General features: G+C 55.8%; 50 protein-coding genes (2 of these 50 running past the window's edge). 24 read left to right on the forward strand and 26 right to left on the reverse strand.

Going from position 1 to position 57,458, the window contains the following annotated elements; translation table 11 throughout:
• The 6 genes from EU557_RS00415 to EU557_RS00440 all read right to left on the reverse strand — a co-directional run.
• A protein-coding gene (locus EU557_RS00415) for a ribulokinase (RefSeq protein WP_135528453.1) crosses the window boundary here: on the reverse strand, nt 1–1,364 show its 5' portion. It extends 343 nt beyond the left edge of the window; only the first 1,364 of its 1,707 coding nucleotides appear in the window; the start codon lies at nt 1,362–1,364; the stop codon falls past the left edge of the window.
• A gap of 97 nt (nt 1,365–1,461) precedes the next feature.
• Nucleotides 1,462–2,679 carry an aldose epimerase family protein gene (locus EU557_RS00420; protein WP_245326131.1) on the reverse strand — a complete coding sequence of 406 codons (1,218 nt, stop codon included), beginning with the start codon at nt 2,677–2,679 and terminating at the stop codon, nt 1,462–1,464.
• A gap of 320 nt (nt 2,680–2,999) precedes the next feature.
• Nucleotides 3,000–4,715 carry a family 43 glycosylhydrolase gene (locus tag EU557_RS00425; RefSeq protein WP_135528454.1) on the reverse strand — a complete coding sequence of 572 codons (1,716 nt, stop codon included), beginning with the start codon at nt 4,713–4,715 and terminating at the stop codon, nt 3,000–3,002.
• A gap of 50 nt (nt 4,716–4,765) precedes the next feature.
• Nucleotides 4,766–5,929 carry a glycoside hydrolase family 43 protein gene (locus EU557_RS00430; protein WP_342588208.1) on the reverse strand — a complete coding sequence of 388 codons (1,164 nt, stop codon included), beginning with the start codon at nt 5,927–5,929 and terminating at the stop codon, nt 4,766–4,768.
• A gap of 11 nt (nt 5,930–5,940) precedes the next feature.
• On the reverse strand, nt 5,941–7,455 hold the full coding sequence (locus EU557_RS00435; protein WP_135528456.1) for a RagB/SusD family nutrient uptake outer membrane protein: 1,515 nt from the start codon (nt 7,453–7,455) through the stop codon (nt 5,941–5,943).
• Between the two features lie 65 nt (nt 7,456–7,520).
• A complete protein-coding gene (locus tag EU557_RS00440; RefSeq protein WP_135528457.1) occupies nt 7,521–10,637 on the reverse strand; it encodes a SusC/RagA family TonB-linked outer membrane protein in 3,117 nt (1,038 codons plus the stop codon).
• A gap of 671 nt (nt 10,638–11,308) precedes the next feature.
• Between EU557_RS00440 and EU557_RS00445 the strand changes: the two genes are divergently transcribed.
• Nucleotides 11,309–11,731, forward strand: a complete 423-nt coding sequence (locus tag EU557_RS00445) for a response regulator (protein WP_135528458.1) — start codon at nt 11,309–11,311, stop codon at nt 11,729–11,731.
• 297 nt (nt 11,732–12,028) lie between these two features.
• Here EU557_RS00445 and galB read toward each other — a convergent pair whose 3' ends face one another.
• The gene (gene galB, locus EU557_RS00450; protein ID WP_245326132.1) at nt 12,029–14,467 is read right to left on the reverse strand and encodes a beta-galactosidase GalB; all 2,439 of its coding nucleotides are present in this window, start codon (nt 14,465–14,467) and stop codon (nt 12,029–12,031) included.
• Between the two features lie 338 nt (nt 14,468–14,805).
• Between galB and EU557_RS00455 the strand changes: the two genes are divergently transcribed.
• The 5 genes from EU557_RS00455 to EU557_RS00475 all read left to right on the forward strand — a co-directional run bounded on the left by EU557_RS00455 (nt 14,806) and on the right by EU557_RS00475 (nt 18,098).
• Nucleotides 14,806–15,879 carry a fasciclin domain-containing protein gene (locus EU557_RS00455; RefSeq protein ID WP_135528459.1) on the forward strand — a complete coding sequence of 358 codons (1,074 nt, stop codon included), beginning with the start codon at nt 14,806–14,808 and terminating at the stop codon, nt 15,877–15,879.
• A gap of 165 nt (nt 15,880–16,044) precedes the next feature.
• Complete coding sequence (locus EU557_RS00460; RefSeq protein WP_135528460.1) at nt 16,045–16,389, forward strand: ArsR/SmtB family transcription factor; 345 nt, start codon at nt 16,045–16,047, stop codon at nt 16,387–16,389.
• 32 nt (nt 16,390–16,421) lie between these two features.
• Nucleotides 16,422–17,000, forward strand: coding sequence for an ArsI/CadI family heavy metal resistance metalloenzyme (locus tag EU557_RS00465; RefSeq protein WP_135528461.1), 579 nt, complete (start codon nt 16,422–16,424; stop codon nt 16,998–17,000).
• Nucleotides 17,001–17,051: 51 nt separating this feature from the next.
• Nucleotides 17,052–17,585, forward strand: coding sequence for a GNAT family N-acetyltransferase (locus EU557_RS00470; RefSeq protein ID WP_135528462.1), 534 nt, complete (start codon nt 17,052–17,054; stop codon nt 17,583–17,585).
• 84 nt (nt 17,586–17,669) lie between these two features.
• Entirely contained in the window at nt 17,670–18,098 is a 429-nt protein-coding gene (locus EU557_RS00475; protein ID WP_135528463.1) for an arsenate reductase ArsC, read from the forward strand.
• A gap of 111 nt (nt 18,099–18,209) precedes the next feature.
• Here EU557_RS00475 and dgt read toward each other — a convergent pair whose 3' ends face one another.
• The 6 genes from dgt to EU557_RS00505 form a co-directional block, all read right to left on the reverse strand.
• Nucleotides 18,210–19,625 (reverse strand): dGTP triphosphohydrolase, encoded by a 1,416-nt coding sequence (gene dgt / locus EU557_RS00480; protein WP_135528464.1) that lies wholly within the window; start codon nt 19,623–19,625, stop codon nt 18,210–18,212.
• 81 nt (nt 19,626–19,706) lie between these two features.
• Nucleotides 19,707–20,396, reverse strand: a complete 690-nt coding sequence (locus EU557_RS00485; RefSeq protein ID WP_135528465.1) for a DUF1361 domain-containing protein — start codon at nt 20,394–20,396, stop codon at nt 19,707–19,709.
• A 67-nt stretch (nt 20,397–20,463) separates the two neighbouring features.
• Nucleotides 20,464–22,065 carry a TolC family protein gene (locus EU557_RS00490; RefSeq protein ID WP_135528466.1) on the reverse strand — a complete coding sequence of 534 codons (1,602 nt, stop codon included), beginning with the start codon at nt 22,063–22,065 and terminating at the stop codon, nt 20,464–20,466.
• Nucleotides 22,062–23,465, reverse strand: a complete 1,404-nt coding sequence (locus EU557_RS00495; protein WP_135528467.1) for an HlyD family secretion protein — start codon at nt 23,463–23,465, stop codon at nt 22,062–22,064. Before EU557_RS00495 ends, EU557_RS00490 begins: the two co-directional genes overlap by 4 nt.
• Nucleotides 23,466–23,574: 109 nt before the next feature.
• Nucleotides 23,575–25,302: a peptidase domain-containing ABC transporter gene (locus EU557_RS00500; RefSeq protein ID WP_135528468.1), complete on the reverse strand. Its 1,728-nt coding sequence runs from the start codon at nt 25,300–25,302 to the stop codon at nt 23,575–23,577.
• A 67-nt stretch (nt 25,303–25,369) separates the two neighbouring features.
• Entirely contained in the window at nt 25,370–26,035 is a 666-nt protein-coding gene (locus EU557_RS00505; protein ID WP_135528469.1) for a TetR/AcrR family transcriptional regulator, read from the reverse strand.
• A 451-nt stretch (nt 26,036–26,486) separates the two neighbouring features.
• Here EU557_RS00505 and EU557_RS00510 point away from each other — a divergent pair, with 451 nt between their 5' ends.
• From EU557_RS00510 to EU557_RS00530, 5 genes are all read left to right on the forward strand, one after another.
• Complete coding sequence (locus tag EU557_RS00510) at nt 26,487–28,472, forward strand: ABC transporter substrate-binding protein (RefSeq protein ID WP_135528470.1); 1,986 nt, start codon at nt 26,487–26,489, stop codon at nt 28,470–28,472.
• 97 nt (nt 28,473–28,569) lie between these two features.
• Nucleotides 28,570–29,892: a glutamate-1-semialdehyde 2,1-aminomutase gene (gene hemL, locus EU557_RS00515; protein ID WP_135528471.1), complete on the forward strand. Its 1,323-nt coding sequence runs from the start codon at nt 28,570–28,572 to the stop codon at nt 29,890–29,892.
• Between the two features lie 196 nt (nt 29,893–30,088).
• Nucleotides 30,089–30,961, forward strand: coding sequence for a hypothetical protein (locus EU557_RS00520; RefSeq protein ID WP_135528472.1), 873 nt, complete (start codon nt 30,089–30,091; stop codon nt 30,959–30,961).
• Nucleotides 30,962–31,051: 90 nt separating this feature from the next.
• Nucleotides 31,052–31,588: a dCTP deaminase gene (dcd, locus tag EU557_RS00525; RefSeq protein ID WP_135528473.1), complete on the forward strand. Its 537-nt coding sequence runs from the start codon at nt 31,052–31,054 to the stop codon at nt 31,586–31,588.
• Nucleotides 31,589–31,817: 229 nt separating this feature from the next.
• On the forward strand, nt 31,818–32,336 hold the full coding sequence (locus tag EU557_RS00530; protein ID WP_135528474.1) for a hypothetical protein: 519 nt from the start codon (nt 31,818–31,820) through the stop codon (nt 32,334–32,336).
• A gap of 76 nt (nt 32,337–32,412) precedes the next feature.
• Here the strand turns inward: EU557_RS00530 and gldC are convergent, their stop codons facing one another.
• Together gldC and dnaN are read right to left on the reverse strand one after the other, a co-directional pair.
• Nucleotides 32,413–32,751: a gliding motility protein GldC gene (gene gldC, locus EU557_RS00535; protein ID WP_135434516.1), complete on the reverse strand. Its 339-nt coding sequence runs from the start codon at nt 32,749–32,751 to the stop codon at nt 32,413–32,415.
• A 92-nt stretch (nt 32,752–32,843) separates the two neighbouring features.
• Nucleotides 32,844–33,968, reverse strand: coding sequence for a DNA polymerase III subunit beta (dnaN, locus tag EU557_RS00540; protein ID WP_135434515.1), 1,125 nt, complete (start codon nt 33,966–33,968; stop codon nt 32,844–32,846).
• Nucleotides 33,969–34,244: 276 nt separating this feature from the next.
• On the opposite strand from dnaN, the gene EU557_RS00545 reads away from it, so the two are divergent.
• Entirely contained in the window at nt 34,245–34,688 is a 444-nt protein-coding gene (locus tag EU557_RS00545; protein ID WP_135528475.1) for a BLUF domain-containing protein, read from the forward strand.
• A gap of 27 nt (nt 34,689–34,715) precedes the next feature.
• Here the strand turns inward: EU557_RS00545 and EU557_RS25650 are convergent, their stop codons facing one another.
• The 5 genes from EU557_RS25650 to EU557_RS00565 form a co-directional block, all read right to left on the reverse strand.
• Complete coding sequence (locus EU557_RS25650; protein ID WP_210115955.1) at nt 34,716–34,982, reverse strand: hypothetical protein; 267 nt, start codon at nt 34,980–34,982, stop codon at nt 34,716–34,718.
• Nucleotides 34,983–34,996: 14 nt separating this feature from the next.
• Nucleotides 34,997–36,715 carry a gliding motility-associated ABC transporter substrate-binding protein GldG gene (gldG, locus tag EU557_RS00550; RefSeq protein ID WP_135528476.1) on the reverse strand — a complete coding sequence of 573 codons (1,719 nt, stop codon included), beginning with the start codon at nt 36,713–36,715 and terminating at the stop codon, nt 34,997–34,999.
• Nucleotides 36,716–36,822: 107 nt separating this feature from the next.
• Nucleotides 36,823–37,548: a gliding motility-associated ABC transporter permease subunit GldF gene (gene gldF / locus EU557_RS00555; protein WP_135528477.1), complete on the reverse strand. Its 726-nt coding sequence runs from the start codon at nt 37,546–37,548 to the stop codon at nt 36,823–36,825.
• A 148-nt stretch (nt 37,549–37,696) separates the two neighbouring features.
• Entirely contained in the window at nt 37,697–38,605 is a 909-nt protein-coding gene (gene gldA, locus EU557_RS00560; protein WP_135528478.1) for a gliding motility-associated ABC transporter ATP-binding subunit GldA, read from the reverse strand.
• Nucleotides 38,606–38,695: 90 nt separating this feature from the next.
• Nucleotides 38,696–39,388 carry an SDR family oxidoreductase gene (locus tag EU557_RS00565; protein WP_135528479.1) on the reverse strand — a complete coding sequence of 231 codons (693 nt, stop codon included), beginning with the start codon at nt 39,386–39,388 and terminating at the stop codon, nt 38,696–38,698.
• A gap of 11 nt (nt 39,389–39,399) precedes the next feature.
• On the opposite strand from EU557_RS00565, the gene EU557_RS00570 reads away from it, so the two are divergent.
• Nucleotides 39,400–40,182 carry a GIN domain-containing protein gene (locus EU557_RS00570; RefSeq protein ID WP_135528480.1) on the forward strand — a complete coding sequence of 261 codons (783 nt, stop codon included), beginning with the start codon at nt 39,400–39,402 and terminating at the stop codon, nt 40,180–40,182.
• A gap of 21 nt (nt 40,183–40,203) precedes the next feature.
• A complete protein-coding gene (locus EU557_RS00575; RefSeq protein WP_135528481.1) occupies nt 40,204–40,641 on the forward strand; it encodes a hypothetical protein in 438 nt (145 codons plus the stop codon).
• Between the two features lie 75 nt (nt 40,642–40,716).
• On the opposite strand, the gene EU557_RS00580 is transcribed toward EU557_RS00575, so the two are convergent.
• Entirely contained in the window at nt 40,717–41,430 is a 714-nt protein-coding gene (locus EU557_RS00580) for an SDR family oxidoreductase (protein ID WP_135528482.1), read from the reverse strand.
• A gap of 115 nt (nt 41,431–41,545) precedes the next feature.
• On the opposite strand from EU557_RS00580, the gene EU557_RS00585 reads away from it, so the two are divergent.
• Together EU557_RS00585 and EU557_RS00590 are read left to right on the forward strand one after the other, a co-directional pair.
• Nucleotides 41,546–42,277 (forward strand): MlaE family ABC transporter permease, encoded by a 732-nt coding sequence (locus tag EU557_RS00585; RefSeq protein WP_135528483.1) that lies wholly within the window; start codon nt 41,546–41,548, stop codon nt 42,275–42,277.
• A 75-nt stretch (nt 42,278–42,352) separates the two neighbouring features.
• Nucleotides 42,353–43,162, forward strand: coding sequence for an ABC transporter ATP-binding protein (locus EU557_RS00590; protein ID WP_135528484.1), 810 nt, complete (start codon nt 42,353–42,355; stop codon nt 43,160–43,162).
• Nucleotides 43,163–43,301: 139 nt separating this feature from the next.
• On the opposite strand, the gene EU557_RS00595 is transcribed toward EU557_RS00590, so the two are convergent.
• From EU557_RS00595 to EU557_RS00610, 4 genes are all read right to left on the reverse strand, one after another.
• Nucleotides 43,302–43,847 (reverse strand): YfiT family bacillithiol transferase, encoded by a 546-nt coding sequence (locus EU557_RS00595; protein ID WP_135528485.1) that lies wholly within the window; start codon nt 43,845–43,847, stop codon nt 43,302–43,304.
• 129 nt (nt 43,848–43,976) lie between these two features.
• A complete protein-coding gene (locus EU557_RS00600; protein WP_135528486.1) occupies nt 43,977–44,600 on the reverse strand; it encodes a bifunctional nuclease family protein in 624 nt (207 codons plus the stop codon).
• Nucleotides 44,601–44,723: 123 nt separating this feature from the next.
• A complete protein-coding gene (locus EU557_RS00605; RefSeq protein ID WP_135528487.1) occupies nt 44,724–45,701 on the reverse strand; it encodes an electron transfer flavoprotein subunit alpha/FixB family protein in 978 nt (325 codons plus the stop codon).
• A gap of 122 nt (nt 45,702–45,823) precedes the next feature.
• Nucleotides 45,824–46,564: an electron transfer flavoprotein subunit beta/FixA family protein gene (locus EU557_RS00610; protein ID WP_135528488.1), complete on the reverse strand. Its 741-nt coding sequence runs from the start codon at nt 46,562–46,564 to the stop codon at nt 45,824–45,826.
• Between the two features lie 76 nt (nt 46,565–46,640).
• Between EU557_RS00610 and EU557_RS00615 the strand changes: the two genes are divergently transcribed.
• The 8 genes from EU557_RS00615 to EU557_RS00650 all read left to right on the forward strand — a co-directional run bounded on the left by EU557_RS00615 (nt 46,641) and on the right by EU557_RS00650 (nt 57,246).
• On the forward strand, nt 46,641–46,979 hold the full coding sequence (locus EU557_RS00615) for a tetratricopeptide repeat protein (protein ID WP_135528489.1): 339 nt from the start codon (nt 46,641–46,643) through the stop codon (nt 46,977–46,979).
• A gap of 134 nt (nt 46,980–47,113) precedes the next feature.
• The gene (locus tag EU557_RS00620) at nt 47,114–47,791 is read left to right on the forward strand and encodes a response regulator (RefSeq protein ID WP_135528490.1); all 678 of its coding nucleotides are present in this window, start codon (nt 47,114–47,116) and stop codon (nt 47,789–47,791) included.
• A gap of 154 nt (nt 47,792–47,945) precedes the next feature.
• On the forward strand, nt 47,946–49,301 hold the full coding sequence (locus tag EU557_RS00625) for an ATP-binding protein (protein ID WP_135528491.1): 1,356 nt from the start codon (nt 47,946–47,948) through the stop codon (nt 49,299–49,301).
• Between the two features lie 196 nt (nt 49,302–49,497).
• Nucleotides 49,498–50,589: an efflux RND transporter periplasmic adaptor subunit gene (locus EU557_RS00630; protein WP_167855039.1), complete on the forward strand. Its 1,092-nt coding sequence runs from the start codon at nt 49,498–49,500 to the stop codon at nt 50,587–50,589.
• A gap of 285 nt (nt 50,590–50,874) precedes the next feature.
• Nucleotides 50,875–52,158, forward strand: a complete 1,284-nt coding sequence (locus EU557_RS00635) for a TolC family protein (protein ID WP_135528493.1) — start codon at nt 50,875–50,877, stop codon at nt 52,156–52,158.
• A 2-nt stretch (nt 52,159–52,160) separates the two neighbouring features.
• Nucleotides 52,161–53,315 carry an efflux RND transporter periplasmic adaptor subunit gene (locus tag EU557_RS00640; RefSeq protein ID WP_245326133.1) on the forward strand — a complete coding sequence of 385 codons (1,155 nt, stop codon included), beginning with the start codon at nt 52,161–52,163 and terminating at the stop codon, nt 53,313–53,315.
• 74 nt (nt 53,316–53,389) lie between these two features.
• On the forward strand, nt 53,390–56,554 hold the full coding sequence (locus EU557_RS00645; RefSeq protein ID WP_135528494.1) for an efflux RND transporter permease subunit: 3,165 nt from the start codon (nt 53,390–53,392) through the stop codon (nt 56,552–56,554).
• Nucleotides 56,555–56,919: 365 nt separating this feature from the next.
• Nucleotides 56,920–57,246: a DMT family transporter gene (locus EU557_RS00650; protein WP_135528495.1), complete on the forward strand. Its 327-nt coding sequence runs from the start codon at nt 56,920–56,922 to the stop codon at nt 57,244–57,246.
• A gap of 9 nt (nt 57,247–57,255) precedes the next feature.
• Here the strand turns inward: EU557_RS00650 and EU557_RS00655 are convergent, their stop codons facing one another.
• Nucleotides 57,256–57,458: the 3' end of a Crp/Fnr family transcriptional regulator gene (locus EU557_RS00655; protein ID WP_167855040.1), read on the reverse strand. Its footprint extends 361 nt past the window's final position; 203 of the gene's 564 nt are visible here — the last part of the coding sequence; the start codon falls outside the window, past its right edge; its stop codon occupies nt 57,256–57,258.

Raw genomic sequence — 57,458 nt, forward strand, 5'->3', positions numbered from 1 at the left:
TTGATGGGAATACCTTCCTGCTCGAAGCGCTCCACAATTTGCTTAGAGCCGTAGCAGATGGCCTCCACCAGCGCCCGGAAAATGTGCGGTGCAGTGGTGCCCATGGTCAGGTTCATGATAGCACCCTTCAGCGCTTGGTTGGCGTCGGGGGTGCGGCGGCCGTTCACCCAATCCAGGGCCAACACGGCCGTTTCTTCGGGGTCGATGGCAGCGGCGGCTACGTTCAGCTCGGCCATTATCTTGTCGCTGAGCTCGGTGCGCAACGCTTGCTGCTGCTCCGCGCTCAACACCTGCGACTGGGGCAGCAACATACGCAGCGGCCACTCAATCACGCCCCTGAACCAGGCCAACAGGTCGCCCACGGCCGACTGCCCGGCCTCCAGGCCTAGCATGCCCGGAATTACGGAGCCATCCACCTGGCCGCAGATGCCCGGCACCAGCTTCCCTCCTACTTCCTGCATGGGTGCTACCACAATATCACAGGTAGAAGTGCCCATCACTTTCACCATGGAGTAGGCCTCAATTTCACCTGCTACGGCACCAGCGTGCGCATCAAACGAGCCCACGGCTACTACGGTATTGATAGTCAGGCCTAGGCGCTGAGCCCACTCTTCGGAGAGGTGGCCGGCTACTTCGTCGGCGGTGTAGGTTTCCTGGAACAGCCGCTCGCGTAGGCCACCCAGTTTGGGCTCAACCAGCGTCAGGAAATCTTCGGATGGCAGGCCACCCCAGTTCTCGTGCCACATGGCCTTGTGGCCTGCGGCGCAGCGGCTGCGCTTAAAGGAAGCCAGGTCGCCGCCGGTGAGCAGGAGCGTCAGCCAGTCGCAGTGCTCCATCCAAGAGTACGCCGCTTTTGCCACGGCTTCATCCTCCCGAACTACGTGGGCAATCTTGGCCCAGAACCACTCCGAGGAGTAGATTCCACCCTCAAACTGGGTGAAATCTTCCCCACCCCAGGTGCGGGCTTTTTCGTTGATTTCGGCGGCTTCAGGTAGGGCCGTATGGTCCTTCCAGAGCACGAACATGGCGTTCGGGTTTTCCTCGAAACCAGGCTTCAGCGCCAGCGCTACGCCGTTTTCATCAACGGGGCCGGGTGTAGAGCCCGTAGTGTCGATGGCTAGGCCTACAATTTGCGCAGTGGGCACATTCTGTGCCACTTGGCGCACCGTAGCCTCCAGGCCCTCAATGTGGTCGAGGGGGTGCTGGCGGAACTGGTTTTTGGCTGCGTTGCAGTAGCGCTGCTCTTTCCAGCGGGCGTAGTTGTGCACGGCTTGGGCTACTTCAGCGCCCGTGCGGGCATCTACTAGCAGGGCCCGCACAGAGTCGGTGCCATAGTCGATGCCGATGACGTAGGATGGATCCATGATGAGGTAATTCTTTGATATGCAGCCCGGCGCTGACGCCCCGGACCCAGGAGTTTTCTGTTGTAGTGGCCTAGCAGATCAGCTTACACTAGCCAGTCTAGCGGCGCACGCCAAACTGATAAGTAGTCGATGATTGCAGCGTTTGTCCTGGCTTCAGAATGGTAGTTGGGAAGCTAGGCTGGTTAGGTGAGTCGGGGAAGTGCTGGGTTTCCATGCAGAAGGCCGCATGCTTACCGTAGGTTAGGCCGTTTTTACCTTTGAGGGTGCCATCGAGGAAGTTGCCGGTGTAGAACTGCAGACCGGGCTCGGTGGTGCGTACTTCCATGGTGCGGCCTGTGGTGGGCTCATACACGGTGGCGGCGGTGTGCATGCCGCTGGTCTGGTTCAGAATCCAGTTGTGGTCGTAGCCGCCGGGCACTTGGGCAATCCGCTCCCCAATGGTGTGAGGAGTGGTAAAGTCAAAGGGCGTACCCTTCACAGCTCGTAGCTCGCCGGTCGGAATCAGGCCCGCATCCACCACGTTGTAGCGGTCGGCGGCAATGGTTACCTCGTGGCCCAAAATGTCGGGCTTCTGACCTAGCGCCAGGTTGAAGTAGGCGTGGTTGGTGAGGTTAACGGGCGTGGCTTTGTCGGTGGTAGCCGAGTAGTCAATCTTCAGCGCGTCGTCGTTGGTGAGGGTGTAGGTTACCGTCACGTTCAGGTTGCCGGGGTAGCCCTCTTCCCCATCTTTGCTCAGGTAAGTGAGCTTCAGGGTCTGGCCATCGGCGGACGTGCCGGGCTCCGCCTGCCACACTACTTTATCGAATCCCTTTTTGCCACCATGCAGGGTGTTCTCGCCGTTGTTTTTGGCCAAAGTGTAGTGCTTGCCGTCGAGCGTGAACTTGCCGCCTTTGATGCGGTTGCCGTAGCGCCCAATCAGCGCCCCGAAATACGGACCGGACTTCACAAACTCAGGGCTCTGGTAACCGCTCACGTTATCAAACCCTAGCACAACGTCGCCCAACTTACCATCCTTGTCGGGCACCATCAGGCTGGTGATGGTACCACCGTAATTGCTGATGCTCACTTTCAGGCCATGGGCATTGGTGAGGGTAAAGAGCTGCACTTCGGTACCCTCGGTGGTTTTGCCGAAAGAGGCGGATGTAGGCGCCGTGTTGGTCGTACCGGTAGCGGTCTGGGTAGAGTCGGTCATAGTCTGAGAGGCTCCGGCAGCCTGCTCCGTTGAAGCCGATTGATTGCATCCAACTAGGAGTAGCAGGCTAGCTAGGCCAGTGACACTGCCTGTTAGGATGCCGGCACGAGAAATAGTGGTCATGAGCACGAGAGTTGGGAAATTTTGAAGGAGTAGGTTGAAACGATGAGAGCTGCTAGAAAAGGCTACTTCAGTCAGTAGGTGTGTCAGTAGTGCATTTTACACAACTGGTCCACAGCCAAATACCTGGCTTCAACAGTCCAGCCAGTTACTCTAATGACATAGATACCTGCTGAAACGGTGTGTAAAGTAGAAAATCATTTCGAATTTACACAATCGTTTGTGTGCACTGCCTTCTTTCTAGCTAAATCGATTTGCCCGTCTTATTTCGAATGCCTGCTCTAATTGAGCGTGTTTCCAACTTTCCCAAATTGGTGAAAGCGCTAGAGTACTACCAGTTTCTGACTTGTAGCTAACTCACCGCGCCGAACCTCTACCTGGTAAACGCCTGGTTGCAAGGCGGCATCTATGGTAAGGGTAGCAAGCTGTTTGCTGAACTCACGACGGTACACAACGGCACCTTTCAGATCAGTTACCACAATCTGCGTGGCCTCTCCTACTTTCTGACTTCCCAATTCCACAGTGAATCCTCGCGTTGAGGCAGGTTGAGGATACACGCTTATCCCCGTCAGAATTTTTCGGTTAGCACTAGCCAGCACGCCTACATTGGTGAGCGACCACCGCTGACAAGTGCAGCCATTGTAGTCCCAGAGGCCTAGCTGTTGCCCGGCAGTGGTAGAGGCATTCGGTACTTCTACTACTCTGTTACCATTGGCTGAGGCAAAAACAAGTGTCCCGTCATTTGCGCGGTCAATTGTAAAGCGTTGGCAGGCAGTACCTGTGTAGGTGTCTAGCTGCAACTTAGCTCCGGCAGCGGCCGAGCAACCAGCTACATTAGCCGCTAGGCCACCCAAGGCATTGGTAATCTTATACTCGCCATCGCCTAGTGCCGCAAAGTCCCAGCGCTGGCAATTCAGGCCTGCAGGCGTGCCTTGCGCCACCATCTGGCCGGCTACTCCTGTGCACCCCCAGGCATCCCAAACGAGGTTGCTGTTTTGGCTTTTAATTTCGTAACGCCCGGCCGCCACCCAGTCGCGGCTAACGCTAGGCCACCCTGCGCTAGTCCAGGTAAGCTTAGCTAGGCCTAGCTTAGGAGCTCCGTTGTCTTCTCCATCATAGTAATGATGCGAGAAGTAGCTTACTCCACCTTCTTCAAAAATGCCGGTGTGACCAGGTCCTACATAACGACCGGAAACATTCAACACTAGGGTTCCCCCCCCGCTGTTCAGGCTGACACCGTTCTGGTCCAGGAAAGGACCAGTGGGTGCCGTAGAGCGCCCCACCACAATATAGTAGGTGCTGTTGACGCCATTGCAGCAGGCTCCTCGGTTTATGAAGAGGTAATAATAGCTGCCGTTTTTGGTAAGATATGCCGCCTCCGGGTTTTCATTAGCCACAGCATACGTAGTGCTGCCTAAGGGTTTACCTGTAGTGGCATTAAGTTGAGTCATGCGGATACCACCGAAGAAAGAACCGTAGGTAAACCAAACGTCATTGTTGGCATCTCGAAATACGGCCGGATCAATGGCATTAACGTCGCTGCTGCTATTGGTAGAAACTACTTCTCCCTGATCTTCCCATTTATAGTTTGGGCTAGCTGGGTCCAGCGTCATATTAGTTGCTAGGCCTATTGCCGATACCTTGGAGCCAAACGTAGAGCAGGAATAATAGAGGTAATACTTCCCATTCATGAAAATGCACTCAGGTGCCCAGAAGTCGCCTGTGAAGCCTGGTACTTTGGTGGTGATCCAACTCGGGTAGGTGTTATTTGCAAATACTGCTCGAGGGCTCGGCGTCCAGTTTATTAGGTCCGTTGAGTACATGTTGTAAATGCCTCGTCCGGTGGCGAAAATCCAATATTTATTGCCCTCCTTCACAATGTTGGAAGGATCGTGCACGCCCGTAAAGCCCTGGAGTGCATAGGCATTGGCGCTAGGCCACCCCAGCAGCACAAAAAGTAATACCCCAAGCTGTAGCAGCCGCCGAAGCGTGCCCCCCTTCATCGGTGCTTGTATGCATGTAAGTAGGTTTTCGGACATAGTTGGTGGGTTTTGACAGGAAAAGCTCTAGATCTTTGGGTTGATTGACGCTACTCTCCGCTTGGCTTGGCAAGCGGCGTACTAATAGCAACTGGTATCCCGAAATTGGGCGTACCATCGGTATTCCACGTAAACTTCTGCATGCGCGGGTTACGCTTCTCTACGCACCCCTCATTAGGGTTTGAGTTGGCATGGTAGATAATCCAATCCTCTTGTCCATCCTTGGATTTGAAGAAGGAATTATGACCGGTTGCATAAGCCCGGTTGCCCGGGTTCTGCGAAAAGATAGGCTTGTCTGATTTTTTCCAAGATGCCAGCAGCATAGGGTCGGCAGTTGCATCAGCGGTGAGCAGGCCTAGAGTGTACTGATCGGTACCGCAAAAGCTGGCTGAATACACTAGGAAGGTTTTGTTGCCGTGTTTCAGAATTTCTGGCCCTTCGTTCACGTAAGGTGGCCCCACGTTTTCCCATGCGTACTCGGGGTGTGAGAGTTCAACCCGCGGCCCTACCAGTGTCCAGGGGTTGCTCATTTGGGAAATATAAATGCGCTGAATAGCATCTATGCCGTTATGCCCAGACCAGATAAAGTAGCGTTTACCATTCTGCTCTAGCACAGTACCATCAATAGCCCAAAAGTCTTCGGGCGAGCTAAAGATTCGGCCCTTGTCAACCCAGGTTCCGGTAGTTGGGTCAGCAGCAGAATTCTCCAATACCCAGGTTCGCTGCCGACCTAAATCAGTTCCCGCAGGCCCAGCGGAGTAATAGATATACCATTTCCCATCCAGAAAGTAGAGTTCAGGTGCCCATAAGTTGCCAGAAGCATTTCCGCTACCAGGAGGAGACCATACTGTTTTGCTGACTGTACTGCCCAGGCTAGACATAGCTGCCGTTTTCCAGATAGCTAGTCTATCATTCAGGGTATGCATGTAGTAGTAAAAACCATCTTTCTGGTATACCCATGGGTCAGGGCCAGAAGCTAGAAGTGGATTTACGAAAGTGGTACTTGTAGCAGGTGGCGTAACTACCGGGGGAACAAATGGTGCGGGCTTACTTTTCTGACACGCTGTACCAGCCACTAGCAACCACCCCAGTAGGCCATACGCCAAACACGAAGCTCTTCTCATAATAGGGTATCTAGAGAGTGATGGCTGGTGCCTGCATTGGAAGCAAAACAGCCGCTCCAGAACGGTGCCCGGAGCGGCTGTTTCCATCATTTCGTTATGACTTAGTAACCTGGATTTTGCTTGATGCTACGGTCAATATCAATGTCAGTCTGTGGAATAGGCAACAGCTTAGATTTGCCCAGCACGAAGCTATTGAAGTCAGCATCACGGGTTTTTAACTCATCTATGCCAGCTTGGTTATCGAGCAATCCATAGCGGTTGATATCGTACCAGCGCATGCCTTCACCTGACAGTTCCGTTACCCGCTCATGGCGAATCTGAGTACGCATCTGAGATTCTGTTAGCGTAGTGGCAATGGGCGTTAGGCCAACTCTGGCGCGCACCTGGTTTACCAGCGGGGCGGCTTCAGCAGGGCGCTTCAGTTCATTGAGGGCTTCTGCCTGCATCAGCAGAATGTCGGCATAGCGGAGTAAACGGATATTGATACCAGAAAAGAAGTTTTCTGTTGTTTTTGTACGGTCATTCTGATACTTGCGCCAGAAGAAGCGGGAGGGGTTCAGATTCAGACCGTTCGGCCCGGTCCCAAAAGGACGAGCGTACACTGTGGGTGTACCCACAGCACTAAATAAGGTAACCTCCCGCCGGGGGTCAACAGCTCCGGTTGTGGTTTTGTCCGTGAATTCGTCAAAAATCCAGCGCCGCGCTTCTACATCGGCGTAGCCGATGCCGGGGGGGCCGAAGAACTGAGCCCGCTCATTACCTTCGCCAGCGCCAGCAAAGTCTTGACCAGGTGTGGTAGATACATCCGAGAACTGGACTTCGAACAATGATTCGCTGTTGTTCTCGTTGGCCATCGTGAAGTTATCGAGGTAGTTAGGAACCAGTGAATACTGGCCCGAGCTGATTATCTCTGCAAATTGTGCCGATGCCTCGGCCCATCTGCGCTGCTGCATGTACACGCGGCCTAGTAGGCCGGCGGCGGCCCCACGGGTAGCATGGCCTTTGTCATTAGCACCGTACGACAGAGGCAGGTCGGGCTTCGCAGCTAACAAGTCTGTAATTACTTGGGCCTGCACTGACTCCACGGTGCCTTGCTGAACGCGAGTAGTGGCATCGGCTACCGTCAGGTTCAGGGGCACGTTGCCGAACGTCATTGACATGTCGTAGTAGCACAGGGCTCGCACAAAAAGGGCTTCGGCCAACAGACGCTTTTTTAGCGTCTCGTCCATAGGAATGGCCGGCACGCGTTCCAGCACCTGATTGCAACGGAAAATTGCCCGGTACATGTCAATCCACATAAAGTAGGTGTACTCGAATGTGGTGTTAGGCTGGATAAAGCGGGTGTACTGAGCCAACTCCACGTAAGGACTTTGGCTGAAGGCTTCATCGGAGCGCGGCACAGTAGCGAAGTGCCAGCGCTGCCCGTACGTGCCAATGACCTGTAGCCCGCCGTACATGCCGGTTACGGCTCGCACAGCATCGTTCTCGGTTTTCCAAAACTGGTCCGTATTCGGTCGGTTAGGGTTTACCTTATCGAGGAGGCCGTTCTCGCAGCCAGTCGCGCCGAGCAACAGGCCGCCCGCCAGCAACAAGGTGGAAATTTTATGGGGTTTCATACGAAGAATGCGAAGAGTGGGAACTGAACCACCGCAGCCCTGGGGCCCGGCGGCGTCAAGAAGAGTTAGAAATTCACCTGCAAACCGCCGGTGTAAGAACGCACGTTGGGGTAGCTGCCGTCATCCACGCCGCGGCCAAAGGCACCAATGCCTGGCGTCTCGGGGTCGAAGCCCGTGTAGTTAGTCAGCGTGAAGACATTGCGGCCCGTTACGTACACCCGCACACTGCCTAAGCCTGGCACGAGGCTGCTTACCGTTTTAGGCAGGGTATAACCAAGTTGAATGTTGCGCAGACGTACGTAGCTGCCATCCTCTACCCAGCGGGTGGTTTGGCGCAGGGTGTTCTGGCCGTTGTTACCGCCGTTCACCAACCGGGGAGTAGTGTTCGAGTGGTTTTGCTCAGTCCAGGGCTCTACATCGCTAAGGAAATTGGTTTGGCCGTCTAGTTGGTCAAGCGAAGCCCGCGTCGAGTTAAAAACGTCATTGCCACTCACGCCTTGAAAGAAGATACTTGCGTCGAAGCCCTTGTAGGCTGCGGTCAGGTTCAGGCCGAACTGGAGCTTGGGGAACGGGTTGCCAACAAAGCGGCGGTCCTTGTCGGTATTGATGATGCCGTCGCCATCTACGTCTTCGTATTTAACGTCGCCAGGCTTGGCAGTAGGCTGAATTACCCGGCCAGCCGCATTTTTATAGTTGTCGATTTCTTCCTGTGACTGGAAAATGCCTAGCATCGGGATCAGAAACAGGCGACTGATAGGCTGACCTACTGTGGTGCGAGTCACGTTCAGGGCACCAGGAATATTGGGCTGCAGCTCTGACAGGGCAAGCACCTCATTTTTAATGGTGGTCAGCGTCAGGTCGGCACCGTAAGTAAAGGCCTTGCGGTTTTCGTGATAGCCCAGCGCAAACTCGAATCCCTTGTTCTGGATTTCGCCCAGGTTGGTGAAGGGGGCAGTATCGAAAATACCCAAATACGTGGGCAGCGGCGGATTAACCAGCGCGTTTTTGGTAGTCGAGATGTAGTAGTCAGCTGACAGGCTCACGCGGCTGTCGAGCACGTCCAAGTCAAAGCCAACGTTCTTGGTGTAGCGTGATTCCCAACGAATGTCCTTGCTTTCCACACCAATCTGGATGGCACCGTTGGTTACTACCTGCCCCGTACCAAAAACGTAGTTCACGTTCTGGTTTACAGTAGCCTGGTAGAGGTATGAGCCGGGCAAGTTGTCATTGCCATTCACGCCGTAGCTGGCCCGTAGCTTCATATTGTTCACGAAAGGCAAGGCGCTCTTGAAGAACTCCTCCTCGCTTAGCCGCCAGCCTACCGAAGCCGCACCAAAGTTGCCGTACTGGCGGGTCCGGTCAAAACGCGACGAGCCGTCGCGACGGAAGCTTCCCGTAATCAGGTAACGGTTTTTAAAATCGTAGTTGGCCTGCGCGAAGTAGGAGCGCTTTGCCCACTCGTCTTCGCCCCCACCTACGGTTGGTGTGGCATTAGTGCTAGCGCTCTGCACAAAATAGTACTGAGGTACTGACTGGAAGCCTGTGGAGCGGGCTGAGGTGTTATCGCCGCGGTAAGCCTGCTCAGAGTAGCCCAGTATGGCATTTATGCCATGCTCGCCAAAACGCTTATTGAAATTGAGGGTATTTTCCACAAGCAGTGTGCTTTGGAAGCCCCGGTTTTCATTTAGGTAAGTCTGGTCTATATCAGGGTCACCTAGACGAATTCGGCCTTCTTTGCGCGCATCTTTGTCGAAGTACAGATGCCCCTCCAAACCTAAGTTTAACCGGTACGAGAGGAAATCCGTGAAGCTGAATTCGGCATTGGCGCTGGCTTGCAGACGCTCGTTGCGCTGGGTACGGGTCAGAATTTCCTGAGCCGCAATAGGGTTGACCGAATAGTTGAATAGCGCCGCGTTACCATAACCATAGCCACTTGTAGTAGAAGGGTCGCGCACAGGTATGCCCGGTAGCATGGTCAGCACGTCCACGAAGGCTACGTTGTTAAGCAGTGTGGTATTGACGTGGGTTAGCAGAGCGCTTTGGCTTAATTTAAGCCGGCCACGCGTCAGTCCCGAATTTAGGCGCAGACTATAACGCTCAAAAGACGGCCCTTTCACTATACCCTCTTGATTAAAGTAACCAGCCGAAATCAAGAAGTTGCTGGCACTCTTGTCACCCTGATTGCCGCCCGAAAAGGAGAGGTTATAGTCTTGTACACGACCAGTCTGGAAGAACTCTTTCTGCCAGTCCGTATCAATAGCATTGGTGAATGTACCTCCGGCTTTGTTGGCACCGGGCAATGGTGGCAAACCTGCATTGGCATAAGCCAGAGCGCTACGGTCAGCCCACTCACTGTGGTTCACCATGTCGTAGCTCCGGTAAATGCTTTCCGTCCCGACATATCCGTTGAAGCTCACCTTGGGCGTGCCAGATACTCCACGTTTAGTAGTAATTACGATAACCCCATTGGCGCCCCGCGAGCCGTACACCGCCGTAGAAGAAGCGTCTTTCAGTACCGTCGTCGATTCAATATCGTTTGGGCTGAGGTCTCGGATGTTGTCCGTCCATAGTCCATCAATCACATATAACGGATTGCTGCCGTTAGAAAAACTTCCGATGCCACGGATAACAATATTTGGCACAGCGCCTGGAGCGCCTGAACCTTCAACTTGCACACCAGGTGTGCGACCCTGAATAGCTTGGGCCAACGTGGGTACGGGCGTCTTATTAGCTTCGCGTACATCTAAGCTACTTACTGAACTGCTCAGGTTCTGGCGGTCCTGGGCTAGATAACCGACTACCACTACTTCAGATAGTGAACGGTTGTCGGGCACCAAGCTAATATTCACCGAAGTACGGCCGCTTACGGGTACGTCCTGCGAGGTGTATCCTACAAAGGAGAAGACGATGGTACCGTTATCGGGCGCCGTTAGAGTGTAGCGACCTTCAATATCCGTTTGGGTACCTGTAGTAGAGCCTTTTACTACTACGTTTACGCCGGGTAGGCCAGCGCCTTTTTCATCTACCACTCTGCCAGAAACTGTGATATCGGGCTGGGCAACTTCAAGGAGTGAAGCAGCGCGTGGTGCGGGGGTAGCCTCTGCCAATACAGACTGGAGAGGCAGGCAGCACATGAGGGCCGGCAGGGTCATCCGGCGCATTTTGGGTATGGGCTTTCTCATGAAAAAATTGTGGGAATTGAGGTGAATTAACACAAACGATTGTGTGATCAGTCAAATGCACAAACGATTGTGTGGAGGATCAAAAAAATTTGAGTTAATGAAAAACGGGCTTTTTCGGCCGCTAGCGCACTTTCTGGGGGAAATGAGTGCCTTAATTGTTCAGCAACTAGCTTGTTAGCTGAGTAAGGTTAATAAAAACGCAACATATAACCAACAAATTATTACAAGTGCTTTTGCGGTTTAAGTCTGAGTTTTAGAGTAGACACCGCGTGTTCTTAAACATAAAATCACCCTTCTCTTTCTAACTTCCCACATTCTGTAGCTCCTTCTACTATACAATACTAAATAGTACTAGGTGTGTGGCTTTGACCGAAACTATTGCTAGGTCCTATACCACTCCTCCTGCTTCTCTCTGTGACTCTAGGCCACCAATTTTAGAGTAGCAGATGTTAAAACGCGTTTAAGTCCGTTATGCTTATAAGGTAAGTAGCTTGAGCTTGCTTTGGTCTTGATACACCAATTACTTCAGTGTAACTACTGCCATGTAAACAGCTGGTTGTAAATCTGTCTTCTAAACAATATTTGTGCAAAATCAACTACTCCTTACTCTTTCAGCGTAGCCTATGTAATCTTCATACTTTCAGCTTATTCCCCCATCCTAGTGCCTCTCTATGCAAAAGCTCCCTTGTATATTATTAGTAGATGATGACCGTACTACCAACTACCTCAATCAGCGGTTACTTGAAAAGCTAGATGTTGCTGAACAGCTGCTGGTAGCGCACAACGGCCAAGAGGCCTTGACTCTGCTCAACAAGCACTGTCACAACCCTACGGCTGATTGCCCGGTGTTGGTGCTGTTGGATATGAAAATGCCCATCATGGACGGCTTTTCCTTTTTAGAGGCCTACAAACAGTTACCAGACACGCAGCAACGAAATATTCTGGTGGTAATGCTGTCCACATCACTACATCCGCAGGATGTGCAGCGCGCCCAAGAACTACCCATCACGGCCTTTCTGAATAAGCCCCTCACCAACGAGAAGGTCCGACAACTTCTTAACCTTCATTACAGCCAAGAGCGCTCTGCTTTATAAGCGTGGTCAGCAGTGCTAGAAATTTGCCTCTTGGGGCGCCCTTGCTAACCATAATTGAACAACCTATCAGTAAGCTCAGCAGAACCTTTTAGTAGCTTACCTGCTCGGCCTAGGCCACCATCAGCATTCACAAAAAAGCCTCTATGGCGCAAGCCCCTTCAGAGTGGGTCTTGCGCCATAGAGGCTTTTGATACGCCGCTAAGTACAGTCCTTACCAATTCACTATCCCTGCCGGCTGGTATTGCCTAGTGATTTATACTGCAGGCAGAATGGCCTTGCAGCAAGAGGTTAGTGATGCTACTTCTGTTTGGCAGGTTGCTCCGTCTTGAGACTGATAACGGCACTCTTTAAGCCCTTGCCCGCCACCTTCAATTGCACTGGGCCAGCTTGGTTGGTGGCTTGCACCAACGCTACAACCTGCCCTTGAAATGCCTGCATTCGGGGCTCATGGAATAGCTCCAGGCTAGCTGCGTTGCCGTTGGCGGCGGCCCGGAATCGGCCAGCGCCGCTTACAGAAAACTGCAGCTGGTTGGAGGCCTCCGGGCAAAGGTTTCCCTGTGCATCCTCTACGCGGGCCGTTACATAGGCCAGGTCGTGTCCGTCGGCGGTCAGGTTTGTGCGGTCGGCTACGAGCTTAATGTGGTGGGGCTTGCCGGCGGTTTTTACTTCCTCTTCTGCCACTGCCTTGCCCTGCGCATCGTAGGCCACTACTTTAATGCTGCCGGGCTCATATTTCACCTCATTCCACATCAGGCGGTAACGCGCCTGGGGGGTGCCAGTCGTTGACTTGGTTTGACGGCCTTGGCTCTTCCCATTCACAAATAGCTCGGCGGAGGGGTAGCTGGTGTAGCAGAATACCGGCGTAGTCTGCCCTTCACGTCCGGGCCAAGTCCAGTGAGGCAACAGGTGAAGCGTGGGCGAAGCGGTGTTCCAGCGTGCACGGTACAGGTAGAACCGATCTTTGGGCATGGTTGCCAGATCCATAATACCGAAGTACGAACTGTGCGAAGGCCACTTCTCGTCGTAGGGCGTGGGCTCGCCCAGGTAGTCGAAGCCTGTCCACACAAACTCACCCAACACGTACGGCAGGTCGTCCTGCACTACAAACTCCTCGTCGGGCGTTTGCGACCAGTTGCAAGCTTCCAGATCATAGGACGACGACTGATTATCGCTGTACTTCTTGTCTTTGGCTACAACTACCGGAAACTTATATACCCCTCGTGAGCTGACGGTAGAAGCCGTTTCGGAGCCCAGCAGAAAGCCTTGGGGTAGCTTGCTGTGCGCCTCTGGGTAGCGGTGGGGCTTGTAGTTGAACCCGGGAATATCCAGCACCGAGGCAAAGTTGTTCTTAATGGCATCGTCGATGCGGTCCATGCCGGCGGTTACGGGACGCGAAGGGTCTTCGCGGTGCACGATGTCCTGCAGTTGCTTGGCCAGTTTGTTGCCACCGGGCATACTCTGGTCGGGCACCTCATTACCAATGCTCCACATAATAACCGATGGATGATTTCGGTCTCGCTGCACCATATTCACCAAGTCTTTTTCAGCCCACTGATCAAAGTACTGGCTGTACCCGTTTTTCACCTTGGGTGTCTTCCACTCGTCAAACGACTCTACCATCAGCATAAAGCCCATTTCATCGCACAGGCTTACCAGCTCCGGCGCGGGCATGTTGTGGGTAGTCCGGATAGCATCACAGCCCATTTCCTTCAGAAGCGTGAGCTGCCGGCGGAGGGCCGCCACGTTGATAGCCGCCCCCAAAGGCCCTAAATCGTGGTGGTTACATACCCCTTTAAACTTGCGTAGCTGCCCATTCAGGGAGAAGCCTTTGGTGGCATCGAACCGGAAGGAACGGATGCCGAAGCGGGTGCTGTACTCATCGCGCAGCTCCTCCCCGGCATACAGCTTGGAGTAGGCGGTGTACAGCACCGGCGTTTCTGGCGACCACAGCTTCGGTGCTTTCACCACCAGGTTTTGCTCAAACTCTTGCCCACCGGTAGCAGCCAATGGTGTAGTTACGGTAGCAACCACCTGTCCGGCGGCATCGTGTATTTCCGTCTGAAGTCGTAGCGGGGCGGTGGCAGCGGTTGCCGCTTCGACCTTGGTTTTTAATCGCACTTTAGCGTACTCCGTGTTGATTTCGGGCGTGGTGAGGTACGTTCCCCACACCGGTATATGCACGTCGTTGGTCACAATCAGATGCACGTTGCGGTAGAGGCCCGCCCCAGGATACCAGCGCGACGACTCAGCCTGATTTTGCAGGCGCACGGCCAGCGTATTATTACCGCCGGCCTGCAGAAAGGAAGTAATATCAAAGGAAAACGAATTGTAGCCATAAGGCCACGAGCCTACTTCGCGGCCGTTCACGAAAACGTGCGCATTGCTCATTGCCCCGTCAAAGAGTAGCACGGCCCGCTTGCCAGCCCCAAACCCCGGCACAGATAAGGTGCGCCGGTACCAGCCAGTGCCAATGAAGGGAAGCCCGCCCGTGCGCCCAGCCTTCAGGGTAGCCTTCTGCTCATTGTTTTGCTCAATCTTGACGGCCTGCAGATCATTATTCCCATCAAATGGCCCGTAAATGGCCCAGTCGTGAGGGATGGTAACCTTCTGCCACCCGGCATCTTTGAAGTTTGGCTTAGCGGCATCGGGCACATCGCCCTTCATGAATCGCCAATCGGTGTCCAGCACGTACTCCTGGCGGACTTGCGCCACTGTCAGCCGGCTGGTCAATAGCATGAGCAGAAGGAAAAGTGGGGTAACCTGGGCCCGCATAAGCTTGCAACAGCGTGTAATCATGAAGCGTGGAAGAGGCTGGCAACGCCAGACAGGAGGTGAACAATGTGGGCCCTGCAACGACAAGGCAACGGCGAAAGCTACTGGATCAGGGCTGAAACACCTAGCAATACCATACCTACGGCATTCCAGGGCTTCAAGCCGGACGTAGTATTTCAGCTTGCACCAACAGGCCTACAGGATTTATAGGACGCAGAATTACTGGTTTTTGAGGATTGCGGCCAGCTCGTGGGAGGAACACCTTTGCAGAGTCTTCAACACCAGTATTTTTCTCCTTGGTTATGCCACTACTCCACCGCGTTCCTGGCTTGTTCTTACTCTGGCTGACTGGCCTAGCCTTCCTAACTGCCTGCTCTAAAGAACCTGCGGATACTCCCGAACCTACCCCTGGCCTAGAAAAGGTTTTGCGCGAGCAGGCCGACTACACCACCTTGGTAGCGGCCCTCACCAAAACTGACTTGCTGCCTGCCCTGCGCAGTGCGAAGCCACTGACTCTGCTAGCGCCCACTAACGCAGCATTCGCCGAGTTGCAGGGTACTCCCTACACGTCGGCTCCCAGTATTGAGGCTCTTACGGACGCCCACCAGGTTGCCGAGCTGCGCGAACTGTTGTTATACCACATGCTTCCCGACCAATTACTGAGCAGCCTGAAAGTATTTGAAGACAAACCCTTCACAACCTTGGCTGCTGCTAGAGGCCGCAACACCACTCAGCTTTACATAGAGTCTTGGGATACGCGCTACTATATCAATGGCTACCTCACCGCCCAAACAATTAGCCCAGGCGAAAGCACTGACGGCGGAGTAGTGTACTCTATAAACCATGTGTTGCGCCCTCCTACCCTGACGGTAGCTGACTTTTTGCAAAATAAGGCGGCCCAACCTAGTTCCGGCTATACCCTATTTTGGCAGGCTTTGCAGCGCCCGGCTGCTAGTGGCCTACGCACGCAACTGGCCGATGCCAGTCTCCAATACACTGTGTTGCTCCCCACTGATGCTGGCCTACTGCAAACCCTGCGCTTCCTTAACCCAACCTGGACCGATCTAGCACAAGTTCCGGACGCTCAGCTCCTGGCTCTAGTACAATTGCATGTGCTCCCCCAGCACCTCACCTCGTTTGGCATGCTAGGAGCCGACAAACCTTTTCCCACCCTGGCTGGCACTTCTTGGCCTCAGTCACTCACCTTCAAGGGCAGTATTTCGCTTGCTACTATCCCTCCGACGCATAACCTCCATGTTGCTACTTACGCGCAGTTTACTAGTGTTCCTGAAGATCAACAGCCACGCATTACCGACCTTGATATACTAGCCACAAATGGCGTGGTGCATCTGGTAGATGCAGCGGTGAAGCCATAAGTAACCTGTTACGAGTTCTAAGAGGCACTTCCCTGCAGCCTCTGCGAAGCGGTGTCTTTGCAGAGCCTGCAGGGAAGTTTTCAGTTGACATGACTAGATAAATACCTGCGTAGTATACAAGCGAAACAATATGACGCATATTTACGACATACTTCATAGAGCTTTATGACCTACGCCAAAACCAGCGCGTTTACGGAAGAGCAACAGCAGCTAGCCCGCGTGGCTAAAGCCCTAGCACACCCAGCTCGCGTGGCTATTATTCAGCTGCTGGCCTCTAAAACCACGTGTATCTCCGGCGACATTGCCGCTGAGCTTCCCCTCTCCCGTACTACCGTCTCGCAGCACCTGCAAGAATTAAAGGCGCTGGACCTGATCAGGGGAGAAATTGACGGCCTGACCGTTTGCTACTGCCTCAATACCGAGCTGCTGCGGCAGGTACATCAGCAATTCACAGCTTTCTTTCTAGAGGCCTCTTCCACTGCGTGCGCACCTGGCGACGCTTGCTGCTAACTCATCCTTATCACCCATAAGCCAACTGCCTAATGGAAACTCCAGTTTTTCCCCGGATGCACGTTTCCCTGTACGTGTCTGACCTTACTGCTACGGTTAATTTCTACACGGCTTTTTTTGGCCAGCCCGCCGTGAAAGTTAAGCGTGGGTACGCCAAGTATGTGCTTGATAACCCCTCACTCATCATCTCCTTCGTGGAGAACCCCGAGCGGGTAGCCAGCAACTTTGGCCACTTGGGGTTTCAGGTTGAAACCGTGGCCGAAATGGAGCAGCGCCTGGAGCAAGCTCGCAAGAGTGGCCTAGTGGCCCGCGAGGAAATGGGCACCAGCTGCTGTTACGCCAAGCAGGACAAGTTTTGGGTAAATGACCCGGACGGGGTAGAATGGGAGGTGTACTACTTCCATGAAGACGCGGAGTTCAACGACCCACGCTACCAGCAAGAGTACGACCAGGCCGGTAGCAGCCAGTGCTGCATTGCTCCTGCCAAAGCTGGAACTGCTGATGAGGCGGCCGAAATGCTAACCACCGCCCCCATGGCCTTTACGCTAGTAGAAGCTACGCCAGCCACGGCCCCAGTGGCTGCCTGCACGCCGGGCGGCGGGTGCTGCTAATTTTAGGTATCCGTAGGCCATAGTCAACGTCAATTTTCCTCCCTCTTCTTCATGGAACTGCAACCCTTGCTTGCTGCGCACTGGCCTGAAGTGCGTGCTATTTATGAGGAAGGCATTGCTACCGGCAATGCCACCTTCACTACCGAAGCGCCCACCTGGGATGAATGGGACCGAGGTCACCTCCAGCACAGCCGCTTAGTTGCGGCTGACGCCACTGGCTTGGTGCTGGGCTGGGCGGCCCTGTCGCCGGTATCAGGCCGCTGCGTGTACGGCGGGGTGGCCGAGATAAGTGTGTATGTGGGCGCCGCCGCCCGCGGGCAAGGGGTAGGCCATCAACTGCTGGCAGCCCTCATCACGGAGTCAGAAGCCAATGGCATCTGGACCCTGCAGGCCGGCATCTTCCCTGAAAATACCGCCAGCCTTGGTATCCACGTTAAGGCCGGGTTCCGGGAGGTGGGCCGCCGCGAACGAATCGGCCAGCTACACGGCGTATGGCGCGATACGGTGCTGCTTGAACGCCGCAGCGCCGTGGTGGGCAACAAGCTTACTGCAGCACCAGCCGCTTCTGAGCATGCCAGCCACTGATGTTTTCATGCTATTCGCAGCGGCCGTTGCCTAACGCACACTTTCGGGCTTGTACCAGAGCTTCTGTTTAACTCTCTCGCACGTATGTCGGACAAAAAAAACGTGCTGGTGCTGTGCACTGGCAACTCCTGCCGCAGCCAACTGATGCATGGCTACTTAGAGCAGCTCCTCACTAGCAAGGCCATGGTATATAGTGCCGGCGTGGAAACCCACGGTGTGAACCCTAAAGCCATTCAGGTGATGCAGGAAGATGGCGTTGACATTTCGCACCACACCAGCAACCACGTAGATGAATACGCCCAAGTGCCATTTAGCTACGTCATTACCGTTTGCGACAACGCCCGCGAAGCCTGCCCGGTGTTTCCCTCCTCGGCGGTACAGCTGCACCACAACTTTCCTGATCCGGCCAAAGCTACCGGCACTCAAGATGAGGTTCTAGGCCAGTTCCGCAGCGTCCGCAACCAAGTGAAAGACTACGCGCAGAAGTTTGCCCAGCAGTATTTCAGCAATTAACAAAACGGGCCACTCCGAGCGGCGCGAGAAATCTAAATTAGCCTCTAGGCCACTATCCAGATTTCCCGCGCCGCTCGGAGTGGCCCGTTTTGTTGTTTTTAGAGCTACTACTTAATAGCCTCTTGGCAATTCAATGCCCCGAATGTTGCGGAACAGACTGAGGGCGTTCTGGTCGGTGAGGCCGCCGATGTAGTCGGTGAGTAGGATGATTTGCTCGTAGGCAGAAACCTCCTCCTGGTGGCCTAGCGCCCGAAACTGCTCCGGCAGTAGCTGCAGCAGTTTGCGGGAACGGGGGTCGCTGTAGGGGTCGAAGGTGGCGTGCAGCAGGGCATCGAGCAGACCGGCCAGCACTTCGAAGCCGGCGGCCTCGGTTTCCAGCACCGGGCGGCTCCGGTACAAGTGGTCGAGGGTGAGCTGATGCACGCGTTCTAGCTGCTCCCAGCAATCGAGCTGGCGCACCAGGGGCTCATCGGAGCGGCCGCGCAGCAGATCGTCGGAGCGGTCGGCGAAGAGGCGGGCAGTTTGCTGCACGAGCCGGTTGATGAGGCGGGCCCGCAGGTAGCCGAGCTCCTCCCGCCAGTCGCGCCACTCCACGGAGCCGCGCCGGTCGGGGGCATCGCCCAGCATGTCGCGCAGGAGCTGCAAACCCTCCTGGCATGGTATCAGGCCCAGCTTCAGCCCGTCTTCAAAGTCAATGATGCGGAAGCAGATATCATCCGCCGCTTCTACCAGGAATGCCAGCGGGTGCCGGTGAAAGAACCCACCCGTATCAGTACCGGGCGGCTTGGGCAATAGGCCTAGCTCGCGGGCTACTTCCTGAAACCGGGCTGCCTCCGTCTGGAAGTAGCCGTATTTTTTCTCGCTGGTGCCGCGCGTCAGGCTGGCTTCTTCTACCACCGATGGCCGCGGGTACTTGGTAAATGCGCCCAACGTGGCGTAGGTGAGACCTAGGCCTGCCGAGCCGCTGCTGTGGGCCGCGTACGTATGCGTCAGAATCCGGAAACCGGAGGCATTGCCCTCAAACTGTTGCAGATCGGCGCGCTGAGCGGCATTCAATACCCGCACGAAGGGCTCGGCGGCAGAGCTGCGGAAATATGCCGAAATAGCGTCCTCGCCGCTGTGGCCGAAGGGTGGGTTGCCAATATCATGGGCTAGGCACGCGGCCGCCACAATGTCGCCGAAGTCACTATCGAGGTGCGGAAGGGTTTTAGCCAGGCCCTCGGTTTCTTCTAAGAGCAGACGACCGCCCAGCCGGCCTAGGGAGCGGCCCACGCAGGCCGTTTCCAGGGAGTGCGTGAGGCGGGTGTGCACGAAATCCATTTCCGGCAGGGGCATCACCTGCGTTTTGCGCTGCATTCGGCGGAACGCGGAGCTAAACACCACCCGGTCATAGTCGGCCACGAAGGCCCCGCGTACGGGCGGCGCATCGGTCACCACATGTAGTTGGGGCTGGTCGGGGTAGCGGCGGCGGCTCAGGAGCCGCTCCCACGTCATGCCAGGCGCGTCGGAGCTGGTTAGGTGCATCATCAGTGGCCTAAGGTACAAGGCCGCGGCAAATCAGACGATGCTCCCATAAAGAATAACCCCCTAGCTCAACTGTAGAGTGGCCTAGGCCGGCTCCTCCCCCATGCGGCCCAGCAGGCGCACGGTGGCATAGCCCAGCAGCAGAAAGGCGCCGTAAAGCAGCGTCACGCCCCAGGTGCCCAGGTGGGCAGATGGGTGCAGAATCCGGTTAAGGATGTCGTAGAAAAGCGTGAGCGGGTTGGTAAGGATATCCCAGCTGTTGAAGCGCAGGTAGCGCCCCAGATAGATGCCAAACGAGCTCAGCAGCAGCGCCACGGTAGCAAACGCCCAACCAGCCCCCCACCCCAGGCGTCGCGCCACAATGGCTTGCATATCGGTGAGGGAGGCATAGGCCAGCATCAGTCCATTCCAGGCACAGCTCAGAATCAGGGCCAAATCGTACCAGTACGGGGCTCCGGCCCGCGGCTCCAGATGAAACAGGTCGGTGAGGATGTAGGGAGCATTTGGGAAGAATAGCAGCCACACCGCGCCCACGGGCAGCAGCACCCGCGCCTTCACCCGCCCGGCCGTAAGCCCCAGCATGGTGCTCAGGCCAAACGGAATGATGGCCAGAAACAGGTTCCAGAGCAGAAAGGCAAACAGCACCTCATGCGCCAGAAACACCCGAAACGTAATCAGCAGCACACTCAGCGTTAGCGAAGCCCCCAACAGCAGCATGAGGTTGAGGCGGTGGCGAATCTGTGGCAGGGATAAGTTGGCGATGGACATCAGCATACCAGTACGTTCGGATTTTTAAACCAGCGTTCCTAACGGAAGGTTGTGCCGGTATATTGCCGCTCGCCTATAACTCAACACTCGCCGGCCCCCCAGCGGCCCAGCGCAGTGTGGCTTGGGTTTGGGCATACTTGGCCTGCAGCTCGGCCAGCTTCACACGCGCCGACACCAGGCTGGCTTCGCGGGAGTTGATTAAGAACACTGAGCTTTCGCCGTTTTCGAAGCGGATTTGCTCGCCGTTGCGCAGGATCTCCGCGTTGCGTACCACTTGCTGCTGCAGAGCCAGCTGCTCACGCAGGGCCTCCCAGTCGTTGGCCACGGTGCGCAGGGTGGTTTGCACCTCGCGGGAGTCTTGCTGCAGGTCCAGCTCGGCCTCTCTGATCTTCAACCGGTTCAGCTGCAGCTTGGCTCTTTCCTGGCGCAGCAGCAGCGGATAGGCAAAGCTTACGCCCAGCTTGTAGTTGTTTTGCAGGTAGGAGCCACTCAGGCTAGCCGATTTCTCGGGGTTGAAGGGCTGGCCCGCCTGCAGCAGGTTATAGTCTACCGTAAGCTTGGGCAGGAGCTTGTTGTTGAGCAGGCGCCGCTCCACTCCCAGCTGGCTGATTTTAGCGCGGTTCTTCTGCAGCTCCGGATGAATTTGCTGGGCCAACTGGGCTAGCGCGGCCACCGAGTCGGGCGCGAGGGTGCGCCAGTCGGTGGGGCCGGGCAGCACCTGCGGGCGCGCCGTAGTGGGCAAGTCGCGGGGTTGTTGCTGCTCGTCCCAGAGGTAGTTGCTGAGCAGCAGCGTGGCGTTGCGGAACTGCACCCGGGCCTGCGCCAAGGTAGCTTCGCGGTTCTGCAACTCCGTGAGGGCCTCCACCGAGTCGATTGCAGCCAGGTCGCCGAACAGTACGCGCTGCCGTATGGCACTGAGGCGCACATTGGCTAGGCCAGTATTCCGGTCTAGAAGCTGCAGGCGCTGGTAGTTCAGGCTCCAATCCCAGTAGTCTTTGGCGGCTTGCAGCAGGAGCTTGTTCAGGGCACTGCGGCGCTCCGCTTCGGCCAGCCCCTGCAGAGCTTGCGCCTGACGCACGGCGGCCCGGCGCTCATCAATCAGCAGGCCCTGGGCCAGCGGCACCGACAGGCCTACGTAGCTCAGTCCGTACGGAGCCGTATAGTTTTCGGGGTTGATATAGGTACCCGTGCCGCGCTCAAAGCCGGCTTTCACATCAAGACCATACCACACCGGAATCCGCAGCTGCGAGTCCCAGTCGTGGAAGTACTCTTTGCCGCCCAGGGTTTTACCATAGTATTTGCTGGTGGCGGCGGGGTCAAAGAGGCCCCGCGCATACCGCACCTCTTGCTGGGCGCGCTCAGGCAGCAGTCCTGCCTGGCGTGCTACCGGGTGGCGCAAAGCCACGTAAGTGAGTAGGTCGGCAAGGGTGAACACCTCCCCCGAATCGGCGGGAGCGGCCACTGGTGGTGCTGCTACCCCCCGCACGCTTCCGCCATCTGGCTGAGCTACCACGGTTGTAACCCGCGTGGGAGCAGGATTGACTGGCCTAGCGGCAGGCACCACCGCCTTGCTGGCGGGAGCAGCCATACGGCGAGGGCCACTTGCCGTTTGGGCAGAAGCAGGTTCGGCCAAAAGCAGCGCTAGGCCTAGCCAAGTAAGAATGAGCTTCTTCATTTCTTCTCCTCCTCTTCCTCACTGGCCGCAGCTCCTTTGTCGGCCTTTTTAGCGGTTTTGCCTCCTTTTCCGCCCTCGCCGGGTGCTCCTACAAAGTTGGGTGGGAAGCCATTGAGCTGCCGCCACAGTTCGTACCAAATCGGTACATTATCCAGCAGGGCCCAGCCGTACACCCCCGAGCCTACGCGCAAGGGCTTAGGCCAGGGCTCCAGGTCGGGATCGGGGGTAACCAAAATGCGGTACTGGCCCTGCGAGTCAATGTTATCAATGACTGCCACGCGGCCCCCGAAAGTACCGAAGCTGGTGCCCGGCCACCCGCTGAATACCAGAGCTGGCCAGCCATCAAACTGTAGTCGCACCTTGCGGCCTACGCTCAGCAGCGGTATATCCATGGGCTTGACGTAGAGCTCAGCGGCCAGCGCCGGGGCATTGGGCATTACCGATACAATCGGCTCGCCTTCTTTCACAATCTCGCCCAAGCCTTCTTTCAGGGCCCGCACAACATAGCCATCCTGCGGGGCCGTGATTTGGTAGTAGCCCGAGCGGATGCTCAGGTTGGCCAGCTCATTGCGCATTTTGGCAATCTGCCCCTCGGTATCAAATTGGTAAGCGGTAGCCGAACGACGATCTGACTCCGACTTAGCCAGCTTGTCCTGGTATTCCGCCTGCAACGACGACAGCTCCAGTTGGGCGTTGATCAGCTCCTGCTGGCTAACACCCAGCTTGTTTTCCGCCGACTGCCGCTTAGCGGTGCTTTCCTGAAATTTCAGCCGGCGCTGTTCCAGCTCGGTCAGGCTTTTGAGCCCCTGCTGATAAAGCGCTTCCTGGCGGGCCAACTGCTGGCGCGCAATGTTAAAGTCGTTTTCGGCGGCGCGGAGCTCGGCCTGGTCAGAGTTGAGCTTGAGGCGAGCCTGCGACACTTTGTTGCGGGCTTTATCGAGGCTCACTCGTAGGCCACTCCGCAACGCTACTTGCTGCGAGCCCAGGGCTACCGTCTTGCCGCGGTTTTCTTCCAGCGAGGCAATTTTGGCCGCCAGCTGCTCCCTGGTGCGCTGCAGCAGCTCAGGGTCGAAGTACTTATCCTTGATTTCAACAATGGAAACCAGGGTATCCCCCCTCTTCACCTGCTGGCCTTCGCGCACGTGCCACCGCTCAATGCGGCCGGCAATGGTGCTGGGCACGGTTTGGGGGCGGTCTTGGGGGCGCAGGGTGGTGAGCTGGCCGTTGGAGCGAATGTTCTGCGTCCAGGGTAGAAAGCCGGCCAGCAGAATTACCAGGCCTAGGCCACCAAGCCAGCGGGCCAGGGTACGGCCCGCCGTGGGGGTTTGTACCCGACCAAAAGACCGAAAATTGGCCGTGAGCGGGTTGGTTTCTTCGAGGGGACGTTCAGCAAAAGGCATAGTACTAGGTGTGCTGATTAGTGAGTTGAAGCGATGGTGATAGTCAGGCGGTGGCAGGCGGCAACGTGGGTTTAGTAGCTCCGTTGCACCTGTGCTCTTCTGCCCAGGCCTATATCAGTTCTCGCAATTCGGGCTGCTGCGAAACGGTGTCGAAGGGGCCGTCAGCAATCAGGCGACCTTCCTGGAGCAGGGCTAAGCGCGGGCAGAGCGCCAGCACGCGCACATCGTTGGAGGCGAGAAGCACCGTCCAGGGTTGCTCGGGGGCCAGCATCCGCTTCAGAATGCGCAACCGCTCAGCAGGCTCCACGCTGGGCAGGAAGTTATCAAGTAGCAGCAGGCGGGGGCGCCGCACTAGGGCCCGGGCCAGCAGTAGCTTTTGGCGCATACTGTCAGAGAGCGGTGAGCCCACGCCGAGGGGCGTATTGAGGCCCTGCTTGCGCCCGTAGAGGTCGTCACGCAGGCCAACCAGCTCTAAGGCCCAGGTCACATCATCGGCCGTGATATTGGCTTGGTCGAGGGTGATGTTTTGCAGTAGGGTGCCTTCAAAGATGTTCTGGTGCGAGATGTTGTCGCCGAGGTGCTGGCCGAGGGCTTTGCTGGATATGTTCTGTAGCGCCAGCCCATCGTAGGCCACTACGCCAGTGTAGCCTTCTAGCAGACCCGCCAGCACACGCAGCAACGTGGTTTTGCCAGAGCCATCGGAGCCAGCCAGCCCCAGGTGCTCCCCGGCCGCCAACGCTAACGATACATCCTGCACGGGCTGCTTTTCGCTGCCTGGGTATTGGTAGCTTAAGTGGCGCACCTCTACTCGTAGGCCAGTACCAGCCGTAGCCAAGGGTATCTCAACACCCTCGTGCGGCTCCAGCATCGGCAGGTCCAGCACGTGCCCAATTTTATCGAGCGAAGTCAGGGCATCGTACACCACATCCAGCTTCAGCAGTACTTTCTCCACGGCCGAGATGGTAAGAATAATCACGATTTCGGCGGCCACAAACTGACCAATGTTGATTTGCTTGCTAATCAGCAGCCAGCAGCCAATGATTAGCAGCGCGGCCGTAATCAGCGTTTTGAAGGCCACGAAGCCCCAAAACTGGGTCAGGAGCACTTTGAAATGGCCTTGGCGGGCAACGAGGTAGCCCTCCACTAGTCCATCGGTGCGGGAAATGGCTACTTCCTGACGGGGGGAATGCCGGAATGTGTGCACCGTGCGGGCCACGTCTTCCAGCCAAGCCACCACCCGGTACTTGTACTTCGATTCGGTGAGGCTGGTATCGAGGCCTTTAGGTCCGGTAAAGCGAATCATCAGGGCCAGTAGGCCTATCAGCAGCAGGCCGAACGCAATGAAAATGGGGTGGTAAAACGACAGCAGAATCAGGCCAAACAGAATCTGCAAGGCGGCGGCTGAAAACTCTACCAGCAGCGTGGCTAAGCCCTTTTGCAGGGTGGGCGTATCGAGCAAGCGGTTCATGAGCTCGGGCAGGTATTGCCCATCCAGCGACTCCGTTCTGACCCGTGGCAGGCGCACGGCAAAGTCAAAACTCACGCGCGCAAACAGGCGCTGCTGAATAAACTCTACTAAGTAGAGCTGCATTACCTGCAGTGCCCCCACCAGAAACGTTCCGAAGACAATAAACCCTATCAGTACAATGAGGGACGTGCTAACATCGCCGCTGCTTACAAACCCAATAACGGACTGTACGCCCAGCGGCAGCGTCAGGCTGATAAGGCCCGCCAGCGCGGCATATATGTAGAGGTAGGTAATGTCGCGCCGTTCGGCAGCCAGCAGGCGTAAGAGCCGCTGTCCGGGGGTAAGAGTAGATTCCTGAGAATTGGCCATGGCCGGAGGTGTATGTTGCGAGGAGAGTGAGATGGGTAGGAGAAGTACTAGGGCAGTGCAGCCTTGGCTAGGCCAGTGATTTGAAGACCAGGTTCTCTAGAAAGCAGTAGATGACCTGTTCAGTGGGCTCCCCGGTCTTGTCGGTGAAGGAGGGCAGGTGCTGAGCGAAGAACAACTGCTTGCGGGAGGCTTCCAGCAGGGTGCTGGCCAGGGCGTGCGGGTAGGGATAAGCAGGATTTATTTCCCGCACTACCGCCGAAATGTGCGCCACCAGCTGCTTGTACTCCCGGAACAACCCGGCCTGGTTGTCTTCATCAACCCCACGGGTGAGGTAAGATTTAGACGCCTCATTGACCACGATGCGGTAGAGCGCGGCCTCATCTAGGCCAGTGGTTGTGGGGTCATCGTGGTGGGCGCGGGTCAGGATGCCCAGAATCAGCCGGAGCCGCTGGGCCGGATCGGGCATGTTGTGGGTATGGAACCGAATCTGATAGTAGAGCCACGCCCAGTACCACGACACCAGATACACCAGCAGCCGGTGCTTGTTCTCGAAGTAGCGGTAAAGTGAGGCCTCCGTAGACTCCATGCGCTGGGCCAGCTTCTTGAAGGTGAATTGCTCCAGCCCGATTTCATCAATCAGCCGCACACTTTCCCCAATCAGCCGACGCCCTAGTGCCGTATCCTGCGGATCACGCAGATAGAGCCGGTCGTTTAGATGAATGTTTCTCAGCATGTTGCACGGTTAGTTATCTGACTCAGGAAGTATTACTTTACCCTGTGATAGTCTTACTTACAGCCTTAAGAGCACGAAGCCCTATCTCGACCGTAGTAGCCGCAGATGTCTCTTCCAGACTTCGGTACAAAGGTACCGCGCCATCAAACTGCCTAGCTTAAGGCCACATTAAATGGGACTTAATTTTCCATTAAAATGGCAGCACAGAAAGCTGGCCTGGGGCTAAGCCCACGCTACCATAAAGCCTAAGCTAGGCCACTGTTAGTGGGCTCACTGCTTTGGTAGCAATGAGGCAGCTCATGTTCTGAAAGCTCTGCCCTGGCCTAGTGAGTAGGCATAGTAGTTCGCTAGCCGTTACCATCCCGGCGGTATCTACGTACCTTTGCGCGAAGGCCCGCGAGTATGCGGCCCGTTGATTTCTCCCGCCTAAATTTCCCTGGCCCCTCGGTCTATGAGGTCATTCTCTCTTCTGCAACTTGCTACGCTGTGCACTGGCCTAGCCCTCTCGGGTTCGGCGCTGGCTCAGCAAACTACTCCAAAGCCCGCTGCCAAGCCGGCTGCGCCCAAAACCACATCGCCCACTCCGTCTAGCAAACCCACGGTACCCGCTAAAACCGCGACACCGGTTAAGACTACGGCCCCTACCGTGAAACCCACGGGCACTGGCAAGCCTGCAACTAGCACCACACCCAAAGCCACTACCTCTGCTGCCGCTCCGGCCGCTAAGCCTACCACAGCGGCCGCCCCCAAGCCAGCAACCACTGCTCCGGCTCGGCCTGCGGGTCCGGCTTTGCCAGCCAACCTCGGCTCTTCGGACCCGAACATGCGCTACAAAAACGGCAAGCTGCTGATAGACCAGAAGCGCTACGACCTAGCCATGCAGGAGCTGGAGCCCCTGACGGTGCCCAGCAGTAAGTTTGAGCGGGCGCCCGAAGCAGCCTACTTATACGCCGTAGCAGCTAGCCGCGCCAAAAAATGGGCCGAGGCCGAGCAAATGCTCAATCTCGTGCGCAACCAATATCCGCAGTGGGGTGGCCTACCAGAAGCGCTATTCCTGCAGGGCCAGGTATCGTTTGAGCAAAACGATTTCGACAATGCCCTAAAGGTGTTGAGCCTGCTGCCCGCCGACCGCCTAGTGACGGAGCGCGAAAACATGAAGGCCGTTTACCTGCCGCGCATTAAGGATAAAGCCACTTATCAGGGCCTGCTCAAAACGTACCCCCGCGAGGCAACTCTGGGCCGCGCCTACGCCGACAAGCTCGCCAATGGTGGTTGGTACACAGACGCCGATAAGGGCCAGCTCAACGACCTGATTGCCCAGTTCTCCCTCGACCGCACCCGCTACACTCCGCGCCCCCGGGCTCAGAAGAAAAGCACCTATAATATAGGAGTGCTCCTCCCCTTTGAGTTCAACGACCCAAGCTGGGAGAAGCAGCGCAAAAACCAGTTTGTGACAGACCTCTACGCTGGCATGCGCTTGGCCCAGGACTCGCTGCAGCGGGAAGGCCGCCCGGTCCAGATCTTTGCCTACGATACTGGCGCCGATACCCTGCAGCTTAAGAGCGTGTTGGCCCTGCCTGAAGTAGCCTCCATGGACATGCTCATTGGGCCAGTGTACAAGTCGGGTAGTAAGATTCTGGCCCGGTTTGCCCAGCAGAAGCAGATTTTGTGCGTGAATCCCCTGTCGCGAGACGGCGACCTAGTGGAGGACAATCCGTGGTATTATCTGTATGAGCCCAGCTCAGAAACGCAGGCCAAGCAGGCGGCTGAGTTTGCGTTTGCCCGCCTTGGTGGCCCACGTACGGCCGTAGTGCTCTACGAAGACAGCAAGGATGATGCATCCTTCGGTGAAGCCTATAAGCAGGCCTACGAAGCGTTGGGCGGTAAAGTGGTAGAGTTACGCCGCATTAATTCTGATGTAGAAGAGTCCTTGTCGGCTGGCTTTGCGGGAGTTGATCTAAAGTCAATAGGCCACTTGGTGGTGGCATCTGACCATAAGAAGGCAGGCCCCTACACCTTTGGCGTTATGCAGGCTCAGGCAAGCCGCCCCGCCCTCATTACGTATGCCTCCTGGCTAGACAATAACCGCGTGAGCCTAGGCCAGTTGAATGCCCGTAGCGTCTATTTCGTCCAGCCCAAGTTTATTGACAAAACTAGCCTCGGGGTTCGGCGTTTTCGCCAGCTGTACACGCAACGCCAAAATCTGCCACCGTCCGTTTTCGCATTTTCGGGCTTCGAGATGCTCTACTACTTTGCCTCGCAGCTGCACCAAAACGGACCAGCTTTCCAGCAGGAGCTAGCCAACAGCGGCCCGGTTTCCGGTGCTCTTTTTCAGGGTATTGGCTACCCCGCCGGGGCTCACGATAACCAGTATGTGCCCATCACAAAAATGGAGCGCCTGGAGGTGGAAGTTCTGAACCCTGTGGGCATTCGATAGGTTATTACATAGCCGCGCTACGCTGCGGTAAATGCCCTAGAAACTACTCTTTTTGATGTTTAACGCCGCCAGCTGCCGCTGACGCTACTTTGTTTCCATGTCTGAATTTCTGACTGCTCCCGACCTGACGCTCACCACCTCTGATGCCCTTTTCACCCGTGCCAAAGACCATATCCCGGGCGGAGTAAACTCTCCTGTGCGGGCCTTCCGGGCCGTGGGCGGACATCCGGTGTTCATGCAGTCGGCCAAAGGCGCTTGGCTCACGGACGTTGACGGTAACCGCTACCTTGACTTCATCAACTCTTGGGGCCCCATGATTCTAGGCCACGCCCCCGACTTGGTGCTAAACGCCGTGCAAGAGGCCATTCAGGGCTCGTTGTCGTTTGGAGCGCCCACGCGCCGCGAGGTGGAGATGGCAGAGCTCATCAAGCAAATGGTGCCCAGCATCGAGAAAGTTCGGTTGGTGAACTCCGGCACGGAGGCTACTATGTCGGCTATCCGGGTAGCCCGTGGCTATACAGGTCGGAACAAGATCATCAAATTTGAAGGCTGCTATCACGGCCACGGGGATTCCTTCCTGATTGCGGCTGGTTCCGGTGCTCTCACCCTCGGCGCCCCCGACTCGCCTGGCGTAACCCAGGGTGTAGCCCAAGACACGCTGACGGTACCCTATAACGACCTCTCCGCTACCGAGCAGGTTATTTTGGCCAACGAGGGGCAAGTGGCTGCACTCATCCTGGAGCCGGTGGTGGGTAACATGGGCCTGGTAGCTCCTCAAGAAGGTTACTTGCAGGGCCTACGCGACCTGTGCACCCAGCACGGCATTGTGCTCATCTTTGATGAGGTAATGACTGGCTTCCGTCTGGCCCGCGGCGGCGCGCAGGAGCTCTACGGCATCACGCCCGACATGACGACCCTAGGCAAGATCATCGGGGGCGGTATGCCCGTAGGAGCTTACGGTGGCCGCAAGGACATCATGGACCAGGTAGCCCCGGCAGGTAAGGTGTACCAGGCTGGCACGCTCTCCGGCAACCCTATTGCCACGGCTGCTGGCATTGCCCAGCTCACCTACCTACAGGAACACCCCGAGCTGTACGATCAGCTTAACCGCACTACTACGCGCATCGCCGATGGCACCCGCCAGATCTGCCAGGAGCTGGGCCTGAACTACACCGTAAACCAGGTGGGCTCTATGTTCAGCGTGTTCTTCACTGATCAGCCCGTTACCAACCTGGAGGAAGCGAAGCAGTCGGATACGGAAGCTTTTGGCCGGTACTTCCGCGCCATGTTGCACCGCGGCATCTACTTGGCGCCCGCTCAGTACGAGGCGCTATTTGTAAGCACTGCCATTACCGATGAGTTGGTAGACACCTACCTCACCGCCTGCCGCGAATCAATGCGCGAGGCGCACGGCCTGTAGGCCACTGCTGCTAGTCTAGCCCAACAGCTTAGCAAGACCTTACTTCTCCACCTTTCGCAGCCGCTACTGCTGAAGGTGAGAGAAGTAAGGTCTCTTACTTTCTAGGCCACTTCTTCAATAACGCACTCCTTTTCTGCATTCTCTCACCAAACCCTGGGAGCAACCGGCTACCTTTGCGGCAAATCCCTTTGCTGCCATGTTCCGATTTCGTTCGTTTTTTCCGCTGCTCTTGCTGCTGTGGCTTGCCGTGCCCGGCGCGCTCCTCGCCCAAACGGAAACCCCGGCGGCAGCTAATAAACGGTTGTTTGAGCGTACCGTCGATGAGCTCAACTTCCGCACCATGGAAACGGTCTATGATAAGACCTTCGCCCGTGGCAAGTTCCCGGCTAACCTACGCAGTGCCAAGGCCCGCCGCGAGTTCGATAATTTCCCCGGCCGCCCCGATCTGCAGAAGCTCTTTCATAATTACAACGACGTATCGGAGCGCTTCAAAGGCAAGTTCGGTTCCGGCCGCACAGACCTGATTGAGTTTGAGAAGCAGCTGAATACCGTGCTTGTAGATAAGAACTTCGAGTTCTTTGTGCGAGTACTGCCCCGCGATGAGCGGGTGGCCCTGATTCGGGCCCTGCAACGCGTTATCAAGCAAGGCACCGCGCAGTTCAATGCCTCTCAAGACCCCGCTCCCGAGGAACTAGCTGCCGATGGAGCCGCTGTGCCACCCGCTGTTGATGGCGAAGTAGCTACTCCTAGCAACGCGCCAGCCACTGTAGCACAAGAGGATGTGCAGCCTGCCCCCGAGGGTAACTTGGCCTCAGCCCCAGCCTCCTACCCTTCTCTGCGCCCCCTGGATGTATCGCCTCGCCACGACTGGGTTGATTACCTCACGTTGCTGCTGGCAGGCAGCTCCCTGCTGCTCACGCTCTTTCTAATTACTGGGCCCCTGGCCGACCTGCGCAACCGCCTCGATGCGCTCAGCGACGAGCTAGAGGAGCGCAAGTCGGGCTCCACGGCCCGGCGCCGCACCAGCACTTTACCCGAAGACCGTTACGAAGACGGTGATGACGAGTAAAGAGGTAGCCCCGCCGCCAGGTTTCTACTGCTAGGCCACTTTGCGGCAGCCAGCTTCCCTCTGCACTTCTACTTTTTTAACTGAACACGCATGATTCTCACCGACCAGCAGATTCTCGCCGAAATTGAGCGGGGCAACATTGTTATTGAGCCCTACGATCGGACCTGCCTCGGCACCAACTCCTACGATGTGCACCTGGGCCGCTACTTGGCTACCTACCGCGATGCCGTGCTGGACGCCCGCAAGCATAATGAAATCGACGTGTTTGAAATCCCGGAGGAAGGCTTCGTGCTGCAGCCCGGCACGCTGTACCTGGGCGTAACGGAAGAATACACCGAGAGCCACGCGCACGTACCGTTCTTGGAAGGCAAGAGCAGCGTTGGCCGCCTTGGCATTGATATTCACGCCACCGCGGGCAAAGGCGATATTGGCTTCTGCAACACCTGGACGCTGGAAATCAGCGTGTCGATGCCAGTGCGCGTGTACCACCTGATGCCTGTAGGCCAGCTGATTTACTTTGCCGTGCAGGGCGATGTGGAAACCTTCTACAACCGGAAGGCCAATGCCAAGTACAATGAGCGCACCATAAAGCCAGTAGAATCCATGATGTGGAAGAACCGCTTCTAGGCCACTACAGCCCAGGTAGCACTATCTACATTACCTGTATAAACCCAAGCGCAGCAACCGTTGTGCTTGGGTTTATCGTTTTCAGCTCACTTTCTGGCTTATGTTTTTGATTCAGAATAAACTCGCTGGCACAGTTTTTCGTTATAATCAAGACAAGCTGCCCTGGTTTTGACCAGTTCATAATCGGGAGGCTGACGCTGATTGTAGATCTAAAAACGTGCAGATACTGATGAGAAAGCAACTTGCCACCGCTGCCCTGCTCCTCGCCGCTACCATCGGCGTGCAGGCCCAGCAGAAACCGTCTCTAACCCAACCGCAGGATAAAACCAAGCCTTCACCTCGCCTGAACCCCGTGCAGGAGCGAGCCAAGCGTCTTTCCGACCAAATGGCCCGCGACTTACGCTTGAACGGTTATCAGGCCACTAAACTGCGGGCTATTAACGAGGATAAAGTAGCCAAAATGGCTGCTATTGAGCAGCGAAACGCTGGCAACCAGAAGGTTATCACAGAGCAGTGTGATCTTGTGTGCAAAGAGCGTGACAAAGAGCTGCAGGCCGTACTCTCCACCGACCAGTACAGCAACTATTACGATTCGCGCGCCACTTTCCGCAAATACGACCGTGACTATGCCGCGAAATCCGCTGACGCCATCTTCGTAAACTCCGTTCAGAACCCATTGCCTGCCAGCAGCAAGGGCGCTACCATTGGGCCAGCTCGTACCGCTACTCCTGCCCCTACTGCTCGGTAAAAGCAGTGGCCTAAATATATAAGAAAGCCCCGCTAGAACTATCTAGCGGGGCTTTTTCATGTTCGGTTGGTAGAAATTAGCGCTGTTTGCGCTCTTCCTCCTCAATGTGGTCCATCAACACGCGGCACAGGTCACGCATTTTGGTAGCCATTACAGAGTCGTTGGTGGCCGTTACGATGCTCTCGGCCATGGCACCCATGGTATCTACGTAGAAGCGCTTCATCTCATCAACGGGCATCTCCTTGGTCCACAGGTCAATCTTCATGGTGCCGCGCTCATCCCGGTCCCAGAGGGCAATGTTGATGGCTTTGGCGAAGTGGATATCGGGACCCGCGTCGGTAGCCGACCAGCTGATGGCCTCGGGTACTTTCTGATCGTCGAGGGCGATGCTGAAGCGGATTTCAGATTTTTTCATGCTGCGAAAGATTAAAAAAGAACGTCATGCTGCGCGAGGTTGAAGCTTCGCGCAGCATGACGAACTACTTGAATTGTTCAGTCAAACCGAGATTAAACGTAGTTGTTCAGCATCACTGGCATCACCAGCATCAGAATGTTCTCGTTGTCGTCGGGAGTAGTTGGCATTAGCAAACCAGCACGGTTTGGCGTGCTCAGCTCCAGCGTAATTTCTTCTGAGTCGATGTTAGACAGCATCTCGGTCAGAAACTTGGCGTTGAAGCCAATTTCCATGTCTTCGCCGTCGTACTGGCAAGCCAGCTTCTCGTTGGCTTCATTCGAGAAGTCGAGGTCCTCGGCCGATACCGTGAGCTCCGAACCGGCCAGGCGCAGGCGAACCTGGTGCGTGGTTTTATTGGAGTAGATGCTGATACGCTTCACCGAGTTCAGCAGCTCCTGGCGGCTGATGATGAGCTTGTTGGGGTTGCTTACCGGAATTACGTTCTCGTAGTCGGGGTAGCGCTCATCAATCAGACGGCACACGAGGCGCATCTGGTTGAAGCTGAAGAAGGCGTTGGAGTTGTTGAACTCTACGCGCACGGTGGTAGCCTCGGAGGGCAGCGCGCCCTTCAGCAGATTAAAGGCTTTGCGCGGAATGATGATGTTAGCCGTCTGGCCGGCACCCACATCGGAGCGGCGGTAGCGCAGCAAGCGGTGGCCATCGGTAGCCACAAAGGTCACTTGGTTATCGGCCAGCTGTACCAAGATGCCCGTCATGGCGGGGCGCAGCTCGTCGGTGCTAACCGCGAAGATGGTCTTGTTGATAGCCCGCGACAGCGAAGACGACGGAATTTCAATCGGCGTAGAGCCTTTTACTACCGGAACCCGGGGGAAGTCAGTGGCATTCTCACCGGCCAGCTTGTAGCGGCCGTTGGAGCTGGCAATTTCGATAGTATAAGTCTCCTCGTCCAGGGTGAACGTCACGGGCTGGTCGGGCAGGTTCTTCAGGGTATCGAGCAGGATACGGGCGGGCGCCGCAATGCGGCCACTTTCGCGGGCTTCCACAGGCAACTCCGTCATCATGCTGGTCTCCAGGTCGGAGGCGGTGATGGTGAGTTTGCCCTCCTCAATTTCGAAGAGGAAGTTCTCCAGGATCGGTACCACGGGGTTATTCGTGACCACGCCGTTGATGCTCTGGAGCTGCTTGAGCAAGGCGGAAGACGAAACGATGAACTTCATAGAAGAGGCAGGGTTTTGGCTGGTGTAGAAGACGACAAAGATAGGAAATGGGAGTGGGTTTGGAAACCACCCCATACAATGAATCCGTCGCTACATAATCGCTAAAATCAGCGTTGTGGGTGCGTATAAAAGCTAGTTTTCTGGTCACTCGCCACCGTATCTGCGTCTGCTTCCAGGTGGCGCCCAGTATACTGAATTAAAGCTCGACTATTGTGTACCACGGAAGAAGCCAATTACTTCGCTTTTGCTTTTTTAAGTTTTTGCTTCGCTTGTAATATGGCTTCCTCTACCCTGCATCATTTAGTCTACCAAAGTATAGCTACGACTCCTCTTGACGATAAAGCGCTAGAAACTATCCTTGTGCAGTCTCGCGCGTGGAACGAAACTCACAACTTGACCGGGATTCTGCTTTACTGTGAAGGAGAACTTATGCAGGTACTGGAGGGAGAAAAGGAGGAAGTGCACTACATCTTTGACCGCATCCGGCAGGATCAGCGGCACTTCCGGGTAGTTAAGCTATCCGATGGTCCTATCCAGGAACGTAACTTTTCGCAATGGTCGATGGGCTTCAAAGCGGTTAACCCAGCCGCCTTTGCGCATTTGAAAGGTTATACTAATCCGCAAGGCGATACCTATCTCTCCACGTATTCCGAAAACGAGAATACCTCTTTGCATTCCGTCCTGTCTGCTTTCGTGATAGAAGACGAAATCAGGTTCTAACCTCTCTGGAGGCTCTCTTTGAAGAATCTACTTATGTAGCCAAGCTGAAAGGGGCACTCCTATCCACAAAGCCAGGAGCAGCAGAATTATTAGGCCTTGCACCAACCAGGTAAGTACTGCGCTGCCAGCTACAAAGTACTTACTATCATACTGCCGCGCCAGCACCTGCCGCACCCGTTGGGGAGTCCAATAGCGCAAATACAGATAGGTAAAGCCTACAACGCACCGTATGGCTTTGCTCACTGCATCTAGGATACCCTCTGCTATTGCTTCTCCCAGAAAGTCAGCCAGCATAGTACTTGGCTAGCTTAGTTGAACGACGCGTATCGACGCTTCCGGCGCCAAGCGCGCACTATGCCAAACAGGCCTAGCAGTACCAGCGGCGCCACCAAATTCAGTAGTTGCCAGCGGCGGCGCTCTTCTACAACCCGCAGCTTATCGAGGGGGCGCAACGTGATTTGCTTGCTGCGCACTGAGATAAGACCACTCTCATCAAGCATGTAATCCACAGCATTCAGTACTAGCTCACGGTTGGCAAACTCGGTATTAGCGAGGCGGTCGAAGCCCAGGCGGAACGGGCGGCCGGTTTTGGGGTCCAACTCGCTACGCACGAAGTCACCATCGGAGAGCACCAGAACTTTAGATGGCCTAGCGAGTGGGGAAGTTTCGGGCAGGTATTGCGTGGTGCCAGGCTGAGCGCGGTTGGCGTAAAGGGAGCGGAACTGCCCTTCTAGCAGGTAGCCTACGGGCTTGAACTGGTCTTTGTACAGCCGCTGCTCGGGCTCTAGCCGGGCATCGTTCAGGTTTACGGGTACCGGCGAAGGCAGGACGCGGGTGTAGCGGGAGGTGAACAGTAGCGGTGTTTTGCGGATGCCTGCGGCCTTCACCGTATCAATACTGCTGACGAATTTTGTGTACACCGCATCAAGGTTGCGGGTAATGGGGTTCTGGCTGAAGTTGTTGATCAGGGGGTAGAACTGCCAGGGCATGGGCTCCACTTTGGGCTTCTCCCCTTCTAGGCCAGTTACCATCGGGATAACCCCAGAGTTGAGGTCCAGAAGCAGGTCGGGGTTTACACGCACGCCGTACTTGAACAGTAGGTCCTCCAGGTTCAGTTGCAACGGGAACGAGAGCATGCCGCCGCGGTTAGCACTATCGAGGTTCACGCGCATAGCGTCCACGAAGAACAGCGCGTTGCCGCCCTGGGTAATGAACTGGTCGAGCTTGAACTTCTCGGGCTCAGAGTAAGCCGTAGCGGGCTTGGCCACAATAACGGCGCTGAGCGTTTTCAGATCCTGCGGGCGGGCCTGATTGAGGTTTACCCGGAACACATCATAATACTGCTGCAGGGAGCCGATCAGGTCACCAGCTTCGGCGTTATTTAGCTCGCCGTGGCCTTCGAGCACGCCAATACGCTTGCGCTTGCCGGGGCTGAGTTTACGGATGGCGCTGGCCAACTCGTATTCCAATCCTTCGATGCTCTGGTTCAGGCGCACGTCGGAGGGGGCAGCTTGGTTGCCGCGCAACAGTAACACCTGCTGCTCTTTACCGCCGGAAGCCACTGTAGCCCAGGGAAAAATGATTTTCTCTACGCGCTTACCGTTCTCATTGGCGCCCAAGTTAGTGGGGCGCAGCCCTTTCTTCAATAAGGTGGCATAATACTCGTTACGGGCCTTTTCAGTGCCAGCGGCGGAGGGGTCTACGAATACGTAGTGCAGATTGGAGCCGCCATGCACCTGCATCTCGTTCAGGGTTTCGCGCACTGATTGCTGCAGCCGTCGGAAGGCGGGCGGAAAGTCGCCTTCCAGGTACACCGTCACGGTTACGGGCTGCTTCAGGTTCTGCAGCAGCGTTTTAGTAGCCCCCGACATCGTGTAGCGCTTTTCCTCCGTCATATCGAGCCGGAAGAAATAAAGCGCGCCCAGGAAGTTGAGCAGCAACAGGCCTAGCAACGCCAACCCGAAGCGCGTTAGGTCGCGGCGTTTGCGCGTGGTGGAGAGAGGTGTAGCAGGAGAAGATGAAGCCATACAGTGGCGAAGTCAGATCAGATTCTTTCGTCAATTCGCGGGGCACGCAAAACGGGCCTTCTAGGCCACCTGTTCGTTTGCTAGCTGACGGAGGGTTATAAAGTAGATTACCAATTGCGGCTCTGCAGCACCAGCCGCGTGCCTAATAGCAAGCCGGCAATCAAGCTAAAGAAATACAGTAGGTCGCGGGAGTCGATGAGGCCTTTGCTCAGGTCGCGGTAGTGGGCCGCAATGCCGAGCTGGCTGATGTAGTAAGCGGGGGCACCATCAAACACCGAAGCCAGTGAGTCGAAGCCTGAGTACACCAGAAAGCACCCCACCACGGCCACCAAGAAAGCAATGATTTGGTCGCGGGTGATGGCGCTGGCGAAGATGCCGATGGCCGCAAACACGGCCGCCAGTAACGCCAGGCCTAGATAAGAACCTACCGTTGCAGCCGAGTCGATGTTGCCTTTTGGCGCGCCTAGCTGATAGACGGAGTAGTAATAGAGCAGCGTGGGCACCAACGCCAGCAGGGCCAGCAGCAGGCACGCGAGGTACTTCCCTCCTATTATCTGCCCATCGGTAAGCGGACGAGTGAGCAGTAGCTCAATGGTGCCTGCCTTTTTCTCCTCCGCGAAAGTGCGCATGGTAATGGCCGGAATCAGGAACAGAAAGATCCAGGGAGCCATATTGAACAGCGTTTGCAGATCGGCGTATCCGTAATCAAGCACGCTGCTATCGGGGAAGACCCACACGAACAGGCCCGTTGCTACCAGAAACACTCCAATAACCACGTAGGCCACGGGGGAGCTGAGGAAAGCGTTAAATTCTTTGCGAAGTATGGCGTACATCTAGTAGTGATGTGCTGGTGATTAGTCTATTCGTTGGTCATATCGAGCTTGCCGAGGCATCTCGCGTGCTGACGTTGTTATACTGACTCATTGATTCGAGCGCGATGTCTCGGCAAGCTCGATATGACATTCTTATTGCTTGTTCCCTTCATTTCGTCAGGGTCTGGAATATTTGCTCCAAGGACTGTTCTTCCTGCCGGAGGCCGAGCAGCACCCAGCCCTGTTGAGCTGCTAGGCGCGAAATAGCACCGCGCTGGTCGGTGCCCGCGGCGGCCCGAATTCGGTAGGTGTTGCCGCTTTCTTGCTCTACTTGTTTGATGCCAGGTAGCGCCAGCAGCGGCTCAGTAGCAATAGGCTGCTCAAACTCAGCCCGAATGATAGTTTCGCCGGCTGCCTTAGCTCCCAGCTCCGACACGGGCGAGTCGGCTACCAGCTGGCCGCGGTTGATGATGACCGCCCGGCTGCACAGCGCTGCTACTTCGGGCAGAATGTGCGTGGAAAAGATAACCGTCTTATCCTGGCCTAGCTCTCGGATCAGGCTTCGGATTTCGCCAATCTGGTTGGGGTCTAGGCCAGTGGTGGGCTCATCGAGGATGAGTACGCCGGGGTCGTGAATGAGGGCCTGGGCCAGGCCTACGCGCTGGCGGTACCCCTTCGACAGTGCCCCAATTTGCTTGTTCTGCTCACGGCCCAGGCCTACCCGGTCTACCATCTGGCGCGCCCGCTGGCGCAGGTGGCTGCCCTTTAAGCCGTGTACCGAGCCAATGAACTCCAGATACTCATGCACATACATGTCCAGGTAGAGCGGGTTATGCTCCGGTAGGTAACCCACGCGGCGGCGCACCTCCAGCGGGGCCGTCTGTACGTCGTAGCCATCTACTACCACCGTACCTGCCGAGGGGGGCAAATACCCAGTGGCAATCTTCATGGTCGTGGACTTGCCCGCCCCGTTCGGCCCCAGGAAACCTAAGATTTCGCCTTTTCCTGCCGTGAAACTGATGTTGTTCACGGCTGCCTGAGTGCCAAAGGTTTTGGTTAGTTGTTGTACTTCTACCATGTATGTGTTGCTAATTGCTGGTTGTTAGCTGTTGCTTGCGGAATGGTTGTCAGAAAGATCCTGAGCGCAACCGCAAGCAACCACCAACCACTACTTAGGCTGCGTAGGCCGCATCTGTAGCTCCGAAATCATAACGGTTTGCGGAGCCTCCAGCGCGTGCACAATGGCGGCGGCAATGTCCTCAGGTTGCATCTTGTGCGGATCGGGCTCCTGGCCGGGCGTAGCGCCGTTGAAGTTGGTTTCCACAGAGCCGGGCATCACGCACGTCACGCGCACACCATTGGGGCGTACTTCTTTGAACAAAGCATCAGAAAAGCCGCGGATGGCGTATTTGGTGGCGCAGTAACCGGCTAAGTTGGCGGTGCCTGCTGTGCCGGCCAAAGAAGCCACATTAATGATGTGGCCTAGATGCTGCTTTTTCATCTGCGGTAGCACCGCCTTTGTGCAGTAGAACACGCCGTGTACGTTGGTGTCGAACATTTCGTGCCAGTCGTCGGATGAGAAGCCGTCCACGGGGCCGAAGTGGCCTAGCCCAGCGTTGTTCACCAGAATCTGGATTTCCAGGCCCAACTCGCGCTGGGTGTTGGTGTAGGCCTCTTGCACGGCTACTTCATTGCGGATATCACACTCAAAGAACTGGAACCGCTCATGCTCCAATCCTTCTGGTGCCGTACGGCCCCAACCCGCCACAATGGCTCCTTTCGCTAACAATGCCTCGGCGGTGGCCCGCCCAATTCCTTTGCTGACGCCTGTGATAATGGCTACCTTGCCGCTTAGGTCCATCGTTTCGGGATATGTCTTGGTTTGAAATAGGGCCGCAAGTTAGCGTCCCCCGCCGGCTTTTACGTGTAACTGCGCTGGGAGTAGCTGCATTCGGGTCTTTAACGTCGTGCAGCAAGGAAAATGAAGCGGGCTGTTTCACGAGCACCGGCAATATTACCACCGAGCGGCGCGAGCTCTCTCCCTTCCGCACGCTCACCACCTACGACAACATCACGGTTACGCTGGTTCAGGATACGCAGACCTACGCTGAGGTGCGGGCGGGGAAAAATCTGCAGGAAGATATTCGGTTGGAGGCAACCGGCAACCAGCTGGTTATCCGGAATACCAGCCGCTGCAACTGGGTGCGCCGCTATGATACGCCCCGCGAGGTAACGCTGCACACGCCCCGAATTCACGACATCTTCCTGCGTGGTCAGTCTGATATTCGCACTGAGGGTACTTTCCGGGCCGATACGCTCTTTGCCCACCTCATCGGCTCCGGCGACTTCCGTCTTGCCCTGCAAAGCCAGTACCTGAACATGGACCAGTACGAGCTGGGCGACATTTACCTGGAAGGCCGTACCCAAGAGCTGCACGTAACTATTGGGGGCAACGGCAGCACTTATGCCCGCGGCCTACCGGCCAACCGGGTCTTTCTGCGCAGCAATATTGCCACCAATGGTAATGGGCATTTCACGGTCACCGAGTCGTTGGTAGGCACGCACGCGGGCACAGGCACTATTTTCTATAGCGGTATCTCTGCTGCCAGCGCCAGTTTGCAGATCAGCGGCAAGGGCAAACTGGTGCAGGAGTAAACTATTGCCTCCAGACTAGCCATGCAGCTTATCCCCGGTTCTTCCTTTCTTACCTCTATACTGGCGGCCTTTACTGCCTTGGGGTTACTGCTGCTCTTCTGGCACAGCACCATCCGGCGCAACGCATACTTCAGCGTGCCCCTGCTGCTGGCGCTCCTGGGCCTGAATGCCGGCGTACTGCTCATCATACTGCACTGGGCAGGTGGCTCCCAACTGCTGATAAGCAGCGGCCTGCTCCTGTTGCTGACGTACAGCTGGTGGTTCTGGCGCAAAACACCAAAAACCCGCCTCGACTATCTGAAGCTGCTCTGGATAGCTGGCCTAGGCCTCTCGGTGCTACTGTTGGGTAGTGGTCAGCGTAGCATTCTGCCTTACGTTTCTGGCGCTACTACTCTAGGTTTTTGGGCGATGTTGCTGGAGTTCATCTACGTCACGTACCTAAAGCGCAGGTCTAAGTGAGGCCTCTGCCTCCATTGAGCAGAGACTTTTCGGCTATGGGCTAAAGAGCCTCTGCTCAACTGAAAGCTGCTAGGCCTACAAATCGCCCAATTGGGGCCGAATTAAGAGTTCTTCTATCACTGCCTGCGGGGAGAGGCTGAAGGTGCTAAAGATGGCTTCGGCCACGTCTTCCGCCTTAATAAACCGTTCAGCGGGTAGGTCGGTGCCTTCCCAGCTGGCCGTAAGGGTGGCGCCCGGCAGCACGGCCGTCACCCGGATGTTGTGCTGTTTGAGTTCTTCGCGCAGGTTTTTGGTCATGCCTAGCAGGGCAAACTTGGCAATGCCGTAGGAGCCGCCGTTGGGATAGGCCGTGAGGCTGGCCGTAGAGCAGATATTGAAAATATGGCCGTTGCGGCGCGCAATCAGGCCGGGCAGCAGGGCCAGCGTCACGTCGTAGGCGCTGAGCAAGTTCACATCCAGCATCTGGCGCAACTGCGAGCCATCGGCGGGCTCATCCTGCAGTCGGCCCGGAATAAAGGAGCCCGTGTTGTTGATGAGCACTTCCACCTGGCCTAGGCCACTTATAAAGTTGGTGAAGCGGCGGGTTTCGCTTTGCTGGCTTAAGTCGGCGGGGTGCGTGTGCAGCTCGGCAGTAGGCAGCTCGGCCGTTACCGTGGCGCGCAGCTCGTCGAGGTCAGCGGCCGAGCGGGCACACGTTGCCACCGGATACCCGGCCTGCAGGAACCTGATTACCAGGGCCCGTCCAATTCCTTTCGTGCCCCCCGTAATCACTACGATATTTTTTTGCATTCCTTTGATTGCTGAAACTGTTTTTACGTAAGTGAAGCGGGCAAGCTCTTCTATAGAATAACTAGAGGCCTACCCGCCCGCAAGTACTCGCTTTTCCTCCTTCTCTGCCGCTTTTATGGTCAAGTCATTTGGCGAATTTCTGCTCTTCATCCAAAGCATGCTCTTTCGCAAAGAGCGTTTCAGCGTGCTCTGGAACCGCACCGTTGATGAATGCATCATCATCGGAGTCAATTCCATCTTCATTGTTGCCATTGTTTCGGCCTTTATCGGAGCAGTAACCTGCGTCCAGATTGCCTACAACCTCACCAACCCGCTTATCCCGAAAAGCACTATTGGCTACATGGTGCGGGAAATGACCATTCTGGAACTGGCCCCTACCATCACCAGCATTGTGCTGGCAGGCAAAGTAGGCTCCAGCATTGCTGGTGGCCTAGGCACCATGCGCATTACGGAACAGGTTTCGGCGCTGGAAGTAATGGGCATTAACTCGGCTTCTTACTTGGTTTTACCGCGCATTGTGGCCGCTATGCTCATGTTCCCGCTGCTGGTCATTTTGGCCATGTCGCTGTCAATCATTGGTGGCTATTTGGCGGGCTCCCTCACGGGCGCTTTATCGGCGCAGGAGTACGTGGAGGGTATCCGGACCGATTTCATCCCGTATAACATTGTGTTTGCGCTCATTAAGTCGGTGGTGTTTGCCTTCTTAGTGTCGGCTATTGCGGCGTTCAAGGGCTTCTTTACTTCGGGCGGTGCCCTAGAAGTAGGTGCTGCCAGCACCGACGCGGTAAACAACTCCATCATCGCCATTCTGGTAGCCGACTTTGCGCTGGCCGCCATTCTGTTGTAATTCAGGCGGCCTGTTGAAAAGCCAGAACCTCCTCTGGTTTGTTCTTTCCTGCGTCCTGACTCCTAGCATTTTCTCATGATTGAAGTACATAACGTTCAGAAATCCTTCGACGGCAATCAGGTGCTACGTGGCATCAATTGCACCTTCGAAACCGGTAAGTGTAACCTGCTGCTGGGTGGCTCCGGTACGGGTAAATCGGTGTTGCTGCAGTGCATTGTAGGCCTCATGAAGCCCGATATCGGCAGCATCACTTTCGATGGCACCGTGTTCACCAATAACAAGGTGGATATCAAGCAGGAAATTCGCCGCAAAATTGGCATGCTGTTCCAGGGCTCGGCTTTGTTCGACTCCATGACAGTAGCCGAAAACGTAGAATTTCCCCTCAAGATGCTCATGACCGAGATGAGCCGTGAAGAGCGCCTTGATAGGGTTGAGTTTTGCCTGAAGCGGGTAGGCCTAGAAAATGCCGGTACCAAAATGCCTTCCGAAATATCGGGCGGTATGAAGAAGCGTGTGGGTATTGCTCGGGCTATTGCGCCCAACTGTACCTACCTATTCTGCGACGAACCAAACTCCGGCCTCGACCCGCTTACCAGCATCAAGATCGACGAACTCATCCACGAAATCACGCACGAGTACGGCATCACGACGGTTGTGGTAACCCACGACATGAACTCCGTAATCGAAATCGGCGACCATATCATTTTCCTCTATAAAGGCCAGAAGCTATGGGACGGCAACAAAGATGAAATCCTGAATGCCAAGGTTCCCGAACTCAAGGAATTCATCTTCAGCAGCAGCCTCGTACGCGCCGCCAAGAAAGTAGACGACGAAACTCACGGTGGCCTAGCCGCCGCTACCACCGACGAGGCTATCAACATTTAAACTTAGGCGTATCTCACCCCTTATATATGCAAAAGCCCTTACGTCTACATGAACGTAAGGGCTTTTGCATTTACTAAGCTTGCCACATGGACGAGGAAGAGTTTGTTCGTCATTCCTCCTTGCAATGATAAACTGGGTATTACCAGGCCTCTCGCTTCCGCAGCTCCGTGATATGAGCCAGATGATGGCGCCCGTGCCAGGCGTACAATACCAGCGCCTGATCCAGCGTAAACGTACGCTTGGAGCCAGGGTGGTAAAACGTGCGCTGCCATTGCGCGTCGGTGAGGTTGCGGAGTAGGAAGGTCCAACGGATATGCAGAGCCTCCAGCAGCGCCAGCGACACGGCTACGGGCGTTGCTTGGGTATCTTGCAGCTCGGCCCATAGTTGCTCTTCGTATGGGCGCACAGTGGGCACATCTTCCGTGAGAGCCAGCTTAAAGCGGGTGTAGCTATTAAGGTGAGAATCGGGCAGGTGATGGATCACTTGGCGCACCGTCCAGCCCTCAGGCCGATAGGGTGTGTCGAGCTGAACTGGAGATAGGCCTGTTACGGCCGCTCGTACCTGGTCAGAGAGCAGGGCAATCTGGGCGATGTAAGCGGTCCGGGCTCCCTTATCCAGCGTCTCATCCGGCAAAACAGGGTGACCAATGGGGTAGCGCAGGTCGGGGGCAGCGGTAGTCTCCATAAGTTGGGTGAAGAGGTGAATGAGCGGCAAAGTAACAACAACCCGGCAGCATAGCCTAGCCAGCGCGCCTAGCAACAGAAACGGCTTCCCTGGTTCAGAGAAGCCGTTTCTGTTGCTAGGCCAGTTGCCTTATCCGTTACGCTTGTTTAGCTCGTCGCGGATTTTGGCGGCCTTTTCATAATCTTCCTTTTCGAGGGCTTGAGCCAACATTTTAGTTAGCTCATCCAACGATACCTGCCCGCTAGGCTCGCGCTGCTCCACCTGGGGTGTAGCAGGGTCGCCGGGTGTGTCGTCATCATCCTCGTCCTCATCGTCGGTGTCCTCATCGGCGTTTTCGTCGAGATCAGACAAGATGATGCCGGCTTCGCTGAGTACGCTTTCCACCGTGAAGATGGGCACACCAAAGCGGAGGCCAATGGCAATAGCATCGGAAGGGCGCGAGTCCAGCTCGAACGTTGTGGCCCCATCAGAGCACACTATTTTCGAGTAGAACACGCCTTCTTTGAGGTCGGATATCAAGACCTCCAGCACTACCACGTGCACCTGCTCGGCAAATGACTTGAACAGGTCATGCGTGAGCGGCCGGTTCGGATTGATTTTCTCTATTTGAATGGCGATACTCTGCGCCTCAAACATGCCGATTATGATCGGCAAGCGCCGGTTGCCGGTCTTCTCACCCAAGATAAGGGCAAATGAACCAGACTGCGACTGGCTGGACGAGAGGCCCAGAATTTCGAGCTGAATTTTTTTCACCAGGGAACGTACTGATTTCTGAAGTATTAGACCTTGCCGTACTGTCTATACGAAAGTGCTAAGCAATTGACGAAAAAGCGAGTTTTTCGCGAATTAATAGCCTTTTAGTCGTAACAGAGTGGCCTAGCCCAGTTCCTTAACGGCCTGGGTTAGTTTGGGCAATACGTCAAATACGTCGCCTACGATGCCATAATCAGCAGCTTTGAAGAAAGGAGCCTCCGGATCTTTGTTGATTACCACGATAACCTTCGACGAGTTTACGCCGGCCAAGTGCTGGATAGCACCCGAGATTCCGCAGGCAATGTACAGGTTGGGCGACACGGTAATGCCGGTCTGGCCTACGTGCTCGTGGTGGGGGCGCCAGTCAACGTCCGACACGGGCTTAGAGCAAGCCGTGGCCGCGCCCAGTGCCTTGGCCAGGTCTTCGATGAGGTTCCAGTTCTCGGGGCCTTTCATGCCGCGGCCACCCGAAACCACTTTATCAGCTTCTGGCAGCAGTACGCCACCCGTCTGCTCCTGCATGATCACCTGCTTGGGAGCATCAGCAAAGTCTGCATCCGTTAGTTGAGCCGAGAACGACTCTACCTGAGCGGTTTTGCCGGCTTCGTGCAGCGCCTCGATAGAGTTTTTCTTCACGGCCAGAATCTTCCGCTCGCCGCTCAGTACTACATCAGCCAAGGCTTTGCCCGAGAAGGCACCGCGCTTCACCGTGAACTGGCCGCCGTCGTTCTTGGGCAGCTCTACCACGTTGGTAGCCAAGCTAGCCTGCAACCGCACCGACAGGCGCGAGCCTACGGCGGCGCCAATGTTGGAGTTAGCCAGTACAATAACTTTAGAATCTTCCTGCTGCGCGGCGGCAGCAATCAGCTTGGTATAGGCACCGTTCACAAAGTCCTTGAGGCGGGGCTCCGCGTCGTACAGCACTTTCGTGATGCCTTGCTCGCCCAGCTGGGCCAGGTTAGCTTCGGTGGCTTCACCTACGGCCACGGCTGTAGCTGTGGTGCCGAGCAGCTGAGCTACCTGGCTGCCATAAGAGGCCACTTCCAGCGAGGATTTCTTTACCTCACCGCCGTCACATTCAACAACAACTAGTACAGACATTATTCTGAGAGGTTAGATTATAGAGCTAAGAACTTAGATGGAATATTCCCACGGCCTCTGAGTGCAACCGGTAAGTGGTTGGCCTCAGACTAGGCTCTAAGTTCTAGAATCTCAATTCTGAGTTAGATTACTTTCGCTTCGTTGCGCAGAAGCTTAATCAGCTCGCCAGCGTTTTCAGCGGGAATGAGCTTCACGCCCTCCTTCTTGGGAGGCAAGGCATAGGTGGCCACCTCGGTGCGCGGAGCGTCACCTACGGGCTCCACTACTTTCAGGGGCTTAGTGCGGGCCGTCATGATGCCGCGCATGTTCGGAATGCGGGGCTCACACATGGGCTGCTGGCAAGAAGCCACGAAAGGCGTATTCACCTCCACAATTTCTTTGCCGCCTTCAATCTCACGCTCCAGGGTGGCGGTGTTACCACTCATGTCGAGCTTCATAGCGGGAGCAACCGTCGGGATGCCGAGCAGCTCGCCTACCATACCGTGCACCTGGAAGCCATTGTAGTCAATGCTTTCCTTGCCCATCAGAATCACATCATAACCGCCATCTTTGGCGATGCTGGCAATTTGCTGAGCCACAAAGAAGGCATCTTTGGGGTAAGCATTCACGCGGATAGCGTCGTCGGCACCAATGGCCAACGCTTTACGAATATTGGGCTCCGTATCGGCCTCACCTACGTTCAGTACCGTAACAGTACCGCCACCCTGAGCTTCCTTCAGCTCAATGGCGCGAGTGAGGGCATACTCATCCCAGGGATTAATAACGAATTGCACGCCGGCCTTGTTAAACTCCTTATTATCGGGCGTGAAGGCAATTTTAGTGGTCGTGTCGGGCACGTTGCTGATGCAAACGAGAAACTTCATCTACGGCTGCTTGTGGTGGAGGAGAAACTAGGGGAAAGTCCCAAATTTGGGGCGAAGATACTGAAAATACTACCTGATGGAAACCACGCCAAGCCGCTTACAACAACTGCTCGCCTTCTACGAAGACGACCCAAATGATCCGTTTACCATTTACGCCATTGCCACGGAATACCGCGAAACGGAGCCAAAAAGGGCCATGGAGTACTATAATAAGCTGCTTGCCGAGCATCCGGACTACGTGGGCACTTACTACCACGCCGGCAAGATGCTAGAGTACTTACAGAAGCCTGATGAAGCAGAAAAAGTTTACCGTCTAGGCCTATCCGTTGCCCGCCGGGCCGGACAATTGCATGCAGCCAGCGAGTTACAGCAAGCCTTAAATCAGTGCCTAGGCCTCGATTACGAGGATGACTAGACCTTTTGGGCTGCTGAACAGCATGCACATGAAGTAACCACTCACTCTGCATTACTGGCAGCAAGAAGTATTTCAGGAATCTTGACATACTTCTTGCGGCTTCGGTCTTGACTTTATTTTGCTTTTACCCCTATATGAAACTCCTACTCGTTGAGGACGAACCCAAAGTTTCCGCCTTTATCAAGCGAGGCTTGGAGGAAGAAGGATTTGAGGTAGAAGTGGCCTACGACGGACGCTTTGGTTTGCAGCTGGCCCTCTCCCACTCCTATGAGCTTATTATCCTCGACGTGATCTTGCCCCACCATAGTGGCCTAGAGGTGCTGGAGGCATTGCGCAAGCACGATCAGCAAACCCCCGTGCTAATGCTCACGGCTCTGGGTACTACCCAAGATAAGCTCCAGGGTTTTGGGGGCGGCGCCGACGATTACCTCGTGAAGCCCTTCGACTTTCCGGAGCTGGTGGCGCGAGTGCGGGCACTTACCCGGCGTCGTGGACAGCAGGTAAAAAGCTCCTTGCTCACCTTCGCCGACTTAACCCTCGATACGGCCGCCAAAACCGTTTCCCGCAATGGGCAACAGATTAAGCTTACGGCCCGTGAGTTTGGCCTGCTGGAGCTGTTTATGCGCCACCCCGGTCGGGTGCTCAGCCGAGCCGAAATTGCCAGCGATGTATGGGAGGAGTCGTTTGATGCTGGCTCTAACGTGGTTGATGTGTACGTGAACTACCTGCGCAACAAGGTGGATAAGGGTTACTCTCAGAAGCTCCTCCACACGGTAGTGGGCATGGGCTACGTGTTGCGGGCCCAAGAGTAAAGTGGTGAAAGGGGAAATTGTGAAGTTGCCGTTTTACTGGCCTAGTCTCGCATATAACGTGGTCTAGACCTCTCCAATACCTCATTGTACTCCTTCACACCCTCACCTTCCATTACTTCGCCGTCTTTCACCACTTCACAATTTCTCCCCTAATATGACCATCCGTAACCGCCTGACGTGGCTCTTTCTGGGGTTGGTAGCGTTTATTCTGTTAGCGGCCATGTCGGTGGTATATATCCTGCAGGCCGACTACACGCATGAGGAGTTTCACCAGCGCCTGCGCGACCGGGCCGAGGTGACGGGGTACGTGTTTCTGGAACAAGATGAGTTGCGAGCCGATGCCTTCCGGGCCTTCCAACACCGCTACTTGCGGACCCTAACCGGAGAGGTGCTGCAGATTTATAACTCCAAGCTAGAGCCGCGCTTTATTGAAGAAGACCAGCGCATCAAGATTCCGGAGAACATCTTGACGCGCATTTTGGTGGAGAAGGAAGTGTACTTCGATCTGGGGCCCCGCCAGGCCGTTGGCCTCTTCTATAATGATAACCAAGGCGAGTACATTATTGTAGCTGCGGCCATAAACCACTCAGGGGCAGCGCGGCTCAAGTACTTGGCTACTATTCTGTTCAGCATTTTTGTGCTGAGCCTAGTGGTTATTTACGTAGCAGGGCGAGTATTTGCAGGGCGGGCGCTGGCCCCCATTGCCGCCGTTAACGACCAAGTGGACCGCATCACGGCGCAGGATCTGCACCTGCGTGTGAATGAGCAGCTCAGTAACGAGCAAGACGAGCTAACGCGCCTGGCCCACACCTTTAACCGTATGCTGGAGCGCCTGGAGGATGGATTTGAAACCCAGCGGACCTTCGTAAGCAACGCCTCCCACGAGCTGCGCACCCCTCTCACAGCTACCATTGGTGAAATTCAGGTGCTATTGACCCGCGAGCGGACTATTGCGTCCTACCAGGAAGGGCTGGCCTCGGTACTGCACGAACTTCAACAACTTAAGTCCTTAATCAACAACTTACTGGAGCTCACGCAGGCCAGCACGGGCAGCGCGACGGGTGATAATATTCGGCTAGATGAGTTGCTCTGGGAGGCCCGAGAAGCAGTAGCGCCCGACCAGCGGCGGCGGTTAAAGATTACACTGAATGAGCTACCCGAAGACCCTAGCTACCTGGAAATACACGGAAATCGGCAGCTGCTGGGCCGGGCTATTACCAACCTGCTTGATAACGCTCTTAAATATTCGGGGCCCGATAAACCGGTGCTAATCAACTTTTCACATCGGGATGGTCACAACTACCTCCGGGTTGAAGACCACGGTATTGGTATTGGGGAGAAAGAGTTACCACAAATCTTCCAGCCCTTCTTCCGGGCCGATAATGCCCGCGGCGTAACGGGGCATGGTGTAGGCCTGCCCTTAGCACGCCGAATCCTGGAATTGCACGGCGGAACGTTACGCATCACTTCCCAGCTAGGCCAGGGCACAGTGGCCGAAGTAATCTTCTAACACGGGCAGCGTGGCCTAGCCCGCTGATTTTTTCGATGGCTCTGAAGGACGGTGAGGCTGGGGCGCTACTCGGCGATTAGGGAGGTATTTCGATAGATAAATACAGGGTTTTCCAGATTCTAATCGGTTTCTAATCCACTTCTAACGGAGCTCTAATATGCGGGCCGTAAGCTTGTGCAGTTTACCCCTGCAGCCTATGATCCGCTTACTTCGTCTTACGTCTCTTTTCTTCCTTCCCTTTAGCTTAGGCAGCTGTTCTGAAGAAGAACAAGTAGTTCCTCCGCAGGCTGCAGCTCCCGCTGGTTTGTCGGCCGCCATGCTGGCTCACTTGGAGACCGATAGTGTGCGGTTGACCCCAGTTCGCGTTGATTTGCATCTGGAGGGCCGGGTAGTGCCGGATGCTGACCGCACTACGGCCGTTTTTCCGCTGGTGGGTGGAGTGATAGAAAAGGTGCCCGTATCGCTCGGCGACCGGGTGGAGCGCGGTCAAGTATTGGCTATTATTCGCAGTACGCACATGGCGGAGCTGGCACAGCAGCGCACCGAAGCCGAGGTAAACTTGAGTACTGCTAAGCAGCGGCTGGCAACAGTACATGACATGCACACTAGTGCCATGGCCTCGGCGCAGGAGCTGGCGCTAGCCCGAGCTGCCCTGCAAAAAGCTCAGGATGAGCTTACCCGCCTGCGCCGCCAAACGGAAGTATATGGTCCTGAAGGTGGGCGCTACGTTCTGCGGGCGCCGCAAGCCGGCATTATCACGGAAAAGAAGGCTGCCGAGGGCATGCAATTTTCGCCGGAGCAGGTGGGAAATCTCTTCACCCTCGCCGACCTACGCGATGTTTGGGTGTTAGCCGATGTATTTCAATCCGACATAGAAAAGGTGCGCACTGGCCTACCGGTAGAAGTACGCACCCTAAGCTACCCCGACCAAGTATTTACAGGCCAGGTAGATCGGGTATTTAACCTACTGAATCCAGAGAGCAAAACCATGCAGGTTCGCGTACGGCTTCCTAACCCCAATCACCAACTCAAACCGGGTATGTATGCCCGCCTGCGCCTCCAAAATACGTCTGCAGAGCAGTTGCCCGCCGTACCCTCTACGAGCTTGGTATTCGCCAACGGGCAGCGCTATGCTCTGGTGGTACAGCAAGGGAAAGCCGTTGAAACGCGCCCAGTGGCTGTGCACTATTCTTCGGGCGGCCTCAGCTACTTACGCAGTGGCCTAGAGCCCGGCGAGCAGGTTATTAGCAGTAACCCTTTGCTGTTGTACAAAGAGCTGAACGACTAAGCACGCGTTGCTTTCCTCTTGCACAACCCGTGTATTCTGTTCGTTTCCTGGGCAGACTGCACGGGTTGTTTTAGTACTAGTACTGGCCAGGCGGCGGCATGTACAGAGCAGCGTGAAAGTATTTGGGAGAATTGCGGGTTGCTAACTACCCAAAAAGGTGCTTCTGCAGGGTTTAAATGGTCTTTCGCCAAAAATATTGATGTTCTAATGTGTTTCTAATTTACCTCTAATTCTCCCCTAATACCGCCACAGTACACTTGCATATCCCTACATCGAAACCAGGATATGCAACGCTTCTTTTGGGCACTGACGGCACTGCTGCTGCTAGGCTCTACCACTCAGACCAAGGCCGCTCCCCTCAGCGCCGATACTGTACGGCTCACCCTCACGGAGGCGGAGCAGCGCTTCACTCAGAACAACCTGAACCTGCTGGCCCAGCGCTACAACGTATCAGCGGCCCAAGCCCAGATTTTGCAGGCGAAGCTGTGGGACAACCCCACCATTTCACTTGAGCAGAACACCTATAACCCCCAAACGCACCGGGTGCTGGATGTTACCAAAACGGGTAACTCCATAGTGCAAGTGCAGCAGCTATTTGCCATTGCGGGTCGCCGCAAGGCCGCTACCAACGTGGCGCAGCAAAACACGCTGGTAGAGCAGTTCAACTTTGAGGACCTGCTGCGGACCCTCCGCTACCAGCTGCGTAGCACGTACTACGACCTTTATTACAAGCAGCAGAGCGTAGGCGTGTATGACAAGGAAGTGGCCAGCTTCCAGCGTACCGTAAACCTGTACCAGGGCCAGTACGACAAGGGCAATATTGCCCTCAAGGAAGTTATTCGCCTCAAAGCCTTCCTGTTTCAACTGCGCAACGAGCGGCAAGCCCTCCTCAACGACATTGCTTCCGAGCAGGCCGACCTGCGCATTCTAATGCGCGACACCAGCGGGGCCTATTACATCCCTACGGCTGATCAGCAACGCCTGAAAGCCCTGACGCTGACCGGCCGCACTGAGGAGCAGCTCATTGACTCTGCCCAAGTAAACCGGGCCGACCTAAAGGCGCGCCAGGCCACTGTGCAGCAGCAAACCCAAAACCTGCGCTACCAGCGCGCCTTGGCTACTCCTGACCTGGCCGTTGGCTACGTGTACGACCGCGCCGGTAACTACATCCAGAACTACAACGCCGTGACGCTGGGCATTGCCGTGCCCATTTTCAACCGCAACCAGGGCAACATCAGGTCGGCGCAGAACCAGATTGAGGTGAGCAAGGCCCAGCTAAGCCAGCAGCAGCTCGTGGTGCAGAACGATGTGCAGGAAGCGTGGCGCCAGGCCCGCCAAACCGACCAGCTTTTCCAGAGCGCCGACCGCGAAACTGGTGACTTCGACCGCCTCATGAAGGGCATTGATGAGAGCTACGCCAAGCGCAACCTCACCATCGTGGAGTTCCTGGACTTCTACGAAAGCTACAAGAACAACCTCGTGCAGCTCAATGATCTGCGGGCCAGCCGCGTGCGAGCTTTTGAACAACTCAACTACGCCGTGGGCCGCCCGGTGTTCAACGCCCAGTAATCATGCGCTCCACTTCCCCAACATCCTCCCCTACTTATTTCTCTGCTTTCAACATGCCCCGCTTTGCCACCCTGGCCACGTCGCTGGCCCTCCCGCTCGCCCTGGGATTGGCGAGCTGCTCAAAAACTGAAGAAGCCGATGCCCCACAGAAAGCGGAAGCCGGCTTCACAATGTCGGACCAGATGCTGCGCGAGCTAAAGATTGACACGGTGCACGCCACGCCCGTGCGCAACGAGCTGGTTCTTTCCGGCCAGATTGCTTCTGATGGCGACAAAACCGTGAAAGTGTACCCGTTGGTGGGCGGCGTGGTGGAGCAGCTAACCGTTGAGCTCGGTGACCACGTTACCAAGGGCCAGGTGCTGGCCGTGATCAAAAGCGGCGAGATTGCCGACCTCCAGAACCAAAGCAGCAGCGCCGGCACCGACCTCGACATTGCCCGCAAAAACCTCTCGGTGCTGGAAGACCAGTACGCGGCAGGCCTAGCCTCGGAGCGCGATGTGAGCCTGGCCCGCCAAGAGCTGCGCAAAGCCCAAGGCAACGTGGGTAAGAGCCGTAAGCAACTGGGAGTATATGGCGTATCGGCCGATGGCACCTACACGCTGCGGGCACCTATTTCGGGCTTCATCACGGAAAAAAACGTGACTGACCACATGCAGTTCAATGCTGACAATGTGGGCAACCTCTTCACCGTCAGCAACCTCGACGACGTGTGGATACTGGCCAACGTGTTCGAGTCGGACATTGCCAAGGTGAAGGAAGGTTACGCAGCCGATGTAACCACCCTCTCCTACCCCGATAAGCACTTCACCGGCCGCATCGATAAGGTATTCAACGTGCTTGACCCGGAGAGTAAGGTGATGAAAGTGCGGGTGCGGCTCAATAACCCCGGCTACCTGCTCAAGCCCGAGATGTACGCCCAAATCAAAGTAGAAAACACCGAAAGCAACAAAATGCTGGCTGTCCCCGCCAAGTGCGTGGTGTTCGACAAGGACCGCAACTTCGTGATGGTGTTCAAGGACCGGAACCACGTGGAAACCCGCGAAGTGCAAATCGCCAAAACTGTGGGCGACGTGAGCTACGTGCAGTCGGGCCTGAAAGACGGTGAACATATCATTGCCCAAAACCAACTGCTGGTCTACGACGAGCTGAACGACTAGCAATAGCCGTTTCCCGCAACTACCCAAGCCACATCAGCTGTGCTTTACTATCGCTTCTAGCTTCTCAGTAAGCCATGAATAAATTCATCCAGGGCATCATTGCCTTTTCGCTCAAAAATCGGGGCTTCGTATTCCTGATGACCCTCGTAACCATCATTGCTGGGGTAATGAGCTACCGGAACACGCCCATCGAGGCCTTTCCGGACGTAACCAACACTGAAATCACCATTATTACGCAGTGGCCTGGCCGCTCGGCAGAGGAGATTGAGAAGTTCGTGACGGCGCCGATTGAAATTGCCCTTAACCCGGTGCAGAAGAAAACGAGCATCCGCTCCACTACCCTCTTTGGGTTGTCGGTAGTGAAGGTAATTTTCGACGATGGCGTGGACGATGCCTTTGCCCGCGTGCAGGTAAACAACCTGCTCTCCCAGGCCGACCTGCCCGAGGGTGCTGACCCCGACGTGCAGCCTCCCTACGGCCCCACCGGCGAAATCTTCCGCTACACGCTCAAAAGCAAGAACAAAACCACCCGCGAGCTGAAAACGCTGCAAGACTGGGTGGTGGAGCGCAACCTGAAAGCCGTACCCGGCGTGGCCGATGTAAATAGCTTCGGCGGCGAGGTGAAGGACTACGAAATCAGCGTAAACCCCGGCAAGCTCCAGGACCTGGGCCTCACCCCCTTAGATCTGTACAACGCCATTCAGCGCTCCAACATCAATGTGGGCGGCGACGTGATCAACCAGGGCCAGCAGAACTATGTGGTGCGCGGTATAGGCCTACTGAACAACATCTCCGATATCAATAACACCGTCATCAAAAACGTGAATGGGGCGCCCATTCTGGTGAAGGATGTGGCCATTGTGCACGAGTCGGCGCTGCCGAAGCTGGGCCGCGTGGGCCGGGGCCTGAACGACGACGTGCTGGAAGGCATAGTGGTGATGCGCAAAGGCGAAAACCCCTCGGAAGTTATTGCCCGCCTAAAGGATAAGGTAGCCGATCTGAATGACAAGATTCTGCCGTCGGACGTGAAAATCCAGACCTTCTACGACCGGCAGCAGCTCATTGACTTCTCCACCGAAACGGTAATCCATAACCTGCTGGAAGGCATAATTCTGGTAACGGTTATCGTGTTCGTATTCATGGCCGACTGGCGCACCACCGTCATCGTGTCGGTTATCATTCCGCTGGCGCTGCTGTTTGCCTTCATCTGCCTGCGGTTGAAGGGTATGTCGGCCAACCTGCTGAGCATGGGCGCCATTGACTTCGGTATTATCATCGACGGGGCCGTGGTGATGGTGGAAGGGCTCTTTGTAGCCCTCGACCACAAAGCCCACAAAGTAGGCATGGAGCGCTTCAACAAGCTCGCCAAGCTAGGCCTCATCAAGAAGACTGGCCGCGACATGGGCAAGGCTATCTTCTTCTCCAAGGCCATCATCATCACGGCCCTGCTGCCCATCTTCTCCTTCGAGAAAGTAGAAGGCAAAGTATTCTCGCCCCTGGCTTGGACACTGGGCTTTGCTCTGCTGGGTGCCCTAATTTTCACGCTCACGCTGGTGCCGGTGCTCACCTCGCTGCTTCTCAAGAAGAATGTAGTGGAGAAGGATAACTTCTTCGTGCGCGCTATTAACCGCGGGGCGCAGCGCTTCTTTGCCTTCACCTACGCCCGTAAAACTGCCAGCCTATTGGTGGCTACAGTAGCAGTAGTGCTGGGCATGGGTGCCTTCCACTTCCTGGGCTCTGAGTTCTTGCCCGAGCTTAACGAAGGCTCTATCTATGTGCGGGCTCAGTTACCGCTGAGCATCTCCCTGGATGAGAGCAACAAGCTGTGCAACGAGATGCGCCGGGTGTTCCTGTCGTTCCCGGAAGTGGGCGACGTAGTAAGCCAGACCGGTCGCCCCAACGATGGCACCGACCCCACCGGCTTCTACAACAACGAGTTCTTGGTGCAGCTCAAGCACACTCCTGAGGTGGAGGCTGAGATGAAGCATAAGGATAAGCGCGAAGCCCTGATTGAGCACATGAAGGAGAAGCTCAACCGCTTCCCCGGTGTAGACTTCAACTTCTCCCAGCCCATCACCGACAACGTGGAGGAAGCTGCCTCGGGCGTTAAAGGCTCTATTGCCGTGAAGATTTACGGCACCGACCTGAAACTAATGGAGGAAAAAGGCCGCCAGGTGTATGGCATCCTGAAAAACATCAAGGGCATTGATGACCTGGGCGTGCTGCGTAACATTGGGCAGCCAGAGCTGCACGTAGAGCTGGATGAAGGCCGCATGGCCAGCTACGGCGTGAGCAAGGCCGACGCTAATGCGGTGCTGGAAATGGCCGTGGGCGGCAAGCAAGCCTCCCAGATGTACGAGGGTGAGCGGAAATTCCCCATCCGGGTGCGCTACCAAGAGCAGTTCCGTCAGAGCCCCCAGGAAATTGCAGCTCTCATGGTGCCCACACAAAACGGCAAAACAATTCCACTCTCTGAAATTGCCAAAATAGAGGAGGTAAACGGCCCTTCGCTCATCTACCGCGACGACAACCAGCGCTTTGCCGCCGTGAAGTTCTCCATCCGGGGCCGCGACATGGGCAGCACCATTGAGGAAGCCCAGAAGAAAGTAAACCAAGTGGTAAGCCTGCCGAAAGGCTACACCATGAAGTGGACGGGCGACTTTGAAAACCAGCGCCGCGCTACCCAGCGCCTAGGCCAGGTAGTACCCGTTTCGCTGGCCCTGATTTTCTTCATCCTGTTCATTTTGTTTGGGAATCTGAAGGATGCAGGCCTAGTGCTGCTGAACGTGCCCTTTGCCATCATTGGGGGCATTGCGGCCCTACTCATCACGCACACCAACTTCAGTATTTCGGCCGGTATTGGTTTCATTGCTCTGTTTGGTATCTGTATCCAGAATGGTGTAATCCTGATATCAGTGTTCAAGCAGAATATGCTTCGGAAGATGAGCCTCGACCGCAGTATTGCCGATGGCGTAACCAGCCGGGTGCGCCCCGTGGTGATGACGGCCCTGATGGCTACTATTGGCCTAATGCCCGCCGCCATCAGTACCGGCATTGGCTCCGAAACCTCTAAGCCGCTGGCTATTGTAGTAATTGGCGGACTGATAACGGGTACCATCCTGACCCTGTTCATCTTCCCCTTGATCTTCGAACGCACCTACCGCGCCCAGCACACTCACTACGGCGACGATCCTACGCTGCACCCCGAGCGGCACCATGAGCCAGCACTAGCCCACTAAGCTACAAACTAAGGCCCAGCCCTTTACTGAGTCCTTATCTGAGTCTGCACAAACGCTTCGGCCACCGGTCGGAGCGTTTGTGTTTCTATACGTAGCTCAGTGTAAGCACTGACGGCGCAAACCTCCACGATGCTGGTGTACTTGTACTCAAGGCACAACCCTGTAGCCAAGCGGTTTGCTGCCAGTTCCCTGCCTTTTGTTGGTTGGGGCAGAGTGGCCTAGGCCACCCTATTCATCCTGTTTCGCCTTGATGCTAGTTGGACCAACCTATCAAATCACAGCTTTTGACCGTGTCGATTTTAGCATTGGTTAAAAGAAAGGTGTAGCTCGGCGCGGACCTTTGCCTCCACACTTTCTCTTTTGCTATGCAGTGGTTGTTTTTAGTACTAGCTGGCTTGGCCGAGGTTGCCTTTACGTTCTGCTTGGGCAAAGCTAAACAGGCTGTTGGCGCCGAAGCCATTAGCTGGTATTTGGGTTTTGGAGGCTGCTCAGCCTTGAGTTTTTATTTACTCAACCTCAGCCTAGCGCAAATACCCCTGGGTACGGCCTATGCAGTCTGGACGGGTATTGGGGCCGTAGGCACGGCCGCGTTGGGCATATTCGTGTTTGGCGACCCGCTGACTGGGCCGCGTCTTTTCTTTCTCAGCACGCTCATTGGGTCGGTACTGGGGCTGAAAGTCGTGTCGTCCTGAGTTGAGTAGTTACTTCAGTTTAGTGCGCACGCGGCTCAGCGTTACCTGTGTAATGCCCAAGTACGACGCAATGTGGCCTAGCGCCACCCGCTGCACTAAGTGCGGGTTTTGTTCAAGCAGCTCGGCATAGCGTTCTTCCGCAGTGCGAAACTGCCGCGCAATGAGTTGCTGCTCCGTTTGCAGCCACACCCGCTCTACCATTACCCGGCCCC

The organism is Hymenobacter wooponensis (genome assembly GCF_004745865.1).
GTDB lineage: Bacteria > Bacteroidota > Bacteroidia > Cytophagales > Hymenobacteraceae > Hymenobacter > Hymenobacter wooponensis.

Bases quoted from the DNA above. Each gene is read 5' to 3' on its own strand.
- EU557_RS00420 (WP_245326131.1), bottom strand. From the start codon at position 2,679: ATGACCACTATTTCTCGTGCCGGCATCCTAACAGGCAGTGTCACTGGC.
- EU557_RS00425 (WP_135528454.1), bottom strand. From the start codon at position 4,715: ATGTCCGAAAACCTACTTACATGCATACAAGCACCGATGAAGGGGGGC.
- EU557_RS00430 (WP_342588208.1), bottom strand. From the start codon at position 5,929: ATGATGGAAACAGCCGCTCCGGGCACCGTTCTGGAGCGGCTGTTTTGC.
- EU557_RS00435 (WP_135528456.1), bottom strand. From the start codon at position 7,455: ATGAAACCCCATAAAATTTCCACCTTGTTGCTGGCGGGCGGCCTGTTG.
- EU557_RS00440 (WP_135528457.1), bottom strand. From the start codon at position 10,637: ATGAGAAAGCCCATACCCAAAATGCGCCGGATGACCCTGCCGGCCCTC.
- EU557_RS00445 (WP_135528458.1), top strand. From the start codon at position 11,309: ATGCAAAAGCTCCCTTGTATATTATTAGTAGATGATGACCGTACTACC.
- galB (WP_245326132.1), bottom strand. From the start codon at position 14,467: ATGCTATTGACCAGCCGGCTGACAGTGGCGCAAGTCCGCCAGGAGTAC.
- EU557_RS00455 (WP_135528459.1), top strand. From the start codon at position 14,806: ATGCCACTACTCCACCGCGTTCCTGGCTTGTTCTTACTCTGGCTGACT.
- EU557_RS00460 (WP_135528460.1), top strand. From the start codon at position 16,045: ATGACCTACGCCAAAACCAGCGCGTTTACGGAAGAGCAACAGCAGCTA.
- EU557_RS00465 (WP_135528461.1), top strand. From the start codon at position 16,422: ATGGAAACTCCAGTTTTTCCCCGGATGCACGTTTCCCTGTACGTGTCT.
- EU557_RS00470 (WP_135528462.1), top strand. From the start codon at position 17,052: ATGGAACTGCAACCCTTGCTTGCTGCGCACTGGCCTGAAGTGCGTGCT.
- EU557_RS00475 (WP_135528463.1), top strand. From the start codon at position 17,670: ATGTCGGACAAAAAAAACGTGCTGGTGCTGTGCACTGGCAACTCCTGC.
- dgt (WP_135528464.1), bottom strand. From the start codon at position 19,625: ATGATGCACCTAACCAGCTCCGACGCGCCTGGCATGACGTGGGAGCGG.
- EU557_RS00485 (WP_135528465.1), bottom strand. From the start codon at position 20,396: ATGCTGATGTCCATCGCCAACTTATCCCTGCCACAGATTCGCCACCGC.
- EU557_RS00490 (WP_135528466.1), bottom strand. From the start codon at position 22,065: ATGAAGAAGCTCATTCTTACTTGGCTAGGCCTAGCGCTGCTTTTGGCC.
- EU557_RS00495 (WP_135528467.1), bottom strand. From the start codon at position 23,465: ATGCCTTTTGCTGAACGTCCCCTCGAAGAAACCAACCCGCTCACGGCC.
- EU557_RS00500 (WP_135528468.1), bottom strand. From the start codon at position 25,302: ATGGCCAATTCTCAGGAATCTACTCTTACCCCCGGACAGCGGCTCTTA.
- EU557_RS00505 (WP_135528469.1), bottom strand. From the start codon at position 26,035: ATGCTGAGAAACATTCATCTAAACGACCGGCTCTATCTGCGTGATCCG.
- EU557_RS00510 (WP_135528470.1), top strand. From the start codon at position 26,487: ATGAGGTCATTCTCTCTTCTGCAACTTGCTACGCTGTGCACTGGCCTA.
- hemL (WP_135528471.1), top strand. From the start codon at position 28,570: ATGTCTGAATTTCTGACTGCTCCCGACCTGACGCTCACCACCTCTGAT.
- EU557_RS00520 (WP_135528472.1), top strand. From the start codon at position 30,089: ATGTTCCGATTTCGTTCGTTTTTTCCGCTGCTCTTGCTGCTGTGGCTT.
- dcd (WP_135528473.1), top strand. From the start codon at position 31,052: ATGATTCTCACCGACCAGCAGATTCTCGCCGAAATTGAGCGGGGCAAC.
- EU557_RS00530 (WP_135528474.1), top strand. From the start codon at position 31,818: ATGAGAAAGCAACTTGCCACCGCTGCCCTGCTCCTCGCCGCTACCATC.
- gldC (WP_135434516.1), bottom strand. From the start codon at position 32,751: ATGAAAAAATCTGAAATCCGCTTCAGCATCGCCCTCGACGATCAGAAA.
- dnaN (WP_135434515.1), bottom strand. From the start codon at position 33,968: ATGAAGTTCATCGTTTCGTCTTCCGCCTTGCTCAAGCAGCTCCAGAGC.
- EU557_RS00545 (WP_135528475.1), top strand. From the start codon at position 34,245: ATGGCTTCCTCTACCCTGCATCATTTAGTCTACCAAAGTATAGCTACG.
- EU557_RS25650 (WP_210115955.1), bottom strand. From the start codon at position 34,982: ATGCTGGCTGACTTTCTGGGAGAAGCAATAGCAGAGGGTATCCTAGAT.
- gldG (WP_135528476.1), bottom strand. From the start codon at position 36,715: ATGGCTTCATCTTCTCCTGCTACACCTCTCTCCACCACGCGCAAACGC.
- gldF (WP_135528477.1), bottom strand. From the start codon at position 37,548: ATGTACGCCATACTTCGCAAAGAATTTAACGCTTTCCTCAGCTCCCCC.
- gldA (WP_135528478.1), bottom strand. From the start codon at position 38,605: ATGGTAGAAGTACAACAACTAACCAAAACCTTTGGCACTCAGGCAGCC.
- EU557_RS00565 (WP_135528479.1), bottom strand. From the start codon at position 39,388: ATGGACCTAAGCGGCAAGGTAGCCATTATCACAGGCGTCAGCAAAGGA.
- EU557_RS00570 (WP_135528480.1), top strand. From the start codon at position 39,400: ATGTCTTGGTTTGAAATAGGGCCGCAAGTTAGCGTCCCCCGCCGGCTT.
- EU557_RS00575 (WP_135528481.1), top strand. From the start codon at position 40,204: ATGCAGCTTATCCCCGGTTCTTCCTTTCTTACCTCTATACTGGCGGCC.
- EU557_RS00580 (WP_135528482.1), bottom strand. From the start codon at position 41,430: ATGCAAAAAAATATCGTAGTGATTACGGGGGGCACGAAAGGAATTGGA.
- EU557_RS00585 (WP_135528483.1), top strand. From the start codon at position 41,546: ATGGTCAAGTCATTTGGCGAATTTCTGCTCTTCATCCAAAGCATGCTC.
- EU557_RS00590 (WP_135528484.1), top strand. From the start codon at position 42,353: ATGATTGAAGTACATAACGTTCAGAAATCCTTCGACGGCAATCAGGTG.
- EU557_RS00595 (WP_135528485.1), bottom strand. From the start codon at position 43,847: ATGGAGACTACCGCTGCCCCCGACCTGCGCTACCCCATTGGTCACCCT.
- EU557_RS00605 (WP_135528487.1), bottom strand. From the start codon at position 45,701: ATGTCTGTACTAGTTGTTGTTGAATGTGACGGCGGTGAGGTAAAGAAA.
- EU557_RS00610 (WP_135528488.1), bottom strand. From the start codon at position 46,564: ATGAAGTTTCTCGTTTGCATCAGCAACGTGCCCGACACGACCACTAAA.
- EU557_RS00615 (WP_135528489.1), top strand. From the start codon at position 46,641: ATGGAAACCACGCCAAGCCGCTTACAACAACTGCTCGCCTTCTACGAA.
- EU557_RS00620 (WP_135528490.1), top strand. From the start codon at position 47,114: ATGAAACTCCTACTCGTTGAGGACGAACCCAAAGTTTCCGCCTTTATC.
- EU557_RS00625 (WP_135528491.1), top strand. From the start codon at position 47,946: ATGACCATCCGTAACCGCCTGACGTGGCTCTTTCTGGGGTTGGTAGCG.
- EU557_RS00630 (WP_167855039.1), top strand. From the start codon at position 49,498: ATGATCCGCTTACTTCGTCTTACGTCTCTTTTCTTCCTTCCCTTTAGC.
- EU557_RS00635 (WP_135528493.1), top strand. From the start codon at position 50,875: ATGCAACGCTTCTTTTGGGCACTGACGGCACTGCTGCTGCTAGGCTCT.
- EU557_RS00640 (WP_245326133.1), top strand. From the start codon at position 52,161: ATGCGCTCCACTTCCCCAACATCCTCCCCTACTTATTTCTCTGCTTTC.
- EU557_RS00645 (WP_135528494.1), top strand. From the start codon at position 53,390: ATGAATAAATTCATCCAGGGCATCATTGCCTTTTCGCTCAAAAATCGG.
- EU557_RS00650 (WP_135528495.1), top strand. From the start codon at position 56,920: ATGCAGTGGTTGTTTTTAGTACTAGCTGGCTTGGCCGAGGTTGCCTTT.